The 55,325-nt window shown below is 62.7% G+C and carries 57 protein-coding genes (1 of these 57 running past the window's edge); 29 read left to right on the forward strand and 28 right to left on the reverse strand.

The features are described from left to right. Nucleotides 1–248: 248 nt before the first annotated feature. Genes ACTG4K_RS11730 through ACTG4K_RS11745 form a run of 4 tightly spaced genes read right to left on the reverse strand, consistent with a single transcriptional unit; the run spans nt 249 to nt 4,692 of the window. Nucleotides 249–2,009: a polysaccharide biosynthesis/export family protein gene (locus ACTG4K_RS11730; protein WP_439114395.1), complete on the reverse strand. Its 1,761-nt coding sequence runs from the start codon at nt 2,007–2,009 to the stop codon at nt 249–251. A gap of 15 nt (nt 2,010–2,024) precedes the next feature. Then, the gene (locus tag ACTG4K_RS11735; RefSeq protein WP_439114396.1) at nt 2,025–3,182 is read right to left on the reverse strand and encodes a chain-length determining protein; all 1,158 of its coding nucleotides are present in this window, start codon (nt 3,180–3,182) and stop codon (nt 2,025–2,027) included. After that, nucleotides 3,179–3,844 (reverse strand): ABC transporter ATP-binding protein, encoded by a 666-nt coding sequence (locus ACTG4K_RS11740; protein ID WP_439114397.1) that lies wholly within the window; start codon nt 3,842–3,844, stop codon nt 3,179–3,181. Before ACTG4K_RS11740 ends, ACTG4K_RS11735 begins: the two co-directional genes overlap by 4 nt. Then, a complete protein-coding gene (locus ACTG4K_RS11745; RefSeq protein ID WP_439114398.1) occupies nt 3,841–4,692 on the reverse strand; it encodes an ABC transporter permease in 852 nt (283 codons plus the stop codon). Before ACTG4K_RS11745 ends, ACTG4K_RS11740 begins: the two co-directional genes overlap by 4 nt. A 261-nt stretch (nt 4,693–4,953) precedes the next feature. On the opposite strand from ACTG4K_RS11745, the gene galU reads away from it, so the two are divergent. Continuing rightward, nucleotides 4,954–5,838, forward strand: coding sequence for a UTP--glucose-1-phosphate uridylyltransferase GalU (galU, locus tag ACTG4K_RS11750; protein ID WP_439114399.1), 885 nt, complete (start codon nt 4,954–4,956; stop codon nt 5,836–5,838). A 128-nt stretch (nt 5,839–5,966) separates the two neighbouring features. On the opposite strand, the gene ACTG4K_RS11755 is transcribed toward galU, so the two are convergent. Next, on the reverse strand, nt 5,967–6,626 hold the full coding sequence (locus ACTG4K_RS11755; RefSeq protein ID WP_439114400.1) for an HAD family hydrolase: 660 nt from the start codon (nt 6,624–6,626) through the stop codon (nt 5,967–5,969). A gap of 169 nt (nt 6,627–6,795) precedes the next feature. Here ACTG4K_RS11755 and ACTG4K_RS11760 point away from each other — a divergent pair, with 169 nt between their 5' ends. Beyond that, complete coding sequence (locus ACTG4K_RS11760; protein ID WP_439114401.1) at nt 6,796–7,485, forward strand: PEP-CTERM sorting domain-containing protein; 690 nt, start codon at nt 6,796–6,798, stop codon at nt 7,483–7,485. Nucleotides 7,486–7,558: 73 nt separating this feature from the next. On the opposite strand, the gene fghA is transcribed toward ACTG4K_RS11760, so the two are convergent. The 4 genes from fghA to ACTG4K_RS11780 all read right to left on the reverse strand — a co-directional run bounded on the left by fghA (nt 7,559) and on the right by ACTG4K_RS11780 (nt 11,451). Next, nucleotides 7,559–8,443 carry an S-formylglutathione hydrolase gene (fghA, locus tag ACTG4K_RS11765; protein ID WP_439114402.1) on the reverse strand — a complete coding sequence of 295 codons (885 nt, stop codon included), beginning with the start codon at nt 8,441–8,443 and terminating at the stop codon, nt 7,559–7,561. Between the two features lie 111 nt (nt 8,444–8,554). Beyond that, nucleotides 8,555–9,661, reverse strand: a complete 1,107-nt coding sequence (locus ACTG4K_RS11770; protein ID WP_439114403.1) for an S-(hydroxymethyl)glutathione dehydrogenase/class III alcohol dehydrogenase — start codon at nt 9,659–9,661, stop codon at nt 8,555–8,557. A gap of 378 nt (nt 9,662–10,039) precedes the next feature. Beyond that, on the reverse strand, nt 10,040–10,840 hold the full coding sequence (locus tag ACTG4K_RS11775) for an SAM-dependent methyltransferase (protein ID WP_439114404.1): 801 nt from the start codon (nt 10,838–10,840) through the stop codon (nt 10,040–10,042). Then, on the reverse strand, nt 10,837–11,451 hold the full coding sequence (locus ACTG4K_RS11780; protein WP_439114405.1) for a Maf family nucleotide pyrophosphatase: 615 nt from the start codon (nt 11,449–11,451) through the stop codon (nt 10,837–10,839). The genes ACTG4K_RS11775 and ACTG4K_RS11780 overlap by 4 nt, the downstream gene beginning before the upstream one ends. A gap of 36 nt (nt 11,452–11,487) precedes the next feature. Between ACTG4K_RS11780 and ACTG4K_RS11785 the strand changes: the two genes are divergently transcribed. The 24 genes from ACTG4K_RS11785 to nagZ all read left to right on the forward strand — a co-directional run bounded on the left by ACTG4K_RS11785 (nt 11,488) and on the right by nagZ (nt 32,938). Beyond that, on the forward strand, nt 11,488–12,057 hold the full coding sequence (locus ACTG4K_RS11785; RefSeq protein ID WP_439114406.1) for a YceD family protein: 570 nt from the start codon (nt 11,488–11,490) through the stop codon (nt 12,055–12,057). Between the two features lie 86 nt (nt 12,058–12,143). Then, the gene (locus ACTG4K_RS11790) at nt 12,144–12,527 is read left to right on the forward strand and encodes a Rieske (2Fe-2S) protein (protein WP_439114407.1); all 384 of its coding nucleotides are present in this window, start codon (nt 12,144–12,146) and stop codon (nt 12,525–12,527) included. A 12-nt stretch (nt 12,528–12,539) separates the two neighbouring features. Further along, on the forward strand, nt 12,540–13,511 hold the full coding sequence (locus ACTG4K_RS11795) for a S49 family peptidase (protein WP_439114408.1): 972 nt from the start codon (nt 12,540–12,542) through the stop codon (nt 13,509–13,511). 198 nt (nt 13,512–13,709) lie between these two features. Beyond that, nucleotides 13,710–13,892: a 50S ribosomal protein L32 gene (gene rpmF / locus ACTG4K_RS11800; protein ID WP_019575026.1), complete on the forward strand. Its 183-nt coding sequence runs from the start codon at nt 13,710–13,712 to the stop codon at nt 13,890–13,892. A gap of 134 nt (nt 13,893–14,026) precedes the next feature. Then, on the forward strand, nt 14,027–15,088 hold the full coding sequence (gene plsX / locus ACTG4K_RS11805) for a phosphate acyltransferase PlsX (protein WP_439114409.1): 1,062 nt from the start codon (nt 14,027–14,029) through the stop codon (nt 15,086–15,088). A gap of 18 nt (nt 15,089–15,106) precedes the next feature. After that, nucleotides 15,107–16,084 carry a beta-ketoacyl-ACP synthase III gene (locus tag ACTG4K_RS11810; protein ID WP_439114410.1) on the forward strand — a complete coding sequence of 326 codons (978 nt, stop codon included), beginning with the start codon at nt 15,107–15,109 and terminating at the stop codon, nt 16,082–16,084. Between the two features lie 64 nt (nt 16,085–16,148). Then, nucleotides 16,149–17,099 carry an ACP S-malonyltransferase gene (gene fabD, locus ACTG4K_RS11815; RefSeq protein ID WP_439114411.1) on the forward strand — a complete coding sequence of 317 codons (951 nt, stop codon included), beginning with the start codon at nt 16,149–16,151 and terminating at the stop codon, nt 17,097–17,099. A gap of 16 nt (nt 17,100–17,115) precedes the next feature. Continuing rightward, nucleotides 17,116–17,877, forward strand: a complete 762-nt coding sequence (fabG, locus tag ACTG4K_RS11820) for a 3-oxoacyl-ACP reductase FabG (RefSeq protein ID WP_439114412.1) — start codon at nt 17,116–17,118, stop codon at nt 17,875–17,877. Between the two features lie 122 nt (nt 17,878–17,999). Further along, a complete protein-coding gene (gene acpP, locus ACTG4K_RS11825) occupies nt 18,000–18,239 on the forward strand; it encodes an acyl carrier protein (RefSeq protein WP_304823557.1) in 240 nt (79 codons plus the stop codon). 93 nt (nt 18,240–18,332) lie between these two features. After that, the gene (gene fabF, locus ACTG4K_RS11830) at nt 18,333–19,577 is read left to right on the forward strand and encodes a beta-ketoacyl-ACP synthase II (protein ID WP_439114413.1); all 1,245 of its coding nucleotides are present in this window, start codon (nt 18,333–18,335) and stop codon (nt 19,575–19,577) included. A gap of 35 nt (nt 19,578–19,612) precedes the next feature. Next, nucleotides 19,613–20,095 carry a hypothetical protein gene (locus ACTG4K_RS11835; RefSeq protein ID WP_439114414.1) on the forward strand — a complete coding sequence of 161 codons (483 nt, stop codon included), beginning with the start codon at nt 19,613–19,615 and terminating at the stop codon, nt 20,093–20,095. 81 nt (nt 20,096–20,176) lie between these two features. Next, nucleotides 20,177–20,818 (forward strand): RNA polymerase sigma factor RpoE, encoded by a 642-nt coding sequence (gene rpoE, locus ACTG4K_RS11840; protein WP_439114415.1) that lies wholly within the window; start codon nt 20,177–20,179, stop codon nt 20,816–20,818. Between the two features lie 58 nt (nt 20,819–20,876). Then, complete coding sequence (locus tag ACTG4K_RS11845; protein ID WP_439114416.1) at nt 20,877–21,611, forward strand: sigma-E factor negative regulatory protein; 735 nt, start codon at nt 20,877–20,879, stop codon at nt 21,609–21,611. A gap of 6 nt (nt 21,612–21,617) precedes the next feature. After that, a complete protein-coding gene (locus ACTG4K_RS11850; RefSeq protein ID WP_439114417.1) occupies nt 21,618–22,673 on the forward strand; it encodes a MucB/RseB C-terminal domain-containing protein in 1,056 nt (351 codons plus the stop codon). A 94-nt stretch (nt 22,674–22,767) separates the two neighbouring features. Further along, on the forward strand, nt 22,768–24,270 hold the full coding sequence (locus ACTG4K_RS11855; protein WP_439114418.1) for a Do family serine endopeptidase: 1,503 nt from the start codon (nt 22,768–22,770) through the stop codon (nt 24,268–24,270). A gap of 520 nt (nt 24,271–24,790) precedes the next feature. Continuing rightward, entirely contained in the window at nt 24,791–26,599 is a 1,809-nt protein-coding gene (lepA, locus tag ACTG4K_RS11860) for a translation elongation factor 4 (protein WP_439114419.1), read from the forward strand. Continuing rightward, nucleotides 26,599–27,576 (forward strand): signal peptidase I, encoded by a 978-nt coding sequence (gene lepB, locus ACTG4K_RS11865; protein WP_439114420.1) that lies wholly within the window; start codon nt 26,599–26,601, stop codon nt 27,574–27,576. Before lepA ends, lepB begins: the two co-directional genes overlap by 1 nt. Before the next feature lie 37 nt (nt 27,577–27,613). Then, on the forward strand, nt 27,614–27,961 hold the full coding sequence (locus tag ACTG4K_RS11870; RefSeq protein WP_439114421.1) for a DUF4845 domain-containing protein: 348 nt from the start codon (nt 27,614–27,616) through the stop codon (nt 27,959–27,961). A gap of 58 nt (nt 27,962–28,019) precedes the next feature. Next, entirely contained in the window at nt 28,020–28,700 is a 681-nt protein-coding gene (rnc, locus tag ACTG4K_RS11875; protein WP_439114422.1) for a ribonuclease III, read from the forward strand. 84 nt (nt 28,701–28,784) lie between these two features. Then, the gene (era, locus tag ACTG4K_RS11880; RefSeq protein ID WP_439114423.1) at nt 28,785–29,843 is read left to right on the forward strand and encodes a GTPase Era; all 1,059 of its coding nucleotides are present in this window, start codon (nt 28,785–28,787) and stop codon (nt 29,841–29,843) included. After that, complete coding sequence (recO, locus tag ACTG4K_RS11885; protein WP_439114424.1) at nt 29,843–30,661, forward strand: DNA repair protein RecO; 819 nt, start codon at nt 29,843–29,845, stop codon at nt 30,659–30,661. The genes era and recO overlap by 1 nt, the downstream gene beginning before the upstream one ends. After that, entirely contained in the window at nt 30,658–31,428 is a 771-nt protein-coding gene (locus ACTG4K_RS11890; protein ID WP_439114425.1) for a pyridoxine 5'-phosphate synthase, read from the forward strand. Before recO ends, ACTG4K_RS11890 begins: the two co-directional genes overlap by 4 nt. Before the next feature lie 5 nt (nt 31,429–31,433). Continuing rightward, nucleotides 31,434–31,826 (forward strand): holo-ACP synthase, encoded by a 393-nt coding sequence (acpS, locus tag ACTG4K_RS11895; protein WP_439114426.1) that lies wholly within the window; start codon nt 31,434–31,436, stop codon nt 31,824–31,826. A 20-nt stretch (nt 31,827–31,846) separates the two neighbouring features. Continuing rightward, the gene (nagZ, locus tag ACTG4K_RS11900; protein WP_439114427.1) at nt 31,847–32,938 is read left to right on the forward strand and encodes a beta-N-acetylhexosaminidase; all 1,092 of its coding nucleotides are present in this window, start codon (nt 31,847–31,849) and stop codon (nt 32,936–32,938) included. Here the strand turns inward: nagZ and ACTG4K_RS11905 are convergent, their stop codons facing one another. From ACTG4K_RS11905 to ACTG4K_RS11995, 19 genes are all read right to left on the reverse strand, one after another. Then, a complete protein-coding gene (locus ACTG4K_RS11905) occupies nt 32,939–33,595 on the reverse strand; it encodes an LON peptidase substrate-binding domain-containing protein (protein ID WP_439114640.1) in 657 nt (218 codons plus the stop codon). Between the two features lie 20 nt (nt 33,596–33,615). Then, on the reverse strand, nt 33,616–34,494 hold the full coding sequence (gene accD / locus ACTG4K_RS11910; RefSeq protein WP_439114428.1) for an acetyl-CoA carboxylase, carboxyltransferase subunit beta: 879 nt from the start codon (nt 34,492–34,494) through the stop codon (nt 33,616–33,618). Nucleotides 34,495–34,654: 160 nt separating this feature from the next. Further along, nucleotides 34,655–35,464, reverse strand: coding sequence for a tryptophan synthase subunit alpha (gene trpA / locus ACTG4K_RS11915; RefSeq protein ID WP_439114429.1), 810 nt, complete (start codon nt 35,462–35,464; stop codon nt 34,655–34,657). Next, on the reverse strand, nt 35,461–36,750 hold the full coding sequence (gene trpB / locus ACTG4K_RS11920; RefSeq protein ID WP_439114430.1) for a tryptophan synthase subunit beta: 1,290 nt from the start codon (nt 36,748–36,750) through the stop codon (nt 35,461–35,463). The genes trpA and trpB overlap by 4 nt, the downstream gene beginning before the upstream one ends. 45 nt (nt 36,751–36,795) lie before the next feature. Next, nucleotides 36,796–37,503 (reverse strand): phosphoribosylanthranilate isomerase, encoded by a 708-nt coding sequence (locus ACTG4K_RS11925; RefSeq protein WP_439114431.1) that lies wholly within the window; start codon nt 37,501–37,503, stop codon nt 36,796–36,798. After that, nucleotides 37,500–38,282, reverse strand: coding sequence for a tRNA pseudouridine(38-40) synthase TruA (gene truA, locus ACTG4K_RS11930; protein WP_439114641.1), 783 nt, complete (start codon nt 38,280–38,282; stop codon nt 37,500–37,502). Before truA ends, ACTG4K_RS11925 begins: the two co-directional genes overlap by 4 nt. Before the next feature lie 77 nt (nt 38,283–38,359). Next, on the reverse strand, nt 38,360–41,008 hold the full coding sequence (locus ACTG4K_RS11935; RefSeq protein WP_439114432.1) for a FimV/HubP family polar landmark protein: 2,649 nt from the start codon (nt 41,006–41,008) through the stop codon (nt 38,360–38,362). A 286-nt stretch (nt 41,009–41,294) separates the two neighbouring features. Further along, complete coding sequence (gene asd, locus ACTG4K_RS11940; RefSeq protein WP_439114433.1) at nt 41,295–42,425, reverse strand: aspartate-semialdehyde dehydrogenase; 1,131 nt, start codon at nt 42,423–42,425, stop codon at nt 41,295–41,297. Between the two features lie 83 nt (nt 42,426–42,508). Then, a complete protein-coding gene (leuB, locus tag ACTG4K_RS11945) occupies nt 42,509–43,597 on the reverse strand; it encodes a 3-isopropylmalate dehydrogenase (RefSeq protein ID WP_439114434.1) in 1,089 nt (362 codons plus the stop codon). Between the two features lie 33 nt (nt 43,598–43,630). Then, nucleotides 43,631–44,281: a 3-isopropylmalate dehydratase small subunit gene (gene leuD, locus ACTG4K_RS11950; protein WP_439114435.1), complete on the reverse strand. Its 651-nt coding sequence runs from the start codon at nt 44,279–44,281 to the stop codon at nt 43,631–43,633. Further along, nucleotides 44,282–44,413, reverse strand: a complete 132-nt coding sequence (locus tag ACTG4K_RS11955) for an entericidin A/B family lipoprotein (RefSeq protein WP_439114436.1) — start codon at nt 44,411–44,413, stop codon at nt 44,282–44,284. It lies immediately after the preceding gene. 11 nt (nt 44,414–44,424) lie between these two features. Next, complete coding sequence (gene leuC / locus ACTG4K_RS11960) at nt 44,425–45,846, reverse strand: 3-isopropylmalate dehydratase large subunit (RefSeq protein ID WP_439114437.1); 1,422 nt, start codon at nt 45,844–45,846, stop codon at nt 44,425–44,427. Between the two features lie 125 nt (nt 45,847–45,971). Next, nucleotides 45,972–47,282 carry a citrate synthase gene (locus ACTG4K_RS11965; protein WP_439114438.1) on the reverse strand — a complete coding sequence of 437 codons (1,311 nt, stop codon included), beginning with the start codon at nt 47,280–47,282 and terminating at the stop codon, nt 45,972–45,974. Nucleotides 47,283–47,304: 22 nt separating this feature from the next. Beyond that, entirely contained in the window at nt 47,305–47,613 is a 309-nt protein-coding gene (locus ACTG4K_RS11970) for a succinate dehydrogenase assembly factor 2 (RefSeq protein ID WP_439114439.1), read from the reverse strand. Between the two features lie 19 nt (nt 47,614–47,632). Continuing rightward, a complete protein-coding gene (locus ACTG4K_RS11975) occupies nt 47,633–48,337 on the reverse strand; it encodes a succinate dehydrogenase iron-sulfur subunit (RefSeq protein ID WP_322304660.1) in 705 nt (234 codons plus the stop codon). 39 nt (nt 48,338–48,376) lie between these two features. Beyond that, the gene (gene sdhA / locus ACTG4K_RS11980; protein WP_439114440.1) at nt 48,377–50,182 is read right to left on the reverse strand and encodes a succinate dehydrogenase flavoprotein subunit; all 1,806 of its coding nucleotides are present in this window, start codon (nt 50,180–50,182) and stop codon (nt 48,377–48,379) included. Nucleotides 50,183–50,186: 4 nt separating this feature from the next. Continuing rightward, nucleotides 50,187–50,552 (reverse strand): succinate dehydrogenase, hydrophobic membrane anchor protein, encoded by a 366-nt coding sequence (sdhD, locus tag ACTG4K_RS11985; protein ID WP_439114441.1) that lies wholly within the window; start codon nt 50,550–50,552, stop codon nt 50,187–50,189. A 22-nt stretch (nt 50,553–50,574) separates the two neighbouring features. Continuing rightward, a complete protein-coding gene (gene sdhC, locus ACTG4K_RS11990) occupies nt 50,575–51,006 on the reverse strand; it encodes a succinate dehydrogenase, cytochrome b556 subunit (protein WP_439114442.1) in 432 nt (143 codons plus the stop codon). 160 nt (nt 51,007–51,166) lie between these two features. Further along, nucleotides 51,167–51,997, reverse strand: a complete 831-nt coding sequence (locus ACTG4K_RS11995) for a GntR family transcriptional regulator (protein WP_439114443.1) — start codon at nt 51,995–51,997, stop codon at nt 51,167–51,169. A gap of 213 nt (nt 51,998–52,210) precedes the next feature. Here ACTG4K_RS11995 and ACTG4K_RS12000 point away from each other — a divergent pair, with 213 nt between their 5' ends. From ACTG4K_RS12000 to acnB, 3 genes are all read left to right on the forward strand, one after another. Further along, on the forward strand, nt 52,211–53,197 hold the full coding sequence (locus ACTG4K_RS12000) for a malate dehydrogenase (RefSeq protein ID WP_439114444.1): 987 nt from the start codon (nt 52,211–52,213) through the stop codon (nt 53,195–53,197). A gap of 18 nt (nt 53,198–53,215) precedes the next feature. After that, a complete protein-coding gene (locus ACTG4K_RS12005) occupies nt 53,216–54,229 on the forward strand; it encodes an HpcH/HpaI aldolase/citrate lyase family protein (RefSeq protein ID WP_439114445.1) in 1,014 nt (337 codons plus the stop codon). Between the two features lie 71 nt (nt 54,230–54,300). Next, on the forward strand, nt 54,301–55,325 hold the 5' end (the start) of the coding sequence (gene acnB, locus ACTG4K_RS12010) for a bifunctional aconitate hydratase 2/2-methylisocitrate dehydratase (RefSeq protein WP_439114446.1). It continues 1,579 nt past the right edge of the window; 1,025 of the gene's 2,604 nt are visible here — the first part of the coding sequence; it begins with the start codon at nt 54,301–54,303; its stop codon lies off the right edge, out of view.

A 55,325-nucleotide genomic window follows, 5' to 3' on the forward strand; every position in this document is an offset into this window, starting at 1 on the left:
CCGCGCTGCGCTCGCCATGACGGGCCGATGTGTGTGCTTTGGCTGGCGGGCTTGGCCGGGGAAAGGCAAAGGCGCCGACATTGCGAGCGCAGCGCGGCAATCCACACCTCTTTTTGTACCAGTCGCGAAGCGGCTCACTTGCTGGTGGCATGGCAAGGCAAACGCGCCGTCATTGCGAGGAGCGAAGCGACGTGGCAATCCACGCATCTTGACCCCAGGCGCGCAGCGGCTCACTTGCTTGGTTGGGTTCATAGCCCAAACACCACCTTTGCACCCACGGCGATCTGGTAAATGATTTGCGTCATGTCTTTCCAGAACTGGCGCTTTTTCTCGTCCACTTTGGGCAACACGAGCACCTGGTCGCCGGGGCGCACGGTGGCGTTGGATGCGGACGAGGAGGCGGCGTCGATCTGGTCAAAGCTGCCGTCGCGCCGGGCAATCACCACGCGGGCGTTGTCGGCGGTTTGGGTGAAGCCGCCAGCGCGGTTGATGTAGTCGCCCAGGGCCAGGCTGGTTTGGTGGGCCACGGCGTTGGGGAACAGCACTTCGCCGCTGACGAGCACCAGGCCGTCGGTGCGGGGTATGCGCAGCAGGTCGCCGTTTTCCAGCAGCAGGTCGTCGCGCTGGGCGGCCTGGGCCACCACCACTTGGCCCAGGGGCTCTATTTGTTTGGCGCGCTCCACCCATTGCAGGGTGAGTTCGGCTTCTTCTTTGCGCAGGCGGGCTTCGTCGGTGCTGCCGCTGCGGGCGGTGAGCAGGGCGGCTTCCAGGCTGCGCAGGCTGGTGGCCAGCATCTCTTTTTGGCGGGTTTTCACGCTTTGGCGAAACAGCTGCACGCTTTGGGGTTCGGCGTTGGGTGAGAGCTGTATTTGCTGCAACAGCGCGCCCAGGCGGGTGCCGTAGGGCAGCACATATTCTTGTGGGCTGGTGTGTTCGCCTTCTACGCGCACGGTGATGGTGCCGGGCTTTTTGTCGGCGGTGAAGTCGAGTTCGTCGCCGTTTTGCAGCATGACCGCGCTGGCTTCGGCCAGGGGGTAGTACTCGGTGTTTTTCACGGTGCCGGTGTTGCGCACCACGCGCACGTGGGTGGCCTGCGCGAGTGGCTTGGCTATTTGGGCCAGGCTGTTCACGGTGAAGGGCTGGGCGCCGGTGGCTGTGGTGGCAAATTCGAAGCGTTTGGCGTTTTCTACCAGGCCGCTTACTTTCACGGTGCCTTGGCGCTGGGGGACAAAGATCACGTCGCCGTCGGCCAGCTGCAGCATGGGCATGCTGCCTTTGAGCAAAAAGTCATACAGGTTGAAGGTGGCGCGCACGGTGTTGCCGCGCTTGACTTGCACGGCCAGGAAGCTGCCGCGCTCGGTGTCGATGCCGCCGGCTTGGTCAAGGAAGTGCAGCAGGCTGTCCATGCTGGTGCCGCCATACAGGCCGGGGCGGGTGACGTTGCCGCCCACAAACACGCGCACGGGTTGGGCAGCGGCCAGGCTGGCGTAGCTGTTGACGTTGGCTCTGAAGGTGCGGCGCACGGCGGTTTCTACGCGGCTTTGCAGCTGGGCGTTGGGAACGCCGCGCACCTGCACCGGGCCCACATGGGGCAAGAAGATGTTGCCTTGGGGGTCTACGGTCAATGGTGCGTCGAAGGTGAAGGCGCCCCACAGGCGCACTTGCAGGGTGTCGCCGGTGGCGATCAGGTAGTCGGGGTTGAACTGGGTGGCGCCACCGCTGGCAAAGGCGCCGGTAAACAGCTGGGCGCCAAAGGTGTCGCTTTGCAGGTTGGCGCGCTGGCCAGCGGCCAGGCCAGGCGGCAATGCCTGGGCGGCTGGCGGTGCAGCGGGCACCGTGGCGCGGGCGGCAGCGGCGGCGCTGGGCGCTTCAAGCCGCAGGGCCAGCGGGTTGTTGGGGTCTTGCTGGGGCAGTATCTGGCTGGCGGCTGGTGTGGTGGCCAGAGCCAGTGCCATGGCCAGTGCGGCGTTGAGCCGGCGGGCCATGGGGGTGTAGAGGCTTGTGTTCATGGCAGATCCGGGTGTTCAGTCTTTGTGGTCGCGCACGATGGCGCCAAGCAGTTGCAGCACGCCAGCGAGCAAGAAGGCGGTGAGCACAAACACAATGAGGTTGTAAAGACGGCGGGGCTCCAGCGGAAATTCGGGCATGCCCGCGCTTTGCAGCACGGACACTTTTTTCAGCGTGCGGGTGGCTTCTACGCGGCCGCGCTCCAGGGCGGTGAGCGCGGTTTGGTACACCTCCTGGGCAAACTGCGCTTCCATTTGCAGGCGCTGAAACTCTTCCACGGCGGCGTTCAGCGTGCGGCCGCCGGGCGCGGTGAGGCGGGCTTTTTCGGTGCCAATTTGCTTTTGCACGGCTTCTATTTGCAGGTTGAGTTCGACCACGTTGGCGCTGCCGGGCTGCAGGTAGCCCAGCAGGCTGCTGCGGCGGGTTTGCAGTTCGGCCAGTTGGGCTTCGAGCCGGTTGACGATGGCAGCCACGTTTTCGGCGGTGGCTTGGGGCGACACCAGGCCTTTGCGGTTTTGGTAGGCCAGCAAGTCGCTGCGCTTGGCCTGGGCGCGCTCGCCCATGGTGGTGACCTGGCCTTCTAAAAAGTTGACTTGTTCGCGCGCCAGGGCGTGGGCCATGGCGTTCATGGTTTCTTCGCCGTCGGCCACCATGGCCGCAGCGATGGCCTGGGCCATTTCGGGGGTGTAGGCCTGGGCTTTGATGGCCAGCACGCCGGCGTATTCGTCCAGTTCAACGCTGACGCGGGAGCGGAAGTAGGGTGCAAATTTTTCCAGCGGGGCTTGGGCGTCCCACAGGCGCGAAAGCCAGTCGCCCTGGCTGCTGTAGTGCTCGCGCAGTTTCAGCTGGGCGTCGAGCTTGCGCAGCATGTCGAGCGAGAGCATGTGGTCGCGCATGAGCAGTTGGTCTGGGCGGCTGCCACCGGCCACGCCCGAGAGCAGGCTGGTGAAGTCCATGGTCTGGCCGCTGGTCAGGTCTGAGCGCTGGATGATCACGCGGGCTTCTGACACATAACGGTCAGACGCCAGAAGCAGCCAGTACACGCCGGCCAGCAGGCTCAGCAGCAGGGCCGCGGCCATGAGTTTGTGGCGTTTCCACAGGGCGGGGCGTTTTTTGGGGGCCGCTGGCTGTGCAGCGGGGTTTTGACCGGGGGTGGCCAAGGAATCTGTCGTCATGCAGCAATGCTTTCTTTGTAGGCTTTTATGGCGTCGTCGATCTGGTCAAACCAGTGGGCCTGGCCGTTGTGGAGCCAGATGCCCGCGCTGCAGAATTGTTTGAGCGTGCCTTCGCTGTGCGAAACCATGATGAGTCCGGCTTTGTTGGCCAGGTTTTTGAAGGCAGCAGCGGCTTTTTTGCGAAAGGCGGCGTCACCGGTGGAGGTGACTTCGTCGGAGATGTAGACGTCGAATTCGAAGGCGAGCGACAGGGCGAACTGCAGGCGCGAGCGCATGCCGCTGGAATAGGTTTTGACGGGTTCGTCAAAGAAGCTGCCGATTTCGGCAAAGGCTTGAATCTGCTCAAGGCGCTCGGCCATGTCGTCTTCGTGCCCGTGCACGCGGCAGACAAACTTGGCGTTTTGCCGACCAGTGAGCGAGCCTTGCAAGCCCCCGCCAAAGCCCATGGGCCAGCTCACGCGGCAGCGCCGTTCCACATGGCCGCGGTTGGCGTAGTCAATGCCGCCAATGATGCCCAGCAGCGTGGACTTGCCCGCGCCGTTGCGCCCGATCAGCCCCACGTTGACTTTGGGCGGGATGGTGAAGTTGACGCCTTGCAGCACCCAGGGGCCGGGGCCGTGGTCGGTCATGTAGCGTTTGTGCAGGTCGCTGACGATGATCATTGCGTCATGAGCCTTTGCGCAAAGCGGGCGTGCAACGCCAGGCCAAAAAACAGCAGCACCAGCGCAAACCCATACAAATAGGGCAGGCTGAGCTCGGGCACGGCGTGGTAGTAAGGCGCAAAACCCAGGCGGGCGGCTTCAAGGCCGTGGGCCACGGGGTTGTACATGAGCCATTCGCGGTAGGGGTAGGGCACGATGCTCAGCGGCACGATGACGCCTGAGATCATGAGCATGGGCATCATGACCATGTCCAAAAGGTTGTCGAGCTCGGGCACGAGTTCTTTGGCCACCGAGGCCACCAGACCAAAGCCCAGGCCCAGCAACCACAGGCCAAAGACGGCTTCCATCACGGCAAGTGGGTCGCTGGGGAGCACATGAAAGCCCAGCAGGCCTGCGCCAGCCAAGATAACAGCGCTCACCACCAGCATCAGCACCCCTTCGAGCACGGCGCGCATGAGCACGGTGTCGATGGGTTTGACCTGGCGGTAGGCAAACAGGGAACGGTTGGCGTTGATGGCGTTGGTGCCCTGGCTGCCGGTGCGGCGAAAGAAATAGAAACCCAGAAAACCGATGATGAGCCAGAGCCCGGTTTCAATGCCGCCCACCTGGCGCAGCCGGATGACGGTGAAGATGAACACCATGAACGCCATGTGGGCAGCAGGCTCCAGCAGGAGCCACGCCCAGGCAGCGCGGCGCGCAAACAGGCGGCTGAGCGATTCGCGCAGCAGCAGGGCATGCCAGACGGCCAGGGTGATGGAGAGCGGTGAGCGGGTTTCGTTCATGCGTGGTGTGGCGGGCTCTTTCAGGTGAAAGCGGCAAAGACCACCGGTGGGGGTGGACCCTTTCACGGGTTTTGTTTTGCAGCGTTCTTCAATCTGAAGCCGAGGCGCCGTGCCTCTAACAAGCTTTGCATTATCTCAGGTGCATCTTTCGTTTTACCCCAAGGTTTGTAACAGGTGGCCTGCACGGGCAGTGCGCGCGCCCTTTTGTGCTGTACAGGCAACGCACGCTTTGGCCCATGCGGTGCGGACTGCCGCGGGCGCTGTGCGCCAACGCGACCTTTATGATGCGCAACACGCCAAAACACAACCCTGGGAGTGAATACAGACATGCAGATCAAGAAAGCCGTTTTTCCTGTGGGTGGCATGGGCACCCGCTTTTTGCCAGCCACCAAGGCCATACCCAAAGAAATGCTGCCGGTGGTGGACAAGCCGCTGATGCAGTACGCGGTGGAAGAGGCTTATGCGGCCGGCATTCGCGAGATGATTTTTGTAACAGGGCGTCACAAGCGGGCCATTGAAGATCACTTTGACACCGCCTATGAACTGGAAGCCGAGCTGGAAGCGGGCAACAAGCGCGCGCTGCTGGAGCTGGTGCATTCCATCAAGCCCGACGACATGGACTGCGTGTATGTACGCCAGCCGCGCGCGCTGGGCCTGGGCCATGCGGTGCTGTGTGCCGAGCGGCTGGTGGGCAACGAGCCGTTTGCGGTGTTGCTGGCCGACGACTTGATGATGGGCCAGAACCAGGCCGCAGGCGGCGCCACGGTGTTGCAGCAAATGGTGCAGGCCTACGAGCGCAGCCCAGGCACGGTGCTGGCGGTGCAAGACGTGCCCCGCGCTGACACGCGGCGCTATGGCGTGGTGGACGTGCGCGGCGTGGGCGCGCAGCTGGCCGAGGTGTTTGGCATGGTGGAAAAGCCGGCACCCGAGGTGGCGCCTTCCACCCTGGCGGTGGCCGGGCGCTACATCTTGACGCCAGCGGTGTTTGAAAGCATTCGCCGCCAGCCGCGCGGCGCCGGTGGCGAAATTCAGCTGACCGATGGCATTGCGGCGCTGATTGGGACAGAGAAAGTGCAGGCTTTGCGCTACGAGGGCACGCGCTACGACTGCGGCAGCAAAGAGGGCTTTCTGGAAGCCACGATAGACCTGGCCCTGGCCAACCCGGAACTGCGCGACGCGGTGATGGCGCACATCAAAAGGGTGGCGGGCTGAGCAACGGCCCGCATCGGCCTTGGTCTTAACCCCCTCTCCCGCCTGCGGGAGAGGGTTGGGGTGAGGGTCTTCAACCCAGCTATTGGCTTCGCCCGCCCGCGCCATTCAGCAGGCTTTTCCCCCCAACTTCAAGCGTGGGCGCTGAGCCAGGCGTGCAGCTCTTTCACCGAGTGCGCCACGTGCAGCGGCTTGAGCGCATGAAACGCACCGGGCGCGTGGGCGCCGTAGCTCACGCCCACACTGGCGCAGCCGGCGTTCAGCGCCATTTGCAGGTCGTGGGTGGTGTCGCCAATCATGAGGGTGCGCTCGGGCGCCACACCCAACTCGGCCATGAGCTCGTGCAGCATGAGCGGGCTGGGCTTGCCGGCGGTTTCGTCGGCGGTGCGGGAGGCGTCAAACATGCCCTGCAGCTCGACCGTGCGCAGCACTTCGTTAAGGCCCGTGCGGCTTTTTCCGGTGGCCACGGTGAGCCAGTGCTGGCGGGCTTTGAGCTCGGCCAGTAGGGGCAGCACGCCTTCAAACAGGCTGATGTCGTGTTGGCGCGCGGTGTAGTGGTGGCGGTAGCGCGCGCCCAGCTCGGGGTATTTGTGTTGCGGCACGTCGGGCGCTGCATGGGCCAGCGCCTGCATGAGCCCCATGCCAATGACGTAGCTGGCCGACTGGTCAGAAGGCACGGTGCCCCCCACGTCGGCCACAGCGGCCTGGATGGCGCGGGTGATGATGGCCGTGGAGTCGAACAGGGTGCCGTCCCAGTCGAAGGCGATGAGGTCGAATTGGCGGGGGCGCATGGTGCTGAAAAGTGGTCAAAAAATCATTATCGGTGCCCAGCGCAAAGTGTTTTGCGGCTTGGTAAGCCAGCCCACTTGCAGAGCGCGGCTGTGGGCGTGGCTTTGAGGCGCCCAAAGTGTCGAAAAACTTGACACAGCGATGTCCATTTGCGGCATTTAAAAGCCGTAAGTGCTTGAAAGAAAAAAGGTTTTTTACATTGGCACGGTGTCTGCTTTATGGGTTGCGCCGCGACCCCATCCCGACCTTCGTGTCACATTTTTTTGGAGCCTCATCATGAAACTCAACAAGCTGTTCATTGCAGGTGTTTTTTCAATCGCCGGCCTGGCGCAGGCGGGTACCGTCATCTGCCCCATTTCTGGGGGTACACGTTCGTTTAGCTTGAACACGGCAACTGACGCTGCTTGTTTGGCTTCGGGCGACGGCAATCTGCAGGGTCAAGTGGGTTCTGACGACGTATTCACCAACAGTGCCGCAGGCACTGGTTATGTGGTGTTGGACAAAGACCCGGGTGATGCTCTTTCGGGCATCGAAAATCTGTTCACGTTGACGGGTATGGGCACCACAGGTGGCACCTTCACGGTCAATGCGTCGTTGTGGACGACGTACGAGAGCCTGGCCATTGGATTCAAAGTGGGCCAAAACCTGACGCCAGATTGGGCCGTGTTTGGCCTCGCCGATGGGACACTGACGGGCAGCTGGCTCGTCACACCCCAACAGGGTGGCTCGCTGTCGCATGCCAATATTTATGGCATCGCAAAGACCAACGACGTTCCAGAGCCAGCCTCTTTGGCTTTGCTGGGATTGGGCTTGCTCGGCATGGGCGCAGCCCGCCGCTTTCGCCAGGCCAACAAAGCCTGACTGGCTTAGGCCAGCGTGCAGTGGCTTTTTTGTGGGCTGAATGAAGCCGTGCCTGGCTTGCGCCAAGCCGCCATCACCCTGCCAAGTGCTGCGCGTGGTGCCGCAAGTGGTCGTCCACAAAGCTGGCGATGAAGTAATAGCCGTGGTCGTAGCCGGCATGGCGGCGCAGGGTGAGCGGCTGGCCCACTTGTGCGCAGGCGGCTTCAAGGGCTTCGGGGTGTAGTTGTTCGGCCAAAAATTTGTCGGCCAGGCCTTGGTCAACCAAGATGCCGCCTGGGTAGGGCGCCGAAGCGTGCCCGGCCATGAGCAGGCTGGCGTCGTGCTCGGCCCAAGTGGTTTCATCTTGCCCCAAATAGCCGGTGAAGGCTTTGCGACCCCAGGGGCATTGGGTGGGGGCGCCAATGGGGGCCAAGGCGGACACGCTGCCAAACACGCCGGGGTGGCGCAGCGCCAGGGTGAGCGCGCCGTGGCCGCCCATGGAATGGCCAAACAGGCCTTGGCGCTTGGCATGGAGCTTGAATTCAGCCACCACGGCGGGCAGCAGTTCTTTCAGCAAATAGCTTTCCATGCGCCAGTGGCCTGACCAGGGGGCTTGCGTGGCGTCCAGGTAAAACCCGGCGCCCACGCCAAAGTCCCAGTGGTGGTCTTCGCTGTCGACGCCGGCGCCGCGTGGGCTGGTGTCGGGCGTGAGCAGGGCCAGGCCCAGTTGGGCGGCGGTGCGCTGGGCGCCGGCTTTGGTGGCAAAGGTTTCTTCGGTGCAGGTGAGCCCGGCCAGAAAGGTGAGCAAGGGCACCGGCTCGCCCGCCAGCGCCTGCGGCGGTAAAAACAGGCCAAACCGCATGGGCAAGCCCGTTTCACGCGAGGCATGTTTGTAAAACCGCTGCACGCCGCCAAAGCAGCCGTGTTCGCTGAGCAGTTCAAGTCGGTCAAATAGCGAGGGCATGGATGGGTTCAGCATGAATCGAGGTGGGAAGGGAAGCTAGGCCCAGAACGCCGCGGAACCGGCTGTGCCGGGCCGCCAGCGTTGCCCCTTGAGGGGCGGAGCGCAGCGACGGGGGTGGGCCAAATCCTAGAACTCGATCACGCTGCGAATGGATTCACCGCGCTTCATCAGCTCAAAGCCTTCGTTGATGTCTTCCAGCTTGAGCTTGTGGGTGATGAGGTCGTCGATGTTGATCTTGCCGTCCATGTACCAGTCGACGATCTTGGGCACGTCGGTGCGGCCACGGGCGCCGCCGAAGGCCGAGCCTTCCCATTTGCGGCCGGTGACCAGCTGAAACGGGCGGGTGGAGATTTCAGCACCGGCTTCGGCCACGCCAATGATGATGCTGCGGCCCCAGCCTTTGTGCGTGCACTCCAGCGCGTCGCGCATGACCTTGGTGTTGCCAATGCATTCAAAGCTGTAGTCGGCGCCGCCGTCGGTGAGCTGCACGATGGCGTCGACCACGTTGGCATGCTCTTTGGGGTTGATGAAGTGCGTCATGCCGAATTTGCGGGCCATGGCTTCGCGCTCGGGGTTCAGGTCCACACCGATGATCTTGTCGGCGCCCACCATCTTGGCGCCCTGGATCACGTTGAGACCAATACCGCCCAGGCCAAACACGACCACGTTGGCGCCGGCTTCGACCTTGGCGGTGAAGATGACGGCGCCGATGCCGGTGGTGACGCCGCAGCCGATGTAGCAGACCTTGTCAAACGGGGCGTCTTCGCGGATCTTGGCGAGCGAGATTTCAGCGGCCACGGTGTAGTTGCTGAAGGTGCTGGTGCCCATGTAGTGAAAGATGGGCTGGCCGTCGAGGCTGAAACGGCTGGTGGCGTCGGGCATGAGGCCTTTGCCTTGCGTGCCGCGAATCAGCTGGCACAGGTTGGTTTTGCGGCTCAGGCAAAACTTGCACTGGCGGCATTCGGGCGTGTAGAGCGGAATGACGTGGTCGCCCTTTTTGAGCGAGGTCACACCCGGGCCCACGTCCACCACAATGCCCGCGCCTTCGTGGCCCAGGATGGCGGGGAAGATGCCTTCCGGGTCGGCGCCGCTGAGGGTGTAGTAGTCGGTGTGGCAGATGCCGGTGGCTTTGATCTCGACCAGCACTTCACCGAACTTGGGGCCTTGCAGGTCCACGGTTTCGATGGTCAGGGGTTGGCCTGCTTTCCAGGCGACAGCGGCTTTGGTTTTCATGGTGCGTGTGGTGGTTGTGTGAGAGCGGCACAGGAGCCTGAGCGGCAGAAGCGCATGGGCTGCAACGGATGGAGAAAAGTCCCGCTTCGCCCCTGTTTTTCCGGCTGAGGCAACGGCCACATGCCTCCAAAGCAGGGCCAAATGGGGCTCTTTTCCCACCCGTTTCGCTCTCATGCCTTTTGTTGCGCAGGCGCCTTCCAAGTCTGGCAAGCTCTTGGGGCTTAGAGGTTACCGCACATTGCTGCGCGCATGGGGCGAGGGGTGGGGGTTGGTTTGTCTGGCCCGGTTTTCTTCTACTTCCGCTTGCGGTGGTGGGCCGGGGTGAGGGGCCTTCAAACCTTGCGAAACCCCCATGTCCCGCAGGGCTCCGTCAACAGCTCAGCGGCCCAGCAAAAACACCGCTGGGGCGTCCAGCGGCAGCCCGCTCAGCGCGTCTTTGCCACGTTTCCAGTCGGTTACCAGCGCGCTGCGCACGGTTTGGCCGGGCAGGGTGAGGGCGCAGCACACCGCGAGGCGGGTGTGCGGGTGCAGGGTTTGCAGCAGCGCCTGCAGCAGGGCGGTGTTGCGGTAGGGTGTTTCAATGAAGATTTGCGTTTGCCCGGTTTTCAGGGCCAGGGCTTCCAGCTCGCGCAGGCGTTTGCTGCGCTCGGTGGCTTCTTGCGGTACATAGCCCACGAAGGCGAAATTTTGGCCGTTCAAACCGCTGGCGGCGAGCGCCAGCATGAGCGAGACCGGGCCGGTGAGCGGCACCACGCGCAAGCCCATGGCGTGTGCGGCGCGCACGATGGAGCTGCCGGGGTCGGCAATGGCCGGCATGCCGGCTTCGCTCACCAGGCCCATGTCGTGCCCCTGCAGAGCAGGCGCCAGCAGGGCGCGGGCTTGCGCATCGCCTTGGGCTTCGGGCGCGTGGTCCCCTTTTTTGTGGGCGGCACGCGGCAGTTCGGCAATGTGCTGGGCCTGCAGGGGCGCGGCCAGGCCGTGGGTGGCTTCCACCCGCTTCAAAAACGCGCGGGTGCTCTTGGCGTTTTCGGTGATCCAGTGGGTGAGCCGGCTGGCAGCGGCCAGGGTTTCGGCCGGCAGCCATGCGCCGGGGGCGGCGGCGCTGTCTTGGCTCACGCCGAAGTCGAGCGGGGTGGGCACGAGGTAGAGCGTGCCGCTCTTGGCGGTGCTGGCGTTCACAGCAGTTGCACGCCAGCGGCGCGGATCATGCGGCAGGTGCGAATGAGCGGCAGGCCCACCAGGGCGGTGGGGTCGTCGTTGTCAATGCGCTCCAGCAGGGCAATGCCCAGGCCTTCGCTCTTGGCGCTGCCGGCGCAGTCGTAAGGCTGCTCGGCGCGCAGGTAGTTTTCTATCTCAGCGTCGCTCAGGTCTCTGAACACCACGCGCACGGCGGCAAGGTCGCTTTGCTCAAAACCGGTTGCCAGGCACACCACGGCCAGCGCGGTTTGAAAGACCACGGTTTGCCCGCGCATGCGCTGCAGCTGGGCCACGGCACGCTCGTGGGTGCCAGGCTTGCCCAGGGGCTCGCCGTTCAGGTCGGCCACCTGGTCGCTGCCGATTACCACCGCTTGCGGGTGGCGCTGGGCCACGTCGCGGGCTTTGGCAACAGCCAGGCGCAGGGCCAGCGCAGCAGGGTTTTCACCGGGCTGCGGCGTTTCGTCCACTTGAGGGCTGGCCACGTCAAACGGCACAGCCAGGCGGCCGAGCAGTTCGCGCCGGTAACGCGAGGTGGAGCCCAGAATGAGCGGGCGGAAGCTGGGGCTTGGGGGTGTAGGGCTGTGGGCGGGCATGCCGGTATTCTCCCCGCATTCTTTTACACTCCCGGCATGAATCCGAACCCCAAAGTGGCATGGAATGCCGACCGCCTGGACATACGGGCGTTTGCCCTGGCAGGCGCCAGCTTGCAGGCCGACGAGCCGCTGACCCGCTTTGCGCGGCTGCTGGAAGAAGCCCACCTGGACGACGACGCCCAGCCAGCCGCGCTGCAGGTGCACTGGCAGGCGCACGGTGAAATGCGCCCCAGTGCCAAAGGCGGCGCGCCCGCTGTGTGGCTGCACCTGGAAGCCCATGCGGCGGTGCCCCTGACGTGTCAGCGTTGCCTGGGTCCGGCCGACACGCCTCTGGTGGTGGACCGCTGGTTCCGGTTTGTGGCCGACGAAGCGGCGGCCGAAGCGGAAGACGACGACTGCGAAGAAGATCTGCTGGCGCTGGAGCCCCGCCCCAATCTGCACGAGTTGCTGGAAGACGAGTTGCTGATGGAGCTGCCCCTGGTGCCCATGCACGGTGCGTGTCCGGTGCCGGTGGTGATGCACGCCGCCGACCCTGGTGTGGCCGCCGACGGTGGCGAGCCGGAGCGCCGCAACCCGTTTGCCGAGCTGGCGCGCTTGAAGAAGTAAGCGGTGGTGGATCGGGCCCGCCGTTGTCTCGGCACTTTCTCCTGCTTGCCACGCTGGTACCCCATCCACTCCGGTGAAAAGCGCCCATGAACGCCGCAACGCCCGCCGAACCCAGCCACCCCCTGTGCAACAGCCGCGACCTGGCCGATGGTGGCCGGGCGGTGTCTTTTGACGTGGTGTACGCTGGCCAGACCTGCCGCGCGTTTGCTGTGCGCTACCGGGGTCAACCCCACGCCTACCTGAACCGCTGCAGCCATGTGGCCATGGAAATGGACTGGCAACCCGACCGGTTTTTTGACGCCAGTGGCCGCTGGCTTTTGTGTGCCACCCACGGCGCCACCTACGAGCCCGATACAGGCGCTTGCGCCGGCGGGCCGTGTCGGGGCGGCTTGGTCAAGATTGAGCTGCTGGAGCACGGCGGCGTGGTGCACTGGCGGTCACAATACAACCTCAAACCCGTGGAATTTTGAGAGCCCTCCAACATGAACGATGACAACGTGGGCTTGCCCACCAGCGCCAGCAACACCCCAGGCTGGGAGCGCGCCACGCTGGAAAAACTGGTGTTTGCCACCATCCGGGAGCAGCAGGCGGCGCGGCGCTGGAAAACGTTTATGCGGCTGGTGTGGCTGGCCATCTTCGGTGCTTTCGCCTGGTTCATCTACAGCGCAGACAAGGTCAGTTCGTCCGTCAGCACGCCCCACACCGCCGTGATCGAGATTCGGGGGGCCATCGCTTCGGGCGCCGAGGCGAGCGCCAGCAACGTGGTCAGCTCACTCATTTCTGCCTTTGAAGACAGCGGCGCCCAGGCGATCGTGCTGCTGATCGACTCGCCTGGCGGCAGCCCTGTGCAGGCCGGCATCATCAACGACGAAATCACCCGCCTCAAAGCCCTGCACAACAAAAAAGTGTATGCCGTGGTGGAAGAAACCTGCGCTTCAGCGGCCTATTACATTGCGGCCGCTGCAGACGGTATTTACGTGGACAAAGCCAGCCTGGTCGGCAGCATCGGCGTGCTCATGGACGGGTTTGGTTTCACCGGCCTGATGGAAAAACTCGGCATTGAGCGCCGTCTCATGACCGCTGGCGAAAACAAAGCCATGCTCGACCCTTTCAGCCCGCAGGACGAAGAGCAGCGCGCCTATATCCAGACCATGCTGGGTGAGATTCACACCCAGTTCATCACCGTGGTGAAGCAAGGCCGTGGTGACCGCTTGAAAGAAACCCCCGATACCTTCACCGGCCTGGTGTGGAGCGGCCAGCAAGCCGTGGCGCTGGGCCTGGCAGACGGCCTGGGCAGCCTCGACTACGTGGCTCGAGAGATCGTGAAGGCGGAAAACATCGTGGACTACACCCAGCGCGAAAACCTCGGGCTGCGTCTGGCCAAACGCTTTGGTGCCAGTGTGGGCGAGGGCGTGTTTTTGGCCGCCAAAGCTGCGGGTGTGCAGTTGAAGTAATGTCGTTTTTTGCCTTGCCACTGGCTTCGGGCTATAATACTTGGCTTTGCGCTTGTACCCATTTGCACCCTGTGCAGTCGGGCAGGGCGTTTGATAGTGGCCAGAGTTGGCTGATTGGGCGTTTTGGCATTTTGGCCATCCCATGCATCCACCTTGTTTAGGCTACCCCGTTTCACCAACCGATTTCAGGAGCCCACCATGGCCGTTCAGCAAAACAAAAAGTCCCCATCGAAGCGCGGTATGCACCGTTCGCACAACGCGCTGAACGTGCCAGGCATTGCCGTGGAACCCACCACCGGTGAAATCCACCTGCGCCACCACATCAGCCCCAACGGTTTCTACCGTGGCCGCCAGGTGCTGAAAAACAAGTCAGAAGCCTAAGTGACGGGCAGCCACAGGCCTCGCCGCGGTGTCGCGTTCGGGGTCTGTAGGCTTATCCAGGCACAGGCCCGCATGGATCATGCGGGCTTTTTTCGTTCTTGTGGTGCTCTGAGCGCCTGCACCGGGATGTTGTCATGATCACCATCGCTGTGGATTGCATGGGGGGAGATGTCGGTCCAGCCGTGACGCTGCCGGCCTGCGCTGCCTTCTTGACCAGCCACCCCAAAGCCCAGTTGCTGCTGGTGGGTCAGCCCGCATCTTTTGCGGCTTGGCCGCAGGTGTTGAACAACGTGCGCTGCTCTGTGGTGCCTGCCACCGAGGTGGTCACTATGGACGACCCGGTGGAGGTGGCGCTGCGCCGCAAAAAAGACTCGTCCATGCGGGTGGCCATCACCCAGGTGAAAGACGGTACGGCCCAGGCCATGGTTTCAGCCGGCAACACCGGTGCGCTCATGGCGATTGCGCGCTATGTGCTGAAAACGCTGGACGGCATTGACCGCCCAGCCATTGCTACGCAATTGCCCAACGCCCGCGGCGGTGCGACCACGGTGCTCGATCTGGGGGCCAACGTGGACTGCACCGCCGAACACCTGTTGCAGTTTGCGGTGATGGGCTCGGCGCTGGTGGCTGCGGCCACGGGGCGCAAAGAGCCCTCGGTGGGGTTGCTGAATGTGGGTGAAGAGGTCATCAAGGGCAGCGAAGTCATCAAGCAAGCGGGTGTTTTGCTGCGAAATGCGGGCAACACCGGCGATCTGAACTTTTTTGGCAACATCGAAGGCGATGATGTTTTCAAAGGCACAACCGACATCGTGGTGTGCGATGGCTTTGTGGGCAATGTGGCCTTGAAAGCCAGCGAAGGCTTGGCGAGCATGATCAGTGGCTTCATTCGCGAAGAGTTTTCGCGCAATATTTTTACAAAAATGGCTGCGATCGTGGCCTATCCGGTGCTATCTTCATTTAAAAAGCGTGTTGACCATCGGCGTTACAACGGTGCGGCCTTGCTGGGCCTGCGCGGCCTGGTGTTCAAGAGCCATGGGTCGGCCGATGCGTTTGCATTTGAGCAGGCGCTGTGCCGGGCTTATGATGCGGCCCACAACCACTTGCTGGAAAACGTGCGGGAACGCATCGCCCACGCAGCCCCGCTGATTGCAGGGAGCTCGGCACTCAGCGAGTTCAGAAGTATTCCGACCATTTAAACCAAGCCAGCCCCTCGCATGACACGCTACGCCCGCATCACCGGCACCGGCAGCAGCCTGCCCCCCCAGCGCCTGACCAATGCCGACATGGTGGACATGTTGAGCCAGCGCGGCGTGGAGACCAGCGATGAGTGGATCGTGGAGCGCACCGGCATTCAGGCGCGGCATTTTGCTGCCGATGGTGTGTTTGCCAGCGATCTGGCCGCCGAAGCCTGCCGCCAAGCCCTGGCGGCGGCCGGTGTGGTGCCGGCAGACATTGACCTGATCATCGTGGCCACGTCCACGCCCGACATGGTGTTCCCGTCCACCGCAGCTATTTTGCAGCACAAGTTGGGCATCGCGGGTTGCCCGGTGTTTGACGTGCAGGCGGTGTGCAGCGGTTTCATTTACGCGCTCACGGTGGGCAGCTCGCTGATCCAGACCGGCACCGCCACCAAGGCTTTGGTGGTGGGTGCCGAGGTGTTCAGCCGCATTTTGGACTTCACCGACCGCACCACCTGTGTGTTGTTCGGCGATGGCGCTGGCGCGGTGGTGCTGGAAGCCAGCGACACACCAGGTATTTTGTCCACCGACATCCACGCCGATGGCAAGCACAGCGGCATTTTGTGTGTGCCCGGCCATGTGTCGGGTGGCAGTGTGTTGGGCGACCCGCTGCTGAAAATGGACGGTCAGGCGGTCTTCAAGCTGGCGGTGGGTGTGCTCGAAGACACCGCGCGCGCTGCGTTGGCCAAAGCGGGCAAGACCGCAGCCGACATCGATTGGCTGATTCCCCACCAGGCCAACATCCGCATCATGCAAAGCACGGCCAAAAAGCTGAAGCTGCCCATGGACAAGGTGGTGGTGACGGTGGATCAGCACGGCAATACGTCGGCGGCCTCCATTCCGCTGGCGCTGGACCACGCGGTGCGTGCTGGTCAGGTGAAAAAAGGCGACACGCTCATGCTCGAAGGCGTGGGCGGTGGCTTTACCTGGGGTGCTGTGCTGCTGGACTTTTAAGCTGAGTCGGTCTGTCGCAACACCGTTGCTGTTTCGCCCGGCTATTCCGGGTGTGGATTGAAACATGAAGAATTTTGCTTTTGTTTTTCCTGGTCAAGGTTCGCAGTCGGTCGGCATGCTCGACGCCTGGGGCGACCACCCTGCTGTGCTGGAGACGCTGAAAGAAGCGTCGGACGCGCTGGGTGAAGACGTGGCCAAGCTGATCAAAGAAGGCCCGAAAGAAGCGCTGGCGCTCACCACCAACACCCAGCCGGTGATGCTGGTGGCGGGCGTGGCGGCCTGGCGGGTGTGGCGGGCCGAAGGTGGCGCGCTGCCGGCCGTGGTGGCGGGCCATTCGCTGGGCGAGTATTCGGCGCTGGTGGCGTCTGGCGTGCTGACGCTGGCGCAGGCGGCACCGCTGGTGCGCTTTCGCGCAGCGGCCATGCAAGAAGCCGTGCCGGTGGGCACGGGTGCCATGGCAGCCATCTTGGGTATGGATGCGGCCCGCGTGATCGCCGGTTGCGCCGAAGCGCAGGCCACGTTTGGCGCGGGCAGCGCCGAGGTGGTGGAGGCCGTGAACTTCAACGACCCTGCGCAAACCGTGATTGCGGGCAGCAAGGCGGCGGTGGAAAAAGCCTGCGAAATGCTCAAAGCCAGCGGCGCCAAGCGCGCTTTGCCTTTGCCGGTGTCGGCCCCGTTCCATTCAAGCCTGATGAAGCCTGCCGCAGAAAAGTTGCGGGAAAAACTGGCGGTCACGGTGTTGGCGGCCCCCCAGATTCCGGTGGTGAACAACATTGACGTGGCGGTGCAGACCGACGCCAACGCCATCCGCGACGCGCTGGTGCGCCAGGCTTTCGGGCCGGTGCGCTGGGTCGAATGTGTGGCAGCCATCAAGGCCCGCGGCGTGACCACGCTGGTGGAGTGCGGGCCGGGCAAGGTGCTGGCCGGCATGGTCAAACGCGTGGACGCCGAACTGACTGGCGCAGCCCTTTACGATCCGGCCACACTGGCTGATGCGCAGGCCCTGCTGGCCTGACCCACGGAGTACACCCATGTCTGAAATCAAATTTGCGGGCCAGGTGGCCTTGGTCACGGGCGCTTCGCGCGGTATAGGCGCCGCCATTGCGCACGAACTGGTAGCGTGCGGCTTGACCGTGATCGGCACAGCCACCAGCGACGAAGGTGCCGCGAAAATTGGCGCCGTGCTGGCCGCTGTGCCCGGTGCGGCCCCTGGTTGTCGCGGCGCCCGGCTCGATGTGAACGACGCTCAGGCGGCCGAGGCACTGATTGACGAGATCGTGAAAGCCCATGGCGGTTTGCAGGTGTTGGTGAACAACGCCGGCATTACCCGCGACATGCTGGCCATGCGCCTGAAAGACGGCGACTGGGACGCCGTGCTTGACACCAACCTGAAAGCGGTGTTTCGCATGAGCCGCGCGGTGATTCGGCCCATGATGAAGCAGCGCTACGGCCGCATCATCAGCATCACCAGCGTGGTGGGGGCGTCGGGCAATGCCGGTCAGGCCAACTACGCAGCCGCCAAAGCCGGCGTGGCGGGCATGACGCGCGCCCTGGCACGCGAGTTGGGCAGCCGCAACATCACCGTGAACTGCGTGGCGCCGGGTTTCATTGAAACCGACATGACCGCCGCCTTGCCCGAAGAGCAGCAGAAGGCTTTGCTGGGCCAGATTCCCCTGGGCCACTTGGGCAAGCCCGCTGACATTGCCCATGCGGTGGCTTACCTGGCCAGCCCGCAAGCCGCTTATGTGACGGGGCAAGAGTTGCACGTCAACGGTGGCATGTTCATGGCCTGATCGGGCGCCAACGTACCTTTTTGTTTCCAACGCCGCAAAAGCCGTCCGGCGGGCCGTCTAGGGATACCTCTCTAGGCCGGCTAAAATGATGGTCTGTATTTCAACCACCCTCAGAGGGACTTATGAGCGATATCGAAGCACGTGTTAAGAAAATCATTGCCGAACAACTCGGCGTGGAAGAGGGTCAGGTCACCAGCGAGAAGGCCTTTGTGGCCGATCTGGGCGCTGACTCGCTGGACACGGTTGAGCTGGTGATGGCCCTGGAAGACGAATTCGGTATCGAGATTCCGGACGAAGACGCAGAGAAGATCACCACCGTTCAAAACGCCATCGACTACGCGATGGCCCACCAGAAGGCTTAAGCCATCCATGAGCCAACGCATGGTCGCCCCGAGGGGTTTGTTTCCCTTGGGGTGTCTGTGCATTACACGCTATAAACAGCGTGGGGGACATCAATGAGCCGACGTCGCGTTGTCGTGACCGGTCTGGGTTGTGTCAGTCCCGTGGGTAACACGGTGTCTGAAGCCTGGGCCAATATTCTTGCCGGCAAGTCCGGCATTGACCTCATCACCCGATTTGACGCGTCAAATTTCTCCTGCAAGATCGCGGGCGAGGTGAAGGGGTTTGATCTCGAGTCTTACATCACCGCCAAAGAGGCGCGGGCGATGGACTCATTCATTCATTACGGTATCGCTGCAGCCCATCAGGCTGTGGTGGACTCGGGCATGACCGTGGGCGACGCCCTGGACGAAGAAACCGCCTGCCGCATCGGTTGCATCATCGGTTCGGGCATTGGCGGCTTGCCGATGATCGAAGAGACGCACGCCGAATACGTGAGCCGCGGCCCGCGCCGTATCTCGCCTTTTTTCGTGCCCGCCTCGATCATCAACATGATCGCGGGGCATGTGTCGATGCGGTTTGGCTTCAAAGGCCCCAACCTCGCGGTCGTCACGGCGTGTACCACCGGTTTGCATTGCATCGGTGAAGCTGCGCGCAAGATCGAGTACGGCGATGCCGACGTGATCGTGGCGGGTGGTTCCGAAGCGACAGTGTCGCCTCTGGGTGTGGGTGGTTTTGCGGCGATGCGTGCCTTGTCGACCCGCAACGACGACCCAACCACCGCTTCACGGCCCTGGGACAAAGACCGGGACGGCTTTGTGTTGGGCGAAGGTGCTGGTGTGATGGTGCTGGAAGAGTACGAACACGCCAAAGCCCGTGGTGCCAAAATTTATGCCGAGCTTTCGGGTTATGGCATGAGCGCCGATGCGGGCCACATGACGGCGCCCAGCATGGACGGCCCACGCCGCGCCATGGTGAACGCCTTGCGCAACGCAGGGTTGAACGCTGATCAGGTGGACTACCTCAACGCACACGGCACGTCCACGCCGCTGGGCGATGTTAACGAGACCCATGCGATCAAGGCCGCTCTGGGTGACCACGCCAAAAAGACGGTGGTGAATTCCACCAAGTCGATGACGGGTCATTTGTTGGGCGGTGCGGGTGGTATCGAGAGTGTGTTTACGGTGCTCGCGTTGCACCACCAGAAGAGCCCGCCGACCATCAACATCTTCAACCAGGACCCTGAATGCGACCTGGACTACTGTGCCAACACGGCGCGGGACATGAAGATCGACGTGGCGATGAAGAACAACTTCGGATTTGGCGGCACGAACGGCACACTGGTTTTCCGGCGCGTCTGACCTGCTCCTGAACAACGCTATTTGTAAAAAAGCGCATGCGCAACGCCCCATCGGTGGTTTTTCCGGTGGGGCGTTGTGCTTTTTACGCCGGCCTGCTGTGCATGCTTGCCGGCCTGGGCCTGCTGGTGCTGTTGCTCTGGTGGTGGCCGTGGCTGGGCGCACCGGCCGATGCGCCTTGGCTGGCCCGTGTGGCTGGCTGGCTGGGGGGCTTGCTCTGGCTGGGCTGGGTCGGTTTTGCCTGGCGCAGTTGGCTGCACGCGCCCGTGGGGCGGCTGCAATGGGACGCGCTGGGCGCACCGGTGAGTGGGCTGGTCGGTGCCGGTGTGTGGCGCTGGCACCGCGATGCTTTGACCGATGGCGCACCGCTGCAGCAGGTGGAGCGGGCGCTGGATCTGCAAAACCGCATGTTGCTGCGGGTGCGCAATCCAGACGGTGCACACCGCTGGCTTTGGGTCGAGCGTTCCAGCGACCCCGCTCGTTGGAACGACCTGCGCCGGGCGCTGGTGCGGGTGGCTTGAGGCGCTGGGCATGGGCCGAAAAAAGGCCAGGGCGTTGCGTCAGGCTTTCATTCGGGTCCAGTGGGTTATATTTCCGCGCGCATGACACCTGAAGACCATACCGCCCCGCCGCCGCCCGACAGTGATGTCATGTTGGTACAACGAACCCTCGCCGGAGAGACGCGTGCGTTCGACATGCTGGTCATCAAGTACCAGCGCCGGGTGGAGCGCCTGATTGGCAGGATGGTGCGCGACAGCGACCTGGTGCAAGACATCGCGCAGGAGACTTTCATCCGGGCTTACCGTGCCTTGGCGCAGTTTCGGGGTGACGCGCAGTTCTACACCTGGCTGTACCGGATTGCAGTCAACACCGCCAAAAAGCAGCTCATGGAGCTCAAGCGCGATCCGCTGGTTTTTCAGTCACAAATGAAATCTGCGGACGATGATGAAACTTCCTCGTCCGAACGCGAACTAAATTCCAACGTGGCCGACACCGAAACACCCGAGGCGGTGCTGGCCAGCAAGGAAATTGCCCAGGCTGTGAATGCGGCCATGGATGCGTTGCCCGAAGAGCTGCGCATGGCGATTGCTTTGCGGGAAATGGAGGGCTTGAGCTACGAAGAGATTGCTCAGGCGCTGGATTGCCCCATCGGCACGGTGCGGTCCCGGATTTTCCGAGCCCGTGAAGCGATCTCCAGTCGCATCAAGCCCATGCTGGAACGCCAGACGGGAAAACGGTGGTAACGCCTCGTGAACGCACGGGAACGCCTGAAGTCGAAGTATCAGAAATTGGGAAGTCAACATGAACGCCGCCAACACACACACGGACCTGCCGACAGACGCCTGGCTGGGCACCCCTGCCGCCAGCCCGGCGAATGCCAATTCGCTGGGTTTTGAGGCGGCAAGCGGTTTGTCTGCCTTGGTAGACGGCGAGTTGGCAGACGCTGAATTTGACCGCCTGCTGGCCGACATGGATCGCGAGGGCGAGAGCCTGGAAGCCTGGCACTGCTATCAGGTGATTGGTGATGTGTTGCGCGCTTCTGCGCCTGCGGTGGCGACCACCACCCCGCAAAATTTTCTGGCCAGCATGCACGCGCGGTTGCAGGCTGAAGCGCCTGTGGTGCGTTCGTTGGCTGTGCCGCCCGCCTTGCCCATGGCACCACCCGAGGTGGTGGGGCTTGTGCGAGCGCCTGCCGCCAATGACGCGGTGTTTCGCTGGAAACTGGTGGCCGGACTGGCTTCGCTCGCCGCAGTGATGGCGGTGAGCTGGACGGTGCTGGGTTCAGCACCGTCGGGCGCCGGCGGCAACGGTGGTGCTGGCGCTCAGTTGGCCTTGATGGGCGCCAACCCCGGCGCTACCGCGCCGCCGTTGCCGGAAACCACCGCTGTGGTGGTGAATACCCCGCAAGGCGCGGTGATCCGCGACGCGCAGCTCGAAGCCTTGATGGCCGAGCACCGCCAGCACGGCGGAATGTCTGCCCTGCAAATGCCCGCAGGTTTCCTGCGCAATGCCACCTACGACGCGACCGGACGCTGAACCCCCATGACGCTTGCCTTGCCTTTGCATACGTTGGCCCGCTGGCTGCCTGTGACGAAGCCCCAGCCGTGGCGCGCCGCCGCGCTGGTGGCGTTGGTAGCAGGTTTCTGCGTGCCGCTGCAGGCCCAGACCACCCCACTTGCGACCAGCGAGTCCCGCAGTGTCAACGAGTGGCTGATGCGCATGCACGAGGCCTCGCGCCAACGCGCTTACATGGGCACGCTGGTGGTGTCGGCAGGATCGTCCATGTCGGCGTCCCGCATCTGGCACGTGTGCGATGGCGAGCAGCAAATGGAGCGTGTGGACACCCTCACGGGCGCCCCGCGCACCACCATTCGCCGCAACAACGAGGTGATCACGTTTGTGCCGGAGACCAAGACGGCCTGGGTTGAAAAACGCGAGTCGTTGGGCCTGTTCCCCGAGCTGCTGCGCACGCCCAGCAACGTGATTCCCGAGTTCTATGGCGTGAACGAAGTGGGTACGGAGCGTGTGGCTGGTTACCTGGCTGATGTGGTCGAGATCCAGCCGAAAGACGCTTTGCGCTTTGGCTTCCGTATTTGGTCGGAGAAGAAAACCGGCTTGGTGGTGAAGCTGCAAACACTGGGTGAACAGGGTGCGGTGCTGGAGCAGGTGGCGTTTTCCGAGTTGCAGCTGGATGCCCCGGTGAGCATGGGCAAGCTCACGCGGCTCATGAAAGACACCAAGGGTTATGACGTGCAGCGGCCTGTGCTGAAAAAGACCACCGCTGAAGCAGAAGGCTGGCGCTTGAAGGAGCCTGTACCGGGCTTCCTGCCCATGAGTTGCCACACCCGCGAGGTGCCCGAAGCGGCTGCGGGTGGCGCTTCAGCACCCATGCAGTGGGTGTTTTCAGACGGGCTGGCTTCGGTGTCGCTGTTTGTGGAGCCCTACGACGACCAGCGCCATGGCAAGGAAAAGGCCACGGTGTCTGGCGCCACCCATTCGCTGACCCGCCGTGTGGGCGCTTATTGGTTGACGGCGCTGGGTGAAGTACCTACGGCCACGCTGCGCCGTTTTGCGTACGCGCTGGAGCGCACGCGCTGAGCCCTGCCCGCGCCAACCAACTGCCCATGCTTTTTTTCGTGCCGGGCCTACTCCCGTATTTTTCTGTGTTGTTGCCCTTTTTTGAAGGATCACCATGACGCTTCGCCATCTTGCCCGTAAGCCTGTTCTTGCCGTTGCGGCGGCGGCCGTGTTGGCCGCTGGCGGCACTGCTGCGCTGTTGTTGCCGCAGACTTTGTCGGCCCAAACCCCGGTGGTGCCAGTTGCACCCAGCGTGCGTGGGCTGCCCGATTTCACCGATTTGGTGGATCTGGTGGGGCCTTCGGTGGTCAACATCCGCACGCTGGAGCGCGCCACCGCGCGGGCTGAACCCGGCTCAGGGGCCGACGAGCAGATGCTGGAATTTTTTCGGCGTTTTGGCATTCCGGTGCCACCCGGCGCAACGCCACGAGGCCCCCGCCCCGACCGCGGCCCATCGGAAGAGGCCCAGCCGCGTGGTGTGGGTTCTGGTTTCATTCTCAGCGCCGACGGTCTGATCATGACCAATGCCCATGTGGTGGATGGAGCCGATGAACTGATCGTGACGCTGCCTGATAAACGCGAATTCAAAGCCACTGTGGTGGGGGCCGACAAGCGCACCGATGTGGCCGTGGTGAAAATCGACGCTACGGGCCTGAGTGCCGTGAAGATTGGCGATGTGAACCGCCTGCGTGTGGGTGAGTGGGTGATGGCCATTGGCTCGCCCTTTGGCCTGGAAAACACCGTGACCGCCGGCATTGTGAGCGCCAAAAAGCGCGACACCGGCGACTTTCTCCCGTTCATCCAGACCGACGTGGCCATCAACCCCGGCAACTCGGGTGGGCCACTGATCAACATGCGCGGTGAGGTGGTAGGCATCAACAGCCAGATCTATTCGCGTTCGGGCGGCTTCCAGGGCATTTCGTTTGCCATTCCGATCGACGAGGCGGTACGCGTGTCGGATCAGATACGCACCTCGGGCCGTGTCACGCGCGGGCGCATTGGTGTGCAGATAGATCAGGTCAGCAAAGAGGTGGCCGAGTCGATCGGGCTGGGCCAGCCCAAAGGCGCCCTGGTGCGGGGCGTCGAGCCCAACTCGCCGGCTGCCAAAGCGGGCGTGGAGCCGGGCGATATCATCTTGAAATTCGACGGCAAAGAGATCGATAAGTCGGTCGACCTGCCGCGGCTGGTGGGCAACACCAAGCCTGGCAACAAAAGCTCCATGACGGTGTTCCGTCGGGGGAGCCAGCGCGATTTGTCTGTGACCGTGGCCGAGCTGGAACCCGAGCAGGCGCAAGTTCGCGCTGCGGCGCCAGAGGCACCCAAGCCTCAGGCCGCTGGTGCAGCCAAGGCGCTGGGCTTGACGCTGGCCGACCTCAGTGCTGCGCAAAAGAAGGAGCTGGGTCTGAAAGGCGGTGTGCGGGTTGCAGCGGCCGAAGGCCCTGCGGCGCGCGCCGGTCTGCGCGAAGGCGATGTGATTGTGGCCATCGCCAACGCCGACACCCCGGACGTGAAAGAGCTCGAAGCGGCGCTGAATAGATTGGACAAAGCCCGCCCGGTCAATGTGCTGTTTCGCCGTGGCGAGTGGGCCCAATATGCGGTGATTCGCCCGGGGCGCTGAGCAAGTCCGCGTTCCTCTGAGGCGCCCTAATAACCCCCCTTTTCGAGGGGAATAGGGGGGTTATTGTTGGCGGTGGCCTGTGCGCCACATGCCGGTTTCTAACCACTTTGGCGGGCCCATAGTCTTGTGCGTTAGTGGGCGCTGACATTGATGCCGATGCTGTTGCCCGAATTCGATAAAATCGGGCCTGTTTGGGCGGTATTCAGACGCTGCCGGTGCCGCTTTGTTCACGATATGGAAAACGTGCGGTGCAGGCGGCGGTCTTCCACAAACGGTACACAGGCCGTGTGGTTTTCCTGTGGAGGTGCTGTGGATAAGTTTCATGTTGCTGCGCTGCAACAATCGGGTTCTAGAGTGTCGGAGGTGTGCGTTCAAGGCTTTTTGCCTACAATGAAACCCCAACTATCGCAGTTGCCCTTGATTGTTGGTTATGGGCGCGTCAACAGCTGACGCGCCCTTTTTTATGGCCTCCCGGCACCCGTTGGTGCGGAGGTTTTCCCGTGTTTGAGCTGGTTTCTTGATGAATCACATCCGCAATTTTTCGATCATCGCGCACATCGATCATGGCAAGTCCACGTTGGCCGATCGCATCATTTCACGCTGCGGCGGACTGTCCGACCGCGAGATGAGCGAGCAGGTGCTCGACTCCATGGACATCGAGAAAGAGCGGGGCATCACCATCAAGGCGCAGACCGCCTCGCTCAAGTACAAGGCCCGCGATGGACAGGTCTACAACCTGAACCTGATCGACACCCCCGGCCACGTCGACTTCTCATACGAGGTGAGCCGTTCGTTGTCGGCCTGCGAAGGTGCGCTGCTGGTGGTGGACGCCAGCCAGGGCGTGGAAGCCCAGACCGTGGCCAACTGCTACACCGCGCTCGACCTGGGCGTGGAAGTGGTGCCGGTGCTCAACAAGATGGACTTGCCCAACGCGGACCCCGAGAACGCGAAGGCCGAGATTGAAGATGTCATTGGCATCGACGCGACCGATGCGATTCCTTGCTCAGCCAAAAGCGGCATGGGCGTGGAAGACATCCTGGAGGCCGTGGTGGCCCGCATTCCGGCGCCCAAAGGCAACCCCGATGCACCGCTGCGCGCCATGATCGTGGACAGCTGGTACGACGCTTACGTGGGCGTGGTGATGCTGGTGCGCGTGGTCGATGGCCGACTGCTCAAGGGTGAGCGCTTCAAGATGATGGCGACCAACACGGTCTACAACGCGGACAACCTGGGTGTGTTCACGCCGGGCAATGAGCCGCGCGAATCGTTGAATGCGGGTGAGGTGGGCTACATCATCGCTGGCATCAAAGAACTGCAGGCTGCCAAGGTGGGTGACACCATCACGTTGGAAAAGAAGCTCCCCAACAACCTGGGCCCAGCAGAACAAGCGCTGCCTGGCTTCAAGGAAGTGCAGCCGCAGGTGTTTGCCGGCCTGTACCCCACCGAAGCCAACCAGTACGACGGCCTGCGCGATGCGCTGGAGAAGCTCAAGCTCAACGACGCCGCGCTGATGTACGAGCCCGAGGTGTCGCAGGCGCTGGGCTTTGGCTTTCGTTGCGGTTTCCTGGGCTTGCTGCACATGGAGATCGTGCAAGAGCGCCTGGAGCGCGAGTTTGACCAGGACCTGATCACGACCGCGCCCAGCGTGGTTTACCAGGTGGTCAAGCCCGATGGCGAAGTGGTCATGGTGGAGAACCCGTCCAAGATGCCCGATCAGGGTCGGCTGGAAGAGATTCGCGAACCCATCGTGACGGTGCACCTGTACATGCCTCAAGAGTATGTGGGTGCCGTGATGACGCTGGCCAACCAGAAGCGCGGCATGCAGCTCAATATGTCGTACCACGGCAAGCAGGTGATGCTCACCTACGACATGCCGCTGGGCGAGATCGTGCTGGACTTTTTTGACAAGCTCAAGTCGGTGAGCCGGGGCTATGCGTCCATGGACTACGAGTTCAAGGAATACCGCCCAGCCGATGTGGTGAAGGTTGACATTTTGCTCAACGGCGAAAAGGTGGATGCGTTGTCGATCATCGTGCACCGCTCACAGTCGCAATACCGCGGGCGTGCAGTGGTAGCCAAGATGCGCGAGATCATCAGCCGCCAGATGTTTGACGTGGCGATTCAAGCGGCCATTGGCGGCAACGTGATTGCGCGTGAAACCATCAAGGCACTGCGCAAAAACGTGCTGGCAAAATGCTACGGCGGTGACATCAGCCGCAAGCGCAAACTCCTTGAAAAACAAAAAGCAGGCAAAAAACGCATGAAACAGATTGGTTCGGTCGAGGTGCCCCAAGAAGCTTTTCTCGCCATTTTGCAGGTGCAAGACTGATGCAGGCGCTGATGAGCACGATCACGGCGGTGGTGCTGGCGGCCATTGCAGGCTACGCCGGCGCTTGGTACCTGGGGGTGGTGGAAAGCAGCTTTGCGGTGCTGCTGATGCTTGCCACGGTGGTCACGGGCATCTATTGGTTGCTGGAAAAACTGGTATTTTGGCCGCAGCGCAAGCGCGCAGCCCAAACTTTGCTGGACGAACACAACACGCGCAAAGCGTCGTTGCTCAAGCAGGGGTTCAGCAACATCGAAGGCGACGTGGAGCCCGCGCGGCAGAAACTTTTGATGCAGCCTTGGTGGCTTGACTGGACGGCGGGTCTCTTTCCGGTGATTCTGGCGGTGTTTGTGCTGCGCTCATTTATGTTTGAGCCGTTCAAAATTCCCTCGGGCTCCATGATCCCGACCCTGCGCGTGGGCGACCTGATTTTGGTGAACAAATACCACTACGGCATTCGCCTGCCGGTGTTTCACACCAAGCTGGTGGCCAACAACGACCCACAACGCGGCGATGTGATGGTGTTTCGCTACCCGCCGCAACCGAGCTTGGATTACATCAAACGCGTCATTGGCGTTCCGGGTGACGAGGTGGCCTATTTGAACAAGGAGCTCTCGGTCAATGGCAAGCCGGTGCCCCGCATTGCGCAGCCCGAATTCTTTGATGGCGATTCCATGCGTTACGCGCGCCAATTCCGCGAAACGCTGGACGCCCGCAGTTACAACACGCTCAACGATGACGATCGCCCGGCGTTCATTCCTGGTGCCACCGATTTCCCCAACAAGAGCGCTTGCCGTTATACCGTCGAGGGCGTGGTGTGCAAAGTGCCTGAAGGCCACTATTTCATGATGGGCGACAATCGGGACAATTCGCTGGACTCACGCTACTGGGGTTTTGTGCCCGAGGCCAATATCGTCGGCAAGGCCTTTTTTGTCTGGATGAATTTTGGTGACCTGGGGCGCATCGGTTCTTTCGAATGAGCGCCGTCGTACCCTTTCTTTTTGGAGCACATACAGCATGAAACTGAAACAGCAACAACGCGGCCTGACCTTCATGGGCTTGCTCATTGTGGGCATCTTGCTGGCATTGACCGGCGTGATCGTGGCCCAGGTGGTGCCCACCTACATCGAATACACCGCCGTGCAAAAGGCCGTCCAGAAAGCTTCAGCGGGCACCACGGTCGGCGAGGTGCGCAGCATTTTTGACAAAGCTGCGCAGATCGACGACATCAACACCATTGCAGGCAAAGACCTGGATGTGGGCAAAGAAGGTGACCGCGTGGTGGTGTCGTTTGCCTACAGCCGCGAAATTCACTTGGCTGGCCCGGCTTACCTCACGATGAAATACGAAGGCCGTTCCAAGTGATGGCGTTCCAAGTGATGGACTACCGCGCCTGTGCGTGCCTGCGCGAAGAGCCGCAGCCTTGAATCCGGAATTGCTGACGCTGCAACAGCGTTTAAAACACAGTTTTGCCAATCCGCGCCTGCTTGAACGGGCCGTTACGCACCGCAGTTTCACCTCAGACCACAACGAGCGCCTGGAGTTTCTGGGTGACTCGGTGCTCAACCTGGCCGTGTCAGGCTTGCTGTTTGAGAAATTGAGCCAGTTGCCCGAGGGCGATTTGTCGCGCGTGCGCGCCAACCTGGTGAAGCAAGAGACGCTGTTCCAGATTGCCTGCACGCTGGGCCTGGCCACCTGCTTGCGCCTGGGTGACGGCGAGAAGCGCTCGGGTGGCCACAAGCGGCCATCCATACTGGCCGATGCGCTTGAAGCCGTCATTGGCGCGGTGTACCTGGATGCCGGCTTTGATGCAGCGGCCGCGCTGGTGCACCGCCTGTACAGCGGCGTCGAACTCAACGCCCAGATGAGCGCCATGGGCAAAGACCCCAAGACCGAATTGCAGGAGTGGCTGCAGGCGCGCAAAATGAAGCTGCCGATGTACCGGGTGGTGGCCACGCTGGGTGAGGCGCACAAGCAGACCTTTGATGTCGAGTGCACGGTCTCTGAAACCGGTCACAGCGAGCGCGGCATAGGCGCTTCGCGCCGTGCCGGCGAGCAGGCCGCCGCCGCCGCCATGCTGCAGCACCTGATGGCAGGCGCGTAGCCCGCTCCGCTCCCCGGGCGCACGAAACTGCGCCAACGCCAACGTTTGTCCATTTTTACCGCCCCGTCCCGCTTACAAGAACCCATGTCCCGAAAACCTGCTCCCCCGAACCCTGCTTCTTCGTCCGCTGCTCCTGTGGCCAATCCCGAGCTGGATGCCATGCTGGCGCGGGCGCTGCGCAAGGCAGACGTCGCTGCGCCAGCGGACATGGAACCTGACGCCCCAGCGGACGAAGTGCCCGAGGTGGAAGTGATTGATCCGGCAGCCCAGCATTGCGGTTATGTGGCCATTGTGGGCAAGCCCAACGTGGGCAAGTCCACGCTGCTCAACGCGCTGGTGGGGCAAAAGGTCAGCATCACGTCGCGCAAGGCGCAAACCACGCGCCACCGTATCACCGGTTACCGCACGGTGGGGGCCCATCAGTTTGTGTTTGTGGACACGCCGGGCTTTCAGACCCGTCACGGCAATGCGCTGAACCGCGCGCTGAACAAAACGGTGCTGGGTGCCGTGGCCGATGTGGACTTGATTTTGTTTGTGGTGGAGGCGGGCAACTTCAACCTGGCCGACGCCAAGGTGCTCGACCTGTTGCCACGCAACATACCGGTGGTGCTGCTGGCCAACAAATTCGACCTGGTGCATCGCCGCGGTGATCTCGCGCCCTGGTTGCGTTCCATGCAGGAGCGCCACCCGTTTGCCGAATTTGTGCCTATGACGGCCAAGAACGCCAGAGACATTCAGCGCCTGTTCGGTATTTGCGCGCCTTACCTGCCCCAGCAACCGTGGATGCACGACCCCGAGGAGCTGACCGACCGCAGTGAGCGCTTCATGGCCAGTGAAATGGTGCGCGAGAAGCTGTTTCGCCTCACTGGCGACGAGCTGCCTTACACATCGACCGTCATCATCGACAAGTTCGAGCAAGAAGGCCAGCTCAAGCGCATCGCGGCCACCATCGTGGTGGAGCGCGAGGGCCACAAGGGCATGGTCATTGGTGACAAGGGTGAAAAACTCAAACGCATCGGCACCGAAGCCCGCCAGGAGCTGGAGAAGCTCTGGGACTGCAAGGTGTTCTTGGAGCTGTGGGTGAAGGTGCGCTCGGGTTGGGCCGACGACGATGCGCGGGTCAGGTCCTTCGGCTACGAGTAATGGCCACGCGCCGGTTTACTGACGAGCCCGCGTTTGTCCTGCACCGCTACGACTGGAGCGAGTCGAGCCTGATTCTGGACGTTTTCACCCGCGACCATGGCCGCATCGCCCTGGTGGCCAAGGGGGTGAAGCGTCCCACCTCGCAGTTTCGCCCGGTGCTCTTGCCGTTGCAGCCGCTGCAAATCAGCTGGGGCGGCGACGCTGAAGTACGCACCCTCAAGGCTGCCCAATGGCAGGGCGGGCATGTGATGCCCACGGGCGAAGCTTTGTTGTCGGGCGGCTACCTCAACGAATTGCTCATGCGCCTGCTGGCGCGAGACGATGCGCATCCGTCCTTGTTTGATCACTACCGGTTTGCCGTGGAGTTGCTCGCCGAGCGTGGTGATGCACAGCAGCTGATCTTGCGCACCTTTGAATTGCTGTTGTTGCGCGACGTGGGCCTGCTGCCCGACTTGGCCCACGAGGGCAGCACGTTGGCCCAACTGGACCCGCAGGGCCTGTATGTGCTGGCGCCTGAGCACGGCTTGCGCCCGGCTCACGGCGACGACAGCCACCCTATCACCGGTGCGCAGTGTCTTGATCTGCAAACCGCGCTGGATGACCCTGCGCCGTTCATGAGCACGCTGCGCGCCTGCGCGCCCAACCTGCAAGCCCTGCGGCCGCAACTGCGCCACCTGCTGCACTACCATTGCGGTGTGCGGGTGTTCAAAACCCGCCAATTGATGCTGGATGTGCAAGCCATGTCCCGGCCGCGTTACACAGAAGCATCGCCTGCGCCAGCACCACCCGCCACCGCAACCCAACCCACCACACCATGACCGCGGTTTCCGTCCCCCATACCCCGCACACGGCGCTGTCCGTCAACCTCAACAAGGTGGCCTTGGTGCGCAACACGCGCCACTTGGGCATCCCGTCTGTGACGCGCGCGGCCACGTTGTGCCTGCAGGCGGGTGCAGCGGGCATCACGGTGCACCCGCGCCCGGACGAACGCCATATCCGTGCCCACGACGTGCACGACCTGGCCGAGTTGCTCAAGGCCTGGCCCGACCGCGAATACAACATTGAAGGCAACCCGTTTCACAACCTCATGGGGTTTGTGGAGGCCGTGCGACCCCACCAAGTCACCTTCGTACCCGATGCCGAAGGCCAGTTCACCAGCGACCACGGCTGGAACTTCCCCGCCAATGCCGACCGCTTGCGCCCCTTGATTGCCCAAGCCCACGCGCTGGGCGCGCGGGTCAGCTTGTTCATGGATGCTGACCCCGCCGCCATGGCCGCAGCCAAGGCCGTGGGTGCTGACCGGGTCGAGCTCTACACCGAGCCCTATGCAGCCGCCTGGAGCACGCCACAGCGATCCGAGCAGTTGGAGCGATTTCGCGCGGCGGCGCAGGCAGCGCTGGATGTGGGCCTGGGCGTCAACGCGGGGCACGACCTCAACCGCGACAACCTCACGGCGTTTTTGCACACGGTGCCCGGTGTGCGCGAGGTGTCCATTGGCCATGCGCTGATAGCCGACGCGCTGGAAATGGGCTACGGCGCCACCGTTGCCGCTTACAGGCGCTGCATAGCCGACGCCTTCGTCTGAACCGCATGATCTACGGCATCGGCACCGACATTTGTGACATCCGCCGCATGGAGGCCACCTGGCAGCGCCAGGGCGAGCGCTTTGTGCGCAAGGTGCTCACAGACGCCGAGTTCACCGTTTGGCAGGCGCGCAGTGCCCGCTGGCCGCAACGGGGCTTGCGCTACCTGGCCACCCGTTTTTCCGCCAAAGAGGCTTTCTCAAAAGCGGTTGGTTTGGGTATGCGTATGCCCATGACGTGGCGGCGCTGCGAAATCGTGAACGAGCCCAGCGGACAGCCCGTGGTTGTGTTGCACGGTGAGCTGAAGACTTGGTTTGAAGCCCGGGGCTTGCGGGCCCATGTGACCGTGACCGACGAGACCGACTACGCGGCCAGCTTCGTGGTCGTTGAACGCGACTGACTTCCTAACTTCTGAAACCCATGCACCCACACGCACCCCTCATCATCGACGTGGCTGGCCACAGCCTCACGACCGCCGAACGCCAGCGGCTGGCGCACCCGCTCGTAGGTGGCGTGATTTTGTTTGGTCGCAACTGGAAAGACCGCGCGCAGCTGACGAAGCTGTGTCGCCAGATCAAGGCGTTGCGGCCCGATCTGCTGATCGCAGTGGACCACGAGGGTGGGCGCGTGCAACGCTTTCGAACCGATGGCTTCACCCACTTGCCGCCGATGGCGGCACTGGGTGCGCTGTGGATGAAGCCCGAGCGCAAAGGCGAGGTGGCGGGAGCGTCGGCGCTGCAGGCCAGCAACGCGGCCGTGGCCACGGGTTATGTGTTGGGGGCTGAGCTGCGTGCTTGTGGCGTTGATTTGAGCTTCGCCCCGGTGCTCGACCTGGACTACGGTGAAAGCTCGGTGATTGGTGACCGCTCGCTGGGACGCGACCCGCGCATGGTGACGCTGCTGGCGCAAGCCCTCATGCTGGGTTTACAGCAAAGTGGCATGGCCAACTGCGGCAAACACTTTCCCGGCCACGGCTTCGTGCGCGCCGACTCGCACCTGGCCATACCGGTGGACAAACGCAGCCTGAAGACCATTTTGACCGAGGACGCCGCGCCCTACGGCTGGTTGTCGGCCAGCCTGCAGGCGGTGATGCCAGCTCATGTGATCTACCCCAAGGTGGACAGCCGGCCCGCCGGCTTTTCGCCGCGTTGGCTGCAAGAGGTGCTGCGCCACCAACTGGGCTTCACCGGGGCCATCTTCAGTGACGACCTGAGCATGGAAGCGGCTCGCCAGATGGACGGGCGCGACCTGACGTTTGCCGAGGCGGCGCTGGCGGCGCTGGGTGCTGGCGCTGACATGGTGGTCTTGTGCAACCAGTCGGTGGTGGACGGCGGTGAGCCGATTGACGTGGCGATCAACGATGTGTCGCGTGCAGTGATGGAGGGACAGTGGCAACCCAACCCCGGGAGTGAAGAGCGCCGCCTGGCGCTGCTGCCGCGCGGTGCAGCCATGGATTGGGACCACTTGATGGTCAGTGAACGCTATATGCAGGCGCTCGCGCTGTTGCCCTGATCAGCGCTCCACGCCCATCCGGTCGAGCAGATCCGAAATGAGTTCCAGCCGCACCAGCGGGTTGTCCAGTGTCATCAAGCGGTGTTTGAGTTCGGCCGGTGCTGGGAGCAGCTCGGCCCAGCGGTTGGCGACCCAGCCGCAATCGTCCCAGTGGTAAGGCGGCTGCAAGGGCAGCTCGTTCACCGCCTCGGGCTCGCGCTCCAGCAGGTTGCGCAGCAGGCGCTGCAGCGCGTCGCGGGTGCTGGCCAGGTCATCTGGGACCGGCACCACCGGCTCTGCCTCGTCCAGCCGCACATCGCCCACCCACAGGCCGTGGGGCAGTTGCTGGCTGGACGTGATGTGAAAGCGTTGCAGGCCCCGGCAATGGACCATCAGCAGCCCGGGCTGCGGCCGTTCCAGCTGCTCAATGTGGGCGAGCGTGCCCACGGGGTGAAACACTTCTTTGGCAAAGGCATCGCCGCTGGGTGGCGCGTTGGGGTCGATGCGCCGCACCTCGCTGCCTTCGTGCAGGCATACCACGCCAAATGGCGCACCCGTCTTGTGGCACCGGCTGATCATGTCCAGGTAGCGCACCTCGAAGATGCGCAGCGGCATCCATCCACCCGGAAACAAAACTGTTTGCAGCGGAAACAGCGGCAACTGTTGCAGCGTGAGCATCCCGGTGTCGGGCTCGGTGGTCAATCGCTGACCACCGCGTCGGCGCTCTGGCGCTGCAGCATAGCCAGGGTGTTGGCCACCGTGGTGCGCAGTTCGCGCCGGTCGCAAATGAAGTCCACCGCACCCTTGGTTTGCAAAAACTCGGCGCGCTGGAAGCCCTCAGGCAGCTTTACGCGGACGGTGTTTTCAATCACGCGCGGGCCGGCAAAACCGATCAGTGCTTTGGGCTCGGCAATCACCACGTCGCCTACAAAGGCAAAACCTGCTGACACACCGCCCATGGTCGGGTCGGTCAACACGCTGATGTAGGGCAGGCCTTTTTTGGCCAGGCGGGTGAGCGCAGCATTGGTCTTGGCCATTTGCATGAGCGACAGCAGACCTTCTTGCATGCGCGCACCACCGGTGGCGGTGAAACATACAAACGGCACCTTTTGTGCGATCGCTTCTTCCACGCCGCGCACAAAGCGCTCGCCGACCACCGAGCCCATGGAACCGCCCATGAAGTCGAATTCAAAACACGCCACAACCAGGCTGATGCCCTGCACGGCGCCGCCCATGACGATCAGCGCGTCGGTTTCACCGGTGTTTTCTAGCGCTTCTTTCAGGCGCTCGGGGTACTTGCGGCTGTCCTTGAACTTCAGTGCATCAACCGGCAGCACTTCCTGACCGAGTTCGTAACGGCCTTCAGCGTCCATGAATGCGTTCAGGCGCGCACGGGCGCCGATGCGGTGGTGGTGGCTGCAATGCGGACACACGTTCTGGTTTTTCTCCAGATCGTTTTTGTACAGCACGGCTTCGCAGCTGGGGCACTTGATCCACAAGCCTTCGGGCACGCTGCGGCGCTCGGTCGGGTCGGTGTGCGTGATCTTGGGTGGCAGCAGTTTTTCTAGCCAGGACATGGTGTGTTCTCCAAATATGAGCGACCCGTGCGCCACTTGGCGTTACCCCTGAAGGGCAGCAGCGGCGACCCGGCAGAGCCGGTGCCGCACGGGCACGAGTCGTTTTGGCGCAGCGCGGTGTGCGTCGATAGGTTGTCTGAACGGATTAAAACACGGTCGATCAGGCGTCCAACGCTTTGCGAATGCCACGCAGGAAATTGGAGGCCACCGCCACCACCTTTTCGTGTGGCTCGTTTTCGATCAACTGGATGATCTTGCTGCCGATCACCACGGCGTCGGCGCTGCGGCCGATGGCGCGAGCGGTTTCGGCATCCCGAATGCCAAAGCCCACGCCCACCGGCACGTTCACGTGCGCGCGGATGCGCGGCAGCATGGCTTCCACCTGGCCGACGTCCAGCGTGCCTGCACCCGTTACGCCCTTGAGCGACACGTAGTACACGTAGCCGCTGGCCACGCGCGCCACCTGCGCCATGCGCTCGTCGGTGGAGGTGGGGGCCAGCAAGAAGATCAGGTCCATGTTGTTCGCGCGCAGGGCGGCAGCGAATGCTTCGCATTCTTCCGGTGGGTAGTCCACGACCAGCATGCCGTCCACACCCGAGGCGCTGGCGTCGCGCACAAAGCTGCCCTCGCCGTGCTTCTGGTCGTAGCGTTCCACCGGGTTGGCGTAGCCCATCAGCACCACCGGCGTGGTGTTGTTGCGTTCACGGAATGTTTTCACCATGGCCAACACTTGGACCAGGCCAATGCCCAGGGCCAGAGCGCGGTCGCCGGCTTTTTGAATCACCGGGCCATCGGCCGATGGGTCGGAAAACGGCACGCCGAGCTCGATCACATCGGCACCAGCCTCCACCATGCCGTGCATCAGGTCGGGGGTGATGTTGGCAAAGGGAAAGCCGGCCGTGACAAACGGAATCAAGGCCTTGCGGTTCTGGGCTTTCAGCGCGCTCAGTGCGGGTTCAATACGGCTCATTTGGCGAATGCGATAGGAGAGGTTTCAGCACCACCCTTGACCGACTGGCCACGGCAGCTGGGGCGGCAATAGAAGTCGGCCTTGGACAGGTCCGCCACGGTGCCAATGTCCTTGTCGCCCCGACCCGAGAGGTTGACCAGAATGGACTGATCGGTCCGCATGGTCTTGGCCAGCTTCATGGCGTAGGCCACAGCGTGGCTGGATTCGAGCGCCGGGATGATCCCTTCCGTGCGGCACAGGTAATGAAAGGCTTCCAGCGCTTCGGTGTCGGTGATGCCAACGTATTCGGCGCGGCCGATGTCTTTCAGGAAGGCGTGCTCGGGGCCGACGCCGGGGTAGTCCAGGCCCGCACTCACGCTGTGGGTCTCAGTGACCTGTCCGTTGTCATCTTGCAGTACGTAGGTGCGGTTGCCGTGGAGCACGCCGGGGCTGCCTTTTTGCAGCGATGCCGAGTGCTTGCCGCTCTCCATGCCTTCACCGGCCGCTTCCACACCGATCAGGCGGGTGGCTGTGTGGTCGATGTAGGGGTAGAAAATACCCATGGCGTTGCTGCCGCCGCCCACGCAGGCCACCACGGCGTCGGGTTGTTCGCTGGTGCAGCCGGCGGATTTGAGCATCTCGGGCATTTGCACCAGGCACTCTTCACCGATCACGCTCTGGAAGTCGCGCACCATCATCGGGTAAGGGTGCGGGCCTGCCACGGTGCCGATGATGTAGAAGGTGTTGTCCACGTTGGCCACCCAGTCTCGCATGGCTTCGTTCAGTGCGTCTTTCAGCGTGCGGCTACCGCTTTCCACGGGCACCACTGTGGCGCCCAGCAGCTTCATGCGGTAGACGTTTGGGCTCTGGCGTTTCACGTCTTCGCTGCCCATGTAAACCACGCATTCCAGGCCATAGCGGGCGCAGATGGTGGCGGTGGCCACGCCGTGCTGGCCTGCGCCGGTTTCGGCAATGATGCGCGGCTTGCCCATGCGCTTGGCGAGCATGGCCTGGCCGATGGTGTTGTTGATCTTGTGCGCCCCGGTGTGGTTGAGGTCCTCGCGTTTCAGGAAGATTTGCGCACCGCCTTGCTCACGGCTCATGCGGGCCGCGTGGTACACGGGCGATGGGCGACCCACGAAATGGGCCAGCTCGCTCTTGAATTCGGCCAGAAAATCCGGGTCGTTCTGGTACTTGGCGTAGTTGGCCTTGAGCTCGTTGATGGCGTGGGTGAGCGTTTCGCTCACGAAACTGCCGCCATAGATGCCGAAATGGCCGCGGGCGTCGGGTTGCTGGTAGGTGGTCATGGGTGTCTCTGGTCGGAATGCCCGCCCAGCCCCCACGGGTGGGGCTCAGGCAAGGCTGCGGTGAAGGGCTGCATCGGCGGCTCGCACGGCCGCCACAAAGGCGAGCATCTTGTCCGGGTCCTTGATGCCTTTGCTGGCCTCAACCCCGGAACTCACGTCAACGGCCCAGGGCCGTACGCGGTTGATGCCATCGATCACGTTTGCAGGCGTGAGTCCACCAGACAAAACGAGGCGAGAGCTGGCGTTTAGAAGCGGATGTGACCAATTGAAGGCTGTCCAGTCGAAGGATTGACCGCCGCCGCCGTACCCCTCGACGTGGGCGTCGAGCAGCACGGCCTGTGAGGCCGCGAAGTCTTGAGCGTATTTTAGAAGATCAAAGCCCGCGCCAGCCGGGCCTGCGGGAATACGGGCCGCACGGATGTAGGGGCGTCCCGCGGCGGCGCAGTCGTCGGGGGTTTCGTCGCCGTGGAACTGCACCAGGGCATGGGGCACGGCCTCCAAGCCCAGCCGGATGTGCTCAGGGCTGGCGTTCACGAACAGCAGCACTGGCGTGACAAAGGCAGGCAAGCGCCGGGCCAGTTCGCCCGCGCGCTCAGGCGTGACGTGGCGCGGGCTCTTGGCGTACAACACAAAGCCCACGGCATCGGCGCCTGCGCGCGCGGCTGCGTCCACATCGGCCTCTCGGGTCAGGCCGCAAATCTTGATGCGCGTGTGGTGCATGGGTTTTTGAGCGGCTTGGGGTGTTTCGGTCATCCGGGTAACCAGTCGAAAGCAGCGGTCTTCGTGGGAATACCCAGCGCTTCGTCGTAAAGCGGACCCAGAAAGTACAGGCCGTCGGGTGAAAACGTGGGCGCTGCGGCATCGCGGCTGCGGGCGTGCAGCACCTCGGCCATCCAGCTCGGGGGGTGGTTGCCGTTGCCAATGGCGATCAGGCAGCCCATGATGTTTCGGATCATGTGGTGCAGAAAGGCCGACGCTTCAAATTCAAACCGCCAGTACGCGCCGCGGCGGGTGATGCTGATGCGGCGCAGCTGCTTGACCGGCGAGTGGGCCTGGCACTGAGCGGCGCGAAAGGAAGAAAAGTCGTGCTCACCCAGCAACGTTTGCGCGGCCGCTTGCATGGGCTCCAGCGCCATGGGGCGAAACACCCAGCCCACCCGCCCGGCGTCCACGCTGGGGCGCACCGGCGATTCCAGCAGCACATAGGCGTAGCGGCGGGCTATGGCGTTGGCGCGTGCATGGAAATGGTTGGGCACCTGGCGCGCCCAATGCACGGCAATGTCGTGCGGCAAAAAACGGTTGGTGCCGCGCATCCATGCGTGGTCTGGGCGAACCACTGGGCTGTCAAAGTGCACCACCTGCATCAGGCCGTGCACCCCCGCATCGGTGCGGCCCGCACACAGCGTTCGGATAGGGCCGTGAGCAATGAACTGGGTCAGGGCGCGTTCCAGTTCGTCCTGCACGGTGCGGCCGCTGAGCTGGCTTTGCCAGCCATCGTAGGCGCTGCCGTTGTAACTGACGCCCAGCGCCATGCGCGTCAGGGCGGTTTCCTGGGCGCCATCGCGCGTGAAGAGGTGCAAAGGGAGGGTCCGTTCAGGCTGGCCGCGCGTCAGCTGAGATCGGCCAGGAACGTGCGGGCCTTGGTCTTGAGCGCGCCGCTGGCTTCGGCCAACACTTCCTCCGCCAGCGAGCGCGCACCTTCCAAGTCGCCAATGGCGCGAAACTCTTCCGCCAGCGATAGCTTGGTGTCCAGCGGGTTCTCTTCGGTCAAGGGGTCGCTCGGCTCGGCGTTGGCATCGCCATTGCGGTCCTCCAGGTCCAGGCTGATGTCGTTGAGGTCAAAGGACAGCAGCTCGGCTTCTGCAGGGCTTTCTTCAGCGGAAAGGGGCAATGGCTGGGGCTCATCGGCATCTTCGGCTGGCAGTTCAAACGCCTGCGGTTCGTTCAGTGCGAAGTCTGGCAATACCTCGCTGTCATCGAATGTGGGGTTTTCCTGGGCTGTAAGGCTTTGCAAGGCGTCTGAATGGTCCATGTCAGACGCGTTCAGTGCTGCAGACTCGGAGGGGAAATCGAGGTCGAAGTCCATCGACATCGAGGGTGGACCTGACTTGCTATCGGCCCCGCTGGTGAGGGCGTCGGTGCTGTTCAAGTCGTCCATGTCCGACATCGCCGCGTCGCTGGGTGTCTGTAGGCCTGCAGGCATGGAGGGCTCGTCCATGTTGAAGTCCAGGTCCAGATCCAGATCGGTGTCGACCACGCCAGTGCCTGGACCGCCGTTTTGAATCAGCGTGCTGCTGCCAAAGGGCATGGTGTTCATGGCACCACCGGCCATCGCAGCCACCACGGCACCCGCCTTGGCAGGCGGCGCGCCGCCGGGCTGGTACAGCGGGTTGGCGGGATCGAGTTCCCGGCCTAGTTCGCAGGCCTGTTCCCATTCCACGCCCTGGCCCTGGGTCAAGCCATAAGCTTCGGTGGCTACCACTTCAAAGGCCTTGGCATCGCGCCGTTTGGCGTAAATCTCCAACAGCTTGTTGTGAATGGCTACCCGCTGAGGCGTGCTGCGCATGGCTTCTTTGAGAATTTCCTCGGCCTGCAGGTCTCGCCCGTAGGCCAGGTACACGTCGGCTTCCGCCACCGGGTCCACGTCGCCAGCTGCGTCGAGCTGGCTGGGTGAATAGACCATGGAAGAGCCCGAAGCGCTGGCCTCGGCGGTGTCGATGCGCTGACCACCGCTGGATCCAAAAAAAGAATCGGGTTGTAGGCGGCTTTCCAGGAAGGAGCTGTCAACCCCATTGCCTTTTTTGCGCTGACGCAAACGGTAGATCGCAAAACCACCCAACAAGGCCAGCAGGCCACCCGCTGCGGGCAGCACCAGCGGGTTGTCGCGCAGCCCGTCAATAAGGGATGGCTCGTCAGGCAGCGGCGCAGGCATGGGTAGCGGTGCGGCAACCGGGGGAACGGCCGGGGTCACCGCAGCGGTTTCGGTGGCCGTGTCGGTGGTTGGGGCTACGGTGTCGGTCGGGCTTGCTGGCGCAGTCGATGTGCCGGTGGTGACCTGAGTTGCCGTGGCCAACGGCGCTGCGTTGGGTACCGTCAGTGCCGGTGCGGGCAGGGCGGTGCTGGGTGAAGCCTTAACGGCGGCCGTGGGTGCTACCGCTGCCGTGCTGGTGCCGAGTTTGGCCAGCTCTTCAATGTTTTTGGACAGTTCGGCCATGCGGCTGGCGGCTTCTTTGGCCTGCCGCTCCTGCGCAATTTTTTCCTCTGCGGCGGTCTGTGCTGGCGTGACCCCTTTGGACAGCGTCAGCTTGTCTTGCGTGGGGGCAACGGGCTTCTTGTCTTCCACCTCGGTTTGAATCCGGCCGGTGGCCTGGCGATCGGCTGCCGCCACCGAGGCCGCGGGCACCGTGCCGGCGAGGCGGCGGCGGAACTCGTTGAAGTCGCGGCTTTGCGCGGCGATGATCTGGCGTGCTTCCCCAGGTGCGACGTTGCCGGCATCGGCGTCGCTGGGCAGGTCGATCACCGAACCGGCTTTGATGCGGTTCACGTTTCCGGCGATGAAGGCGTTGGGGTTGGCACGCAGCATGGCCACGAGCATCTGGTCCAGCGATACGTTCGCTGGCCGGTTGGCAGCTGCAATGCGTCCGGCGGTGTCGCCAGCGCGAACGCGGACTTGTCCAGCAGACGCATCCTGCCCGGGCGCGGCTGGTGCAGGGGCAGGGCTGACGGTTTCTGGCGCCGCTGGGCGCACGCGCACAGCTGGTGGTGCCGGGGCGGCGGGCGCCACTTGGGGCAGTGGTGCTTGCGGGCGAGCTACGGGCGGCTGCACTTGTGGCGCCGGCTGGGCTGTGACCGCAGCAGGCAGAGGGTCCACGGGCGCTGCAGCGCGCAAGTTGGGTGGGTCCAGCAGCAGCGTGTAGTCGCGCACGATACGGCCAGAAGCCCAGTTGGCCTCCACGATCATGTCCATGAAGGGTTCGTTGACCGGGCGGGTGCTGGTGAGCCGCAAGAAGGCCGTGCCATTGGCCCGGCGTTGCAGGCTGATTTGCAGGCTGGTGAGCGCTGGGTTGAAGTCCACGCCGGCAGCGCGGAAAGCCTCGCCCGAGGCGAGCCCCACCCGCAGGCTGGCTGCTTCGTCTGGGTTGATATCGGGTACGTCGATTTCGGCTCGGAGCGGTTCGCCGAGCGCCGACTGCACCACAATGCGGCCGAGCGCAAGCGCTTGCGCTTCGCCAAAATGTGCCAGTCCGGTGCACAGCACCACCGCAGCGGCGACGGCGTGTAACCGTGCAAAACTGCGTGAACCGGCTCCCCCTGCGTGGGTTGGAGCCTGGTGAGATGGGGTGTGGCGGGAGTTGGATGGCACGTGGACCTCGACGTAATAAACCGAGAATTGACCTTAACATCAACGGATTACAGTGACAAGCTGAGACTCCGCTTGAGTTTCAATGCCTACCTTCTGTCGCTGCTTGCGCCTTGTTCACGTTGTGAACTTGCAACGTGAACAAAGGCGCCATTGGGAGGCCGCGCAGACGCCTCGCTGGGCTTCAGGCGTCCAGCAAAATGCGTAGCATGCGGCGCAGCGGTTCGGCAGCACCCCACAGCAGCTGGTCGCCGATGGTAAAGGCGCCCACGTATTCCGGACCCATGGCCAGCTTGCGGATGCGGCCGACCGGGATGGTCATGGTGCCAGTCACCGCCACCGGCGTCAGGTCTTTGGTGGTGGCTTCACGCGTGTTGGGCACCACGCTCACCCAAGGGTTGTCCGCTGCAATCATGGCCTCGATATCGGCCACCGGTACATCCTTCTTTAGCTTGAAAGTCAGTGCCTGGCTGTGGCAACGCATGGCGCCCACGCGCACGCAGAAACCGTCCACCGGAATGGCGGCCGAGCCAAAGCCCTCGCCCATGCCGAGGATTTTGTTGGTTTCGGCCATGCCTTTCCATTCTTCTTTGGACATGCCGTTGCCCAGGTCCTTGTCGATCCAGGGAATCAGCGAGCCACCCAACGGTACGCCGAAATTGGCGGTCTCGGCACTGCTCAGGCTGCGCTGCTTGGCGATCACCTTGCGATCAATTTCCAGGATGGCGCTTTTAGGGTCGTCCAGCAGCGACTTCACCTCGGCGTTCAGCGTGCCGTACTGCGTCAGCAATTCGCGCATGTGCTGGGCACCGCCGCCCGACGCAGCCTGATAAGTCTGCGTGCTCATCCACTCCACCAAGCCGGCCTTGTAGAGTGCGCCAACGCCCATGAGCATGCAGCTCACGGTGCAGTTGCCGCCCACCCAGTTCTTGCCGCCGTTGGCCAGCGCGTCCTTGATGACGGGCATGTTGACCGGGTCGAGAATGATGACTGCGTCCTTGTCCATGCGCAGGGTGGAAGCGGCGTCGATCCAGTGGCCGTTCCAGCCGGCAGCGCGCAGCTTGGGGAACACCTCGCTGGTGTAGTCGCCGCCCTGGGCAGTGATGACGATGTCGCAGCGCTTGAGCGCCTCGATGTTGTAAGCGTCTTGTAGCGTGGCTTCGTTTTTCGCCATCACCGGGGCTTTGCCGCCGGCGTTGGAGGTGGAGAAAAACAGAGGTTCGATCAGGTCGAAGTCTTTTTCTTCAACCATGCGGTCCATCAGCACGGAGCCGACCATGCCGCGCCAGCCCACCAGTCCTACGAGTTTCGTCATTGCATTGCCCTTTCGAAGATAAAAAATCTCTGTTTCCGCCCGGCTCGTCGTGCCGGGGGAGGGCGTGACGAACCGGAGCTGATTCAGCCCTTGGTAATGGTTTTGGTGATGGCCGCCACGACGGCGTCACCCATTTCCCGGGTGCCGACCTTGGTGGTGCCTTCAGACCAGATGTCCACCGTGCGCAAACCGGACGCGAGCACATCCTGCACCGCAGATTCAATGCGATCGGCGGCTTGCGGCTGGTTGAGTGAGAAGCGGAGCATCATGGCAGCGGACAGTATTGTAGCCAGCGGGTTTGCAATACCCTTACCAGCGATGTCCGGTGCACTGCCGTGGCTCGGCTCGTACAGACCCTGGTTTTTCGCGTTCAGCGATGCCGAGGGCAACATGCCGATGGAGCCGGTGAGCATGGAAGCTTCGTCGGACAAGATGTCGCCAAACATGTTGCCGGTGACCACCACATCGAACTTTTTGGGTGCGCGCACCAGCTGCATGGCGGCGTTGTCCACATACATGTGCTCCAGCTCCACGTCGGGGTACTCGGCATGCACCTCGGTGACCACGTCTTTCCAGAACTGGAAGGTTTCCAGCACGTTGGCTTTGTCCACGCTGGTGACCTTTTTGCTGCGCTTGCGCGCAGCCTGGAACGCCACATGGGCAATGCGCTCGATCTCCGGGCGGCTGTAGCGCATGGTGTCAAAGGCTTCTTCGGCGCCGGGGAAGTGGCCGTCGGTGGCCACGCGGCGACCGCGCGGCTGCCCAAAGTAGATGTCACCGGTGAGCTCGCGAATGATCAGGATGTCCAGGCCCGAAATGATTTCGGGCTTGAGGCTAGAGGCACCCACCAGCTGTTCGTAGCAAATCGCCGGGCGGAAGTTGGCAAACAGACCCAGGTTCTTGCGCAGTCCCAAGATCGCCTGTTCGGGTCGCAGTGGGCGGTCCAGCGTGTCGTATTTCCAGTCGCCCACGGCACCAAACAAAATGGCGTCGGCAGCTTTGGCCAGGTTCAGCGTGGACTCGGGCAGCGGGTGGCCGTGGGCCTCAAAGGCGGCACCGCCTACCAGAGCCGATTCCATCTCGAATGGCAGGTCGAGCACGTTAAGAACTTTGACCGCTTCGGCGACGATTTCGGTGCCGATGCCGTCACCTGGGAGAACTGCAATTTTCATGGGTGGTCTGTCTGGGTTTGGTTTGGGGTCCGGTCAGGACACCATCGTGTGGGCAAGCCACGGTTTTGTGGCCAGGCGCGTGGCTTCGTACGCAGCAATCTTGTCCTTGTGGCGCAGCGTCAGGCCGATATCGTCCAGCCCGTTGAGCAAGCAGTATTTGCGAAATGCCTGTACTTCAAAGGGGATTTCATCGCCCTGGGGCTTCACGATCACTTGGCGCTCCAGATCGATCGTGAGGCTGTAGCCGGGGAAAGCGAAAACCTCGTCAAACAACTGAGCCACCGTGGCTTCGGGCAACACGATGGGGAGCAGGCCGTTTTTGAAGCAGTTGTTGAAAAAGATGTCGGCGTAGCTGGGCGCGATGATGGCGCGAAAGCCGTACTGGTCAATCGCCCAGGGCGCGTGTTCGCGGCTGGAGCCGCAACCGAAGTTTTTACGCGTGAGCAACACCGACGCACCTGAGTAGCGGGGCTGGTTCAGCACAAAGTCGGGGTTGGCCTTGCGGCTGGCCGGGTTTTGGCCGGGTTCGCCTTTGTCCAGATAGCGCCACTCGTCAAACAGGTTCGGGCCGAAACCGGTCTTGCGAATCGACTTCAAGAACTGCTTGGGAATGATCGCGTCGGTGTCGACGTTCTCGCGGTCCATCGGGGCCACCAGGCCCTTGTGTACGGTGAACTTGTTCATTTATTTCTTCTTGGCGGCGTCTTCAAGCACCTGACCGGCTTTTTGCACGTCTTGGCCAACGCCTTGCACGGTGTTGCAGCCAGCCAGCGCCAGCACAAAGGTCAAAGACAACAGGGTAGCAATCAGTTTCATGGTTTTTCCTCTTAGACGAATTGGCGAACGTCGACGAAATGGCCGTGCACGGCGGCGGCGGCGGCCATGGCGGGTGAGACGAGGTGCGTGCGCCCGCCGTTGCCCTGGCGGCCTTCAAAATTGCGGTTGCTGGTGGACGCGCAGCGCTCGCCGGGTTCCAGGCGGTCGGCGTTCATGGCCAGGCACATGGAGCAGCCGGGTTCGCGCCATTCAAAACCCGCTGCCTTGAAGATCTCGTGCAGGCCTTCGCGCTCGGCCTGCTCTTTCACCAGGCCAGAGCCGGGCACCACCATCGCCAGTTTGATGTTCTTGGCCACCTTCTGGCCGAGCTTCTTCACCACCGCAGCCGCTTCGCGCATGTCTTCAATACGGCTGTTGGTGCAGGAACCAATAAACACTTTGTCCACAAAAATGTCGTTCAGCGCCTTGCCGGGTTGCAGGTCCATGTAGACCAGTGCCCGTTCGATGGCGCCCCGTTTGTTGGCGTCTTTTTCTTTTTCGGGATCGGGCACCTGACCGTCAATGCCCAGTACCATTTCGGGTGACGTGCCCCATGTGACTTGGGGCAGGATCTGGGTGGCGTCGAGTTGCACCACGGTGTCAAACACCGCGTCGGCGTCAGACTGCAGGGTCTTCCAATAGGCCACGGCAAGGTCCCATTCCAAGCCCGTGGGGGAGAGTGGACGGCCTTTCACGTAGTCGATGGTCTTTTCGTCCACCGCCACCAAGCCTGCACGTGCACCGCCTTCAATGGCCATGTTGCACACCGTCATGCGGCCCTCCATGGACAGGGCACGGATAGCCGAGCCGCCGAATTCGATGGTGTAACCCGTGCCGCCAGCGGTGCCGATCTTCCCGATGATGGCGAGCACGATGTCTTTGGCGGTAACGCCCTTGGCAAGCTGGCCTTCCACCTTCACAAGCATGTTTTTGGCTTTTTTGGCCAGCAGCGTTTGCGTGGCCATGACGTGCTCTACCTCGCTGGTGCCAATGCCGTGCGCCAGTGCGCCAAAAGCGCCGTGTGTGGAGGTGTGGCTGTCGCCGCAGACCACGGTCATGCCAGGCAGGGTAGCGCCGTTTTCCGGGCCAATGACATGCACGATGCCCTGGCGCTTGGACATGAAGGGGAAGAAAGCCGCAGCGCCGAATTCGGCGATGTTGCTGTTCAGCGTGGTGATTTGTTCTTTGCTGATGGGGTCGGTGATGCCGTCGTAACCCAATTCCCAGCCGGTGGTGGGGGTGTTGTGGTCGGCGGTGGCCACGATCGAGCTCACGCGCCAGACCTTGCGACCTGCTTGGCGCAAGCCTTCAAAAGCCTGCGGGCTGGTGACTTCGTGCACCAGATGGCGGTCGATGTAGAGCACGGCGGTGCCGTCTTCTTCGGTGTGGACGACGTGTTCGTCCCAGATCTTGTCGTAGAGCGTGCGTCCCATGAATGTCCTGTGAGGGTCTTCGGAACCCATTATTTTAAGTGTTGCGCAAACAAAACGCCCGCAGCGCGGTCAGCGTGCGGGCGTGCGGTCCATGCCAGCAGCCCAGAGGCTGCTGCAGGGTTGAATCAACGCTCGGTGACAGGCTTGACGGAGCGCGTGGTCGAACCCGTGAACAACTGGCGCGGACGACCGATTTTGTACTCGGGGTCGCTGATCATTTCGTTCAATTGCGCGATCCAGCCCACGGTGCGGGCCAGCGCAAAAATGCCGGTGAAGAGGTTCACGGGAATGCCGATCGCGCGCTGCACGATGCCGGAGTAGAAGTCAACGTTCGGGTACAGCTTGCGCGACACGAAATATTCGTCTTCCAGCGCGATTTTTTCCAGCTCTTTGGCCAGCTTGAACAACGGGTCGTTTTCCAGGCCCAGTTCGGCCAGCACTTCGTTGCAGGTTTCCTGCATGAGCTTGGCGCGTGGATCGTAGTTTTTGTAGACGCGGTGGCCAAAACCCATCAGCTTGACGCCAGAGTTCTTGTCCTTCACTTTTTCCATGAACTCGCCGACCTTGCTCACGCCGCCCTGGCGCTGAATGTCTTCCAGCATGTTCAGGCAGGCTTCGTTGGCGCCGCCGTGGGCGGGGCCCCACAGACAGGCCACGCCTGCGGCGATGGCCGCAAACGGGTTGGTGCCCGACGATCCGCACAGGCGCACGGTGGAGGTGGATGCGTTTTGCTCGTGGTCGGCGTGCAAGATGAAGATGCGGTCAAGCGCGCGCTCCAGCACCGGGTTCACCACGTACTCTTCACAAGGCGTGCCAAACATCATGCGCAAGAAGTTGCCCGAGTAGCTCAGGTCGTTGCGCGGGTACATGTAGGGCTGGCCAATGCCGTATTTGTAGGCCATGGCCACCAGCGTGGGCATCTTGGCGATCAGGCGAATCGCGGCGATTTCACGGTGCTTCGGGTTGTTGATGTCGGTGCTGTCGTGGTAGAAGGCCGACAGGCCGCCGACCAGACCGGTCAGCACGGCCATGGGGTGTGCGTCACGGCGGAAACCGCGCATGAAGAACTGCATCTGCTCGTTCACCATGGTGTGGTTGATCACGAGCTTGTGGAAGTCGCCGCGCTGCGTCTCGTTCGGCAGTTCGCCGTTGAGCAGCAGGTAGCAGGTGTCGAGGTAGTCGCACTGGGTCGCCAGCTGCTCGATCGGGTAGCCGCGGTACAGCAGCTCGCCCTTGTCGCCGTCGATGTAGGTGATAGCCGACTGGCAGGATGCGGTGGACAGGAAGCCGGGATCGTAGGTGAACATGCCGGTCTGGCCGTACAGCTTGCGGATGTCGATCACGTCCGGGCCAACCGTGCCGGCGTATACCGGCAGTTCGACGCTGGGGCTGCCGTTGGAAAACGACAAGGTGGCTTTGTTGTCTACGAGTTTCATGCGGTTTCCTTTTAAGGGAGTCTTAAACGGGTTGCCGGGCTGCACGAAGCATGCCCAGTACAAGGAGGACATCGCCGTGGTCGACGGTGTCACTGGCCAAATCGCCCTGGGGAGGTTTTCGGCCGAGCAACAGATCGAGAAGATCGTTGTCGGACAAATCCATTAGAACCCCCAGAGCTTCGGCCTGCCTGACAGTTAAGCCAGAAGCGTGCCTGTCAAAGAACTTCTCAATGAACAGATCGTTTTCGAGCAGGCCGCGCCGGCAGCGCCAGCGCAGCTTGCTCAATCCACGTTCGTCGAGCAGGGCGTCGCTGGTGGTACTGGCTTCCATGGTGTGTCGGGTGTGGCGCTCAGATTGAGCGCATCACCATCATTTCCTTGATCTTGCCAATGGCCTTGGTCGGGTTCAGACCCTTCGGGCACACGTCCACGCAGTTCATGATGGTGTGGCAGCGGAACAGACGGTAGGGGTCTTCCAGATTGTCCAGACGTTCGGCGGTGGCCTGGTCGCGGCTGTCGGCAATGAAGCGGTAGGCCTGCAGCAAGCCGGCGGGACCGACGAACTTGTCTGGGTTCCACCAGAAGCTGGGGCAGCTGGTGGAGCAGCTCGCGCACAAGATGCACTCGTACAGACCGTTCAGCTCGTCGCGCTCTTCAGGGCTCTGCAGACGCTCTGTCTGGGGTGGCGGCGTGTCGTTGATCAGGTAGGGCTTGATGCTGTTGTATTGCTTGAAGAACAGCGTCATGTCGACGATCAGGTCCCGCACCACAGGCAGGCCAGGCAGCGGCTTCAGGGTGATCACGCCAGGCAGCGTGTTCATGTTCGTCAGACAGGCCAGACCGTTCTTGCCGTTGATGTTCATGGCGTCTGAGCCGCAAACACCTTCGCGGCAAGAGCGTCGGAAAGAGATCGTGGGGTCGACCTTCTTGAGTTTCATCAGGGCGTCGAGCAACATGCGCTCGTGGCCGTCGAGTTCCACCTCGATGGTCTGCATGTAAGGCTTGGCGTCTTTTTCCGGGTCGTAGCGGTAGATCTTGAATGTGCGAAGTGCCATGGTATTTTTCTCCGGGCTTTTTCAGTTCTGGACGCGCGCTTAGAAGGTCCGCACCTTGGGCGGTACCGACGCCACCGTCAGCGGGTTCAAGTTGACGGGTTTGTACGACAGGCCGTTGGTGGCGCTGTCCCACAGCGTGTGCTTCATCCACTCCACATCGTTGCGGCCGAGCGGGAATTCGGCGTCGTCAGCCGGGCGCTCGTAGTCGTTCACGGTGTGGGCGCCACGGCATTCGTGGCGCGCGGCGGCAGACGTCATGGTGGCCTGGGCGGCTTCCATCAGGTTGTCCACTTCGAGCGCTTCGATGCGAGCGGTGTTGAAAACCTTGGACTTGTCGCCCAGGGTGATGTTGGCCACGCGAGCCCGCAGGGCATTGATCTTGGCCACGCCTTCGTCCATGGATGCCTGGGTGCGGAACACACCAGCGTGTTGCTGCATGATGGCGCGCATGTCGTTGGCCACGTCCTGGGCGTATTCGCCGCTGGTCGTGTTGTCCAGGCGGGCCAGGCGGGCCATGGTTTTGTCCGCAGCGTCAGCGGGCAGGGGTTTGTGGGTCTTGTTCTTGTCGTTGAATTCGACAATGTGGTTGCCAGCGGCACGGCCGAACACCAGCAGGTCGAGCAGCGAGTTGGTGCCCAGGCGGTTGGCACCGTGCACCGACACGCAGGCGCACTCGCCCACGGCGTAGAGGCCGTTCACCACTTTTTGGGCACCATTCCCGTCAGGGGTGACGACTTGTCCGTGGATGTTGGTCGGGATGCCGCCCATTTGGTAATGGATGGTGGGCACCACGGGGATGGGCTCGCGGGTGATGTCCACGTTGGCGAAGTTGTGGCCAATTTCTTCCACCGAAGGCAGGCGCTTGCGGATGGTCTCGGCACCGAGGTGGTCGAGCTTCATCAGCACATAGTCCTTGTTCGGACCACAGCCACGGCCTTCCTTGATCTCTTGGTCCATGCAGCGGGACACAAAGTCGCGCGGAGCCAGGTCTTTCAAGGTCGGTGCGTAACGCTCCATGAAGCGCTCGCCTTCGCTGTTCAGCAAAATGGCGCCTTCACCACGGCAGCCTTCGGTCAACAGCACGCCCGCGCCGGCCACGCCGGTGGGGTGGAATTGCCAGAATTCCATGTCTTGCAGCGGAACGCCTGCACGGGCCGCCATGCCCAGACCGTCACCGGTGTTGATGAACGCGTTGGTGGAAGCCGCGAAGATGCGGCCTGCGCCGCCAGTGGCCAGCAAGGTGGTCTTGGCTTCCAGGATGTAGGTTTCGCCGGTTTCCATTTCCAGCGCGGTCACGCCCACCACGTCGCTGTCGGCGTCGCGGATCAGGTCCAACGCCATCCACTCGACGAAGAAGGTGGTGCGGGCAGCCACGTTTTGCTGGTACAGCGTGTGCAGCATGGCGTGGCCGGTGCGGTCGGCGGCGGCGCAGGCGCGTTGCACGGGCTTTTCGCCATAGTTGGCGGTATGGCCACCGAAGGGGCGCTGGTAGATGGTGCCGTCCGGGTTGCGGTCGAACGGCATACCGAAGTGTTCCAGCTCGTAAACCACTTTCGGTGCTTCACGGCACATGAACTCGATGGCATCCTGGTCGCCCAGCCAGTCAGAGCCCTTGATGGTGTCGTAGAAGTGGTAGTGCCAGTTGTCTTCGCTCATGTTGCCCAGCGAAGCGGACACGCCGCCCTGCGCTGCCACCGTGTGCGAGCGGGTCGGGAACACTTTGGACAGCACGGCCACTTTCAGGCCAGCACGGGCGAGTTGAAGCGAAGCGCGCATGCCGGAGCCACCGGCTCCGACGATCACGACGTCAAATTGGCGCTTGGGAAGATTTGCAGTTGCGGTCATGGCTTTAGAGCCTCCAGAGAACTTGAACAGCCCAGCCCAGGCAGGCTACGAGCCAGACGATGGTGAAGACGTGCAGCGCGAGGCGAATGCCTGCGGGCTTGACATAGTCCATCCAGATGTCGCGCATGCCGATCCACACGTGGTAGGCCAGGGCGACAAAGATCACGAACGTGAGGGCCTTCATCCACTGGGCGGCAAAAATGCCGGCCCAGGTTTCGTAGCCGACCGGTCCGCTGGTGAACACCACCTGCGCGAGCACGATCAGGGTGAACAGCGCCATGAGCGCAGCGGTCACGCGCTGGGCCAGCCAGTCGCGCAGGCCGTAATGAGCGCCGGTGACGACGCGTTGAGAACCGAAATTGACAGACATGTTGTTATTTCCTCGCGGTGGATCAGTACAGGCCGAACAGCTTGGCGCCGAGCACCACGGTCAAACCGATGCTCAGCACCAGGGTGACGATGGCCGACGACTTGCCAAACTCTTTGCTTACTGCGTGGCGCGCGTCCATGTAGAGGTGACGAACACCGGCAATCAGGTGGTGCAGATAGGCCCAGATGATGGCGAGCACCACCAGCTTGAAGAACCAACCCGGCACAAAGCCCATACCTACCGAGAAAGCGGCGCTGAAGCGCTCGAATGACAGTTCAGACGACACCGAGGTGTCAAACAGCCAGACGATCAGCGGCAGCAGGATGAACATCAGGCCTCCGCTGGCGCGGTGCAGGATCGACACCCAGCCTGCGGGCGGCAAGCGGTAGGTGGTGAGGTCCTTGAATGCGTTGATGTTGCGGAACTCGGGCCGCTTCTTGGTCAACTCGGTCATGGTGGGGCTTTCTTCCGGGGAGGACAGGGGGGTTTGGAAGGGGGATGTAACTCGTTGGTAACTTAAACCACGGGCTCGCAAATTCTATTGCAACGCAGCATACCGGAGGCTGACACTCGGATGTTTGCTCTGACTTTCATGGCATTGGTGCGCGCGTGGCCTAGCTGAGTTCGTTGCGGTAGTGGCGCGATTCGGTGCGGTACAGGCCGCGGCGCAGTTCCATGGGCACGTCGTTGTAGGTGTAGGCGAGGCGTTCCACGCTCAGCAGGGGGTGCCCTTCGGGTACGCCCAGCAGTTGTGCCGCGTCGGCGTCGGCGCTCACGGCCTTGATCTTCTCCGTGGCGCGCACCATGCGAACACCAAACTGCGTTTCAAACAGGGCGTACATCGGCCCCTTGTCTTCAGACAGGGTTTCCAGTGTCAGTCCTTTGAACGGGCCACCCGGCAGCCACAGGTCTTCCAGAATGGCCGGTGTGCCGGCAAAGGCCAGCACGCGCTTGACTTGCAGGATCGGATCGCCGGTGCGCAGCGCCAGCTGGCGAGCCACTTCGGCGCTGGCGCGCAGGCGGCGGCATTCGATGATGCGCCGCGCCGCCGGACCTTGGCTCTCGAGGTCGCCGGTGTCGGGCAGCAGGCGCAAAAATCGGTACTGGGTGTGCTGTTCGGAATGGGTCGCCACATAGGTGCCCTTGCCCTGGCGGCGCACCAGCAGGTTGTCAGTGGCCAGTTCGTCGATGGCTTTGCGCACCGTGCCCTGGCTGACGCGAAAGCGTGCCGCCAGATCAAACTCGCTCGGGATCATGTCCCCTGGCTTCCACTCGCCTGCCTGCAAGCTGCGCAAGATCAGCGTTTTGATCTGTTGGTACAGCGGGCTGAATGCTGGCGCGCTGTGGCTGGCCAGGCCCGCGCCATCGGCATGAGCGCCGCCGTCGGCCGCAGGGCGGCCGTCTTGCGGGGGCTGATCGGGGGAGGGTGCGGGTAGGGTGGCCATGGATTCTGTGGACTCTGCGGTACCGCTCGGTTGGTGCAATCATATCTTATATAAGACATAAGACAAATTGACGTATGAGGGTTTGCGAGGGTACACTCAGCGTCAGGCCCTGGTGCCGGAGCTGCGGGTTTACCCCAAGGTTTTTGGCTGTGTCAGGGATCGCATCCCGCCCCTCATTTTATTTTTCCAACGTCCTTTTCTGGAGTTTTCACCATGAGCAAGAAGCCCGTTCGTGTTGCCGTTACCGGTGCCGCTGGTCAGATTGGTTACGCCCTGCTGTTCCGTATCGCTTCCGGCGAGATGCTGGGCAAGGACCAGCCCGTGATCCTGCAATTGCTGGAAGTGCCGGTGGACGGCCCCCAGAAGGCGCTCAAGGGCGTGATGATGGAACTGGACGATTGCGCCTTCCCGCTGCTGGTTGAAATGACCGCGCACAGCGACCCGATGACCGCCTTCAAGGACGCTGACTACGCACTGTTGGTCGGCTCGCGTCCCCGCGGCCCCGGCATGGAGCGCGCTGAGCTGCTCGCCATCAACGGCGCCATCTTCACCGCCCAGGGCAAAGCCCTGAACGCCGTGGCCAGCCGCGACGTCAAGGTGCTGGTGGTTGGCAACCCCGCCAACACCAACGCCTACATCGCCATGAAGTCGGCCCCCGACCTCAAGCCCGGCAACTTCACCGCCATGCTGCGCCTGGACCACAACCGCGCCGCCAGCCAGCTGGCTGCCAAGACCGGCAAGGCTGTTTCCAGCATCAAGAAACTGGCTGTGTGGGGCAACCACTCGCCCACCATGTACGCCGACTACCGTTTTGCCACCATCGACGGCGCTTCGGTCAAGGACATGATCAACGACCAGGTCTGGAACAAGGACGTGTTCCTGCCCACCGTGGGCAAGCGTGGCGCCGCCATCATTGAAGCGCGCGGCCTGTCCAGCGCCGCTTCGGCTGCCAACGCCGCCATCGACCACATGCGCGACTGGGCCCTGGGCACCAATGGCGAGTGGGTCACCATGGGTATCCCGTCGCAAGGCTGGTACGGTATTCCGAAGGAAGTCATGTTCGGTTTCCCAGTGACCTGCGCCAACGGTGAGTACACCGTGGTGGAAGGCCTGGAGATCGATGCCTTCTCGCAAGAGTGCATCAACAAGACCCTGGCCGAGCTCGAAGGCGAAAAAGACGGTGTGAAGCACCTGCTGTAACCGCTTGGTAACGCCGCTGTGAACGCCCATCCGCGCGACATCCTTGCAGGGGCCCAGGCCGGCGCGTTTGCGCTGCCGGTCTGTGACCACTACAGCGGGGTTGAGGCGCGCATGCGCAAAAGTCTGCAGCTGCAGGCCGAGATGACCGATGAGCTGGGCGCCTGCGTTTTCGACGTCACACTGGACTGCGAAGACGGTGCTCCGGTGGGTGGCGAGGCCGAGCACGCCGCTCTGGTGACCGAGCTGGCCCTGGCAGCCAGCCCGCAAGCCCGCGTGGCGGTGCGGGTGCATCCGGTGGACCACCCGCATTTCGATGCCGACGTGGCCACCATCGCTGGCCGGGCGGCCGGGCGTCTCACGCACCTGATGGTGCCCAAGGTCGAATCTCTGGCCGATGTGCAGCGTGCCGTGTCCGCACTGGACGCGGTTGGCGCCACGGCGTTGCCGTTGCATGTGCTGATCGAATCGCCAGCGGCGGTGCACCGCGCCTTTGACATCGCGGCCCACCCCCGGGTGCAGAGCCTGAGCTTTGGCCTGATGGACTTTGTCTCGGCCCACGGCGGCGCCATTCCGGCGAGCGCCATGGGTGTGGCAGGGCAGTTCTGCCACCCGCTGGTGCTGCGCGCCAAGCTTGACATGGCTTCGGCGTGTCACGCCCACGGCAAGGTGCCATCGCATTGCGTGGTCACCGAGTTCAAAGACCTGGCGGCGCTGCAGGCTGCGGCGCGCAAAGCCGCCAACGAACTTGGCTACACCCGCATGTGGAGCATCCACCCCGACCAGATCCGCGCCATCGTGGCGGCTTTTGCACCCCATGAGGGCGAGGTGCAGGACGCAGCCACCATCATTGAACACGCTGCCGCCGCCGAATGGGCGCCGGTGCAGTTTGAAGGGCGCCTGCACGACCGCGCCAGTTACCGCTATTACTGGCAGCTGCTGGAACGTGCGCACCACACCGGGGTGCCGCTCCCCGAAACGGTGCAACGCTATTTCGTTTCGACCGCTGCCAGCGCCCGCCCTGGGCGGCACTGAGCTTGCTTGCAGCCTGACGATTGCTTTTTTCAAGACCCACGCACACTTCCCCTTTATTACTGGAGAACGCCATGTCCGCAACTTTCCTGTCCGACTACCGCGCCCACGCTGCCGAACGCGCTGCACTGGGTATTCCGCCGCTGGCGCTTGACGCCAAGCAGGTGGCTGCCTTGATCGAGCTGATCAAGAACCCGCCCGCTGGCGAAGATGCTTTCCTGATGGACCTGCTGACCCACCGCGTGCCTCCGGGCGTGGACGATGCGGCCAAAGTCAAGGCCTCGTTCCTGGCGGCTGTGGCGCACGGTGACGTGCAAGTGGCGCTGATCTCCAAGGCCAAAGCCACCGAGTTGCTGGGCACCATGGTGGGTGGCTACAACGTGCACCCGCTGATCGAGTTGCTGGACGACGCCGAAGTGGCCACCGTGGCTGGCGCCGCGCTGAAGAAGACGCTGCTGATGTTCGACTTCTTCAACGACGTGGCAGAAAAAGCCAAGGCCGGCAACGCCGTGGCCAAAGAAGTGATGCAGAGCTGGGCCGACGGTGAGTGGTTCACCAGCCGTCCCGAAGTCGAGAAAAAGATCACCGTCACCGTGTTCAAGGTGCCCGGCGAAACCAACACCGACGACCTGTCGCCCGCGCCCGACGCCACCACGCGTCCGGACATCCCGATGCACTACCTGGCGATGCTGAAGAACACCCGCCCCGACGCGGCTTTCAAGCCCGAGGAAGACGGCAAGCGCGGCCCGATGCAGTTCATCGAAGACCTGAAGAAAAAGGGCAACCTGGTCGCCTACGTGGGCGACGTGGTGGGCACCGGTTCTTCGCGCAAGTCGGCCACCAACAGCGTGGTCTGGGCCACCGGCCAGGACATCCCCTTCGTGCCGAACAAGCGCTTTGGTGGCGTCACACTGGGCGGCAAGATCGCCCCCATCTTCTTCAACACGCAGGAAGATTCCGGTTCGCTGCCGATTGAAGTCGACGTGAGCAAGCTGGAAATGGGCGACGTGGTCGACGTGCTGCCCTACGACGGCAAGCTGGTCAAGAACGGCGAAACCGTGGCCGAGTTCAAGCTCAAGAGCGACGTGCTGTTCGACGA

The organism is Hydrogenophaga sp., assembly GCF_965657535.1.
GTDB lineage: Bacteria > Pseudomonadota > Gammaproteobacteria > Burkholderiales > Burkholderiaceae_C > Hydrogenophaga.

Excerpts from the sequence above, each read along its gene's own strand:
- ACTG4K_RS11730 (WP_439114395.1), bottom strand. The coding sequence starts at position 2,009 with ATGAACACAAGCCTCTACACCCCCATGGCCCGCCGGCTCAACGCCGCA.
- ACTG4K_RS11735 (WP_439114396.1), bottom strand. The coding sequence starts at position 3,182 with ATGACGACAGATTCCTTGGCCACCCCCGGTCAAAACCCCGCTGCACAG.
- ACTG4K_RS11740 (WP_439114397.1), bottom strand. The coding sequence starts at position 3,844 with ATGATCATCGTCAGCGACCTGCACAAACGCTACATGACCGACCACGGC.
- galU (WP_439114399.1), top strand. The coding sequence starts at position 4,954 with ATGCAGATCAAGAAAGCCGTTTTTCCTGTGGGTGGCATGGGCACCCGC.
- ACTG4K_RS11755 (WP_439114400.1), bottom strand. The coding sequence starts at position 6,626 with ATGCGCCCCCGCCAATTCGACCTCATCGCCTTCGACTGGGACGGCACC.
- fghA (WP_439114402.1), bottom strand. The coding sequence starts at position 8,443 with ATGCTGAACCCATCCATGCCCTCGCTATTTGACCGACTTGAACTGCTC.
- ACTG4K_RS11770 (WP_439114403.1), bottom strand. The coding sequence starts at position 9,661 with ATGAAAACCAAAGCCGCTGTCGCCTGGAAAGCAGGCCAACCCCTGACC.
- ACTG4K_RS11780 (WP_439114405.1), bottom strand. The coding sequence starts at position 11,451 with ATGCCCGCCCACAGCCCTACACCCCCAAGCCCCAGCTTCCGCCCGCTC.
- ACTG4K_RS11785 (WP_439114406.1), top strand. The coding sequence starts at position 11,488 with ATGAATCCGAACCCCAAAGTGGCATGGAATGCCGACCGCCTGGACATA.
- ACTG4K_RS11790 (WP_439114407.1), top strand. The coding sequence starts at position 12,144 with ATGAACGCCGCAACGCCCGCCGAACCCAGCCACCCCCTGTGCAACAGC.
- ACTG4K_RS11795 (WP_439114408.1), top strand. The coding sequence starts at position 12,540 with ATGAACGATGACAACGTGGGCTTGCCCACCAGCGCCAGCAACACCCCA.
- rpmF (WP_019575026.1), top strand. The coding sequence starts at position 13,710 with ATGGCCGTTCAGCAAAACAAAAAGTCCCCATCGAAGCGCGGTATGCAC.
- plsX (WP_439114409.1), top strand. The coding sequence starts at position 14,027 with ATGATCACCATCGCTGTGGATTGCATGGGGGGAGATGTCGGTCCAGCC.
- ACTG4K_RS11810 (WP_439114410.1), top strand. The coding sequence starts at position 15,107 with ATGACACGCTACGCCCGCATCACCGGCACCGGCAGCAGCCTGCCCCCC.
- fabD (WP_439114411.1), top strand. The coding sequence starts at position 16,149 with ATGAAGAATTTTGCTTTTGTTTTTCCTGGTCAAGGTTCGCAGTCGGTC.
- fabG (WP_439114412.1), top strand. The coding sequence starts at position 17,116 with ATGTCTGAAATCAAATTTGCGGGCCAGGTGGCCTTGGTCACGGGCGCT.
- acpP (WP_304823557.1), top strand. The coding sequence starts at position 18,000 with ATGAGCGATATCGAAGCACGTGTTAAGAAAATCATTGCCGAACAACTC.
- fabF (WP_439114413.1), top strand. The coding sequence starts at position 18,333 with ATGAGCCGACGTCGCGTTGTCGTGACCGGTCTGGGTTGTGTCAGTCCC.
- ACTG4K_RS11835 (WP_439114414.1), top strand. The coding sequence starts at position 19,613 with ATGCGCAACGCCCCATCGGTGGTTTTTCCGGTGGGGCGTTGTGCTTTT.
- rpoE (WP_439114415.1), top strand. The coding sequence starts at position 20,177 with ATGACACCTGAAGACCATACCGCCCCGCCGCCGCCCGACAGTGATGTC.
- ACTG4K_RS11845 (WP_439114416.1), top strand. The coding sequence starts at position 20,877 with ATGAACGCCGCCAACACACACACGGACCTGCCGACAGACGCCTGGCTG.
- ACTG4K_RS11850 (WP_439114417.1), top strand. The coding sequence starts at position 21,618 with ATGACGCTTGCCTTGCCTTTGCATACGTTGGCCCGCTGGCTGCCTGTG.
- ACTG4K_RS11855 (WP_439114418.1), top strand. The coding sequence starts at position 22,768 with ATGACGCTTCGCCATCTTGCCCGTAAGCCTGTTCTTGCCGTTGCGGCG.
- lepA (WP_439114419.1), top strand. The coding sequence starts at position 24,791 with ATGAATCACATCCGCAATTTTTCGATCATCGCGCACATCGATCATGGC.
- lepB (WP_439114420.1), top strand. The coding sequence starts at position 26,599 with ATGCAGGCGCTGATGAGCACGATCACGGCGGTGGTGCTGGCGGCCATT.
- ACTG4K_RS11870 (WP_439114421.1), top strand. The coding sequence starts at position 27,614 with ATGAAACTGAAACAGCAACAACGCGGCCTGACCTTCATGGGCTTGCTC.
- era (WP_439114423.1), top strand. The coding sequence starts at position 28,785 with ATGTCCCGAAAACCTGCTCCCCCGAACCCTGCTTCTTCGTCCGCTGCT.
- recO (WP_439114424.1), top strand. The coding sequence starts at position 29,843 with ATGGCCACGCGCCGGTTTACTGACGAGCCCGCGTTTGTCCTGCACCGC.
- ACTG4K_RS11890 (WP_439114425.1), top strand. The coding sequence starts at position 30,658 with ATGACCGCGGTTTCCGTCCCCCATACCCCGCACACGGCGCTGTCCGTC.
- acpS (WP_439114426.1), top strand. The coding sequence starts at position 31,434 with ATGATCTACGGCATCGGCACCGACATTTGTGACATCCGCCGCATGGAG.
- nagZ (WP_439114427.1), top strand. The coding sequence starts at position 31,847 with ATGCACCCACACGCACCCCTCATCATCGACGTGGCTGGCCACAGCCTC.
- ACTG4K_RS11905 (WP_439114640.1), bottom strand. The coding sequence starts at position 33,595 with ATGCTCACGCTGCAACAGTTGCCGCTGTTTCCGCTGCAAACAGTTTTG.
- accD (WP_439114428.1), bottom strand. The coding sequence starts at position 34,494 with ATGTCCTGGCTAGAAAAACTGCTGCCACCCAAGATCACGCACACCGAC.
- trpA (WP_439114429.1), bottom strand. The coding sequence starts at position 35,464 with ATGAGCCGTATTGAACCCGCACTGAGCGCGCTGAAAGCCCAGAACCGC.
- trpB (WP_439114430.1), bottom strand. The coding sequence starts at position 36,750 with ATGACCACCTACCAGCAACCCGACGCCCGCGGCCATTTCGGCATCTAT.
- ACTG4K_RS11925 (WP_439114431.1), bottom strand. The coding sequence starts at position 37,503 with ATGACCGAAACACCCCAAGCCGCTCAAAAACCCATGCACCACACGCGC.
- truA (WP_439114641.1), bottom strand. The coding sequence starts at position 38,282 with ATGGCGCTGGGCGTCAGTTACAACGGCAGCGCCTACGATGGCTGGCAA.
- asd (WP_439114433.1), bottom strand. The coding sequence starts at position 42,425 with ATGACGAAACTCGTAGGACTGGTGGGCTGGCGCGGCATGGTCGGCTCC.
- leuB (WP_439114434.1), bottom strand. The coding sequence starts at position 43,597 with ATGAAAATTGCAGTTCTCCCAGGTGACGGCATCGGCACCGAAATCGTC.
- leuD (WP_439114435.1), bottom strand. The coding sequence starts at position 44,281 with ATGAACAAGTTCACCGTACACAAGGGCCTGGTGGCCCCGATGGACCGC.
- ACTG4K_RS11955 (WP_439114436.1), bottom strand. The coding sequence starts at position 44,413 with ATGAAACTGATTGCTACCCTGTTGTCTTTGACCTTTGTGCTGGCGCTG.
- leuC (WP_439114437.1), bottom strand. The coding sequence starts at position 45,846 with ATGGGACGCACGCTCTACGACAAGATCTGGGACGAACACGTCGTCCAC.
- ACTG4K_RS11965 (WP_439114438.1), bottom strand. The coding sequence starts at position 47,282 with ATGAAACTCGTAGACAACAAAGCCACCTTGTCGTTTTCCAACGGCAGC.
- ACTG4K_RS11970 (WP_439114439.1), bottom strand. The coding sequence starts at position 47,613 with ATGGAAGCCAGTACCACCAGCGACGCCCTGCTCGACGAACGTGGATTG.
- ACTG4K_RS11975 (WP_322304660.1), bottom strand. The coding sequence starts at position 48,337 with ATGGCACTTCGCACATTCAAGATCTACCGCTACGACCCGGAAAAAGAC.
- sdhA (WP_439114440.1), bottom strand. The coding sequence starts at position 50,182 with ATGACCGCAACTGCAAATCTTCCCAAGCGCCAATTTGACGTCGTGATC.
- sdhD (WP_439114441.1), bottom strand. The coding sequence starts at position 50,552 with ATGTCTGTCAATTTCGGTTCTCAACGCGTCGTCACCGGCGCTCATTAC.
- sdhC (WP_439114442.1), bottom strand. The coding sequence starts at position 51,006 with ATGACCGAGTTGACCAAGAAGCGGCCCGAGTTCCGCAACATCAACGCA.
- ACTG4K_RS11995 (WP_439114443.1), bottom strand. The coding sequence starts at position 51,997 with ATGGCCACCCTACCCGCACCCTCCCCCGATCAGCCCCCGCAAGACGGC.
- ACTG4K_RS12000 (WP_439114444.1), top strand. The coding sequence starts at position 52,211 with ATGAGCAAGAAGCCCGTTCGTGTTGCCGTTACCGGTGCCGCTGGTCAG.